The organism is Paraburkholderia sp. GAS42, from assembly GCF_050436565.1.
Lineage (GTDB): Bacteria > Pseudomonadota > Gammaproteobacteria > Burkholderiales > Burkholderiaceae > Paraburkholderia.
The window spans coordinates 172,254-219,910 of sequence record NZ_JBNDML010000013.1; the positions used below are offsets into that span (position 1 = coordinate 172,254).

The 47,657-nt window shown below is 62.1% G+C and carries 42 protein-coding genes (1 of these 42 only partly in view); 27 read left to right on the top strand and 15 right to left on the bottom strand.

Going from position 1 to position 47,657, the window contains the following annotated elements:
- Together P3T16_RS20300 and P3T16_RS20305 are read left to right on the top strand one after the other, a co-directional pair.
- Nucleotides 1-174, top strand: partial view of a hydroxymethylglutaryl-CoA lyase gene (locus P3T16_RS20300; RefSeq protein WP_429343605.1) — the 3' portion only. 780 nt of this gene lie to the left of the window's left edge; only the last 174 of its 954 coding nucleotides appear in the window; the start codon falls outside the window, past its left edge; its stop codon occupies nt 172-174.
- Nucleotides 175-243: 69 nt separating this feature from the next.
- Nucleotides 244-1,599, top strand: coding sequence for an MFS transporter (locus tag P3T16_RS20305; RefSeq protein ID WP_429343606.1), 1,356 nt, complete (start codon nt 244-246; stop codon nt 1,597-1,599).
- Nucleotides 1,600-1,682: 83 nt separating this feature from the next.
- Here P3T16_RS20305 and P3T16_RS20310 read toward each other — a convergent pair whose 3' ends face one another.
- Both P3T16_RS20310 and P3T16_RS20315 read right to left on the bottom strand, forming a co-directional pair.
- Nucleotides 1,683-3,350 carry a methyl-accepting chemotaxis protein gene (locus P3T16_RS20310; protein ID WP_429343607.1) on the bottom strand — a complete coding sequence of 556 codons (1,668 nt, stop codon included), beginning with the start codon at nt 3,348-3,350 and terminating at the stop codon, nt 1,683-1,685.
- A gap of 288 nt (nt 3,351-3,638) precedes the next feature.
- A complete protein-coding gene (locus P3T16_RS20315; protein ID WP_429255672.1) occupies nt 3,639-4,388 on the bottom strand; it encodes an SDR family oxidoreductase in 750 nt (249 codons plus the stop codon).
- 261 nt (nt 4,389-4,649) lie between these two features.
- Between P3T16_RS20315 and P3T16_RS20320 the strand changes: the two genes are divergently transcribed.
- Nucleotides 4,650-5,126 carry a VOC family protein gene (locus P3T16_RS20320; protein WP_429255671.1) on the top strand — a complete coding sequence of 159 codons (477 nt, stop codon included), beginning with the start codon at nt 4,650-4,652 and terminating at the stop codon, nt 5,124-5,126.
- A gap of 118 nt (nt 5,127-5,244) precedes the next feature.
- On the opposite strand, the gene P3T16_RS20325 is transcribed toward P3T16_RS20320, so the two are convergent.
- The 3 genes from P3T16_RS20325 to P3T16_RS20335 all read right to left on the bottom strand — a co-directional run bounded on the left by P3T16_RS20325 (nt 5,245) and on the right by P3T16_RS20335 (nt 9,410).
- Nucleotides 5,245-8,067: a bifunctional diguanylate cyclase/phosphodiesterase gene (locus P3T16_RS20325; protein ID WP_429343608.1), complete on the bottom strand. Its 2,823-nt coding sequence runs from the start codon at nt 8,065-8,067 to the stop codon at nt 5,245-5,247.
- 300 nt (nt 8,068-8,367) lie between these two features.
- The gene (locus tag P3T16_RS20330) at nt 8,368-8,574 is read right to left on the bottom strand and encodes a hypothetical protein (protein ID WP_429255669.1); all 207 of its coding nucleotides are present in this window, start codon (nt 8,572-8,574) and stop codon (nt 8,368-8,370) included.
- Nucleotides 8,575-8,840: 266 nt separating this feature from the next.
- Entirely contained in the window at nt 8,841-9,410 is a 570-nt protein-coding gene (locus P3T16_RS20335) for a YbhB/YbcL family Raf kinase inhibitor-like protein (RefSeq protein WP_429343609.1), read from the bottom strand.
- A 195-nt stretch (nt 9,411-9,605) separates the two neighbouring features.
- On the opposite strand from P3T16_RS20335, the gene P3T16_RS20340 reads away from it, so the two are divergent.
- The gene (locus P3T16_RS20340; protein ID WP_429343610.1) at nt 9,606-10,601 is read left to right on the top strand and encodes an aldo/keto reductase; all 996 of its coding nucleotides are present in this window, start codon (nt 9,606-9,608) and stop codon (nt 10,599-10,601) included.
- 76 nt (nt 10,602-10,677) lie between these two features.
- Here the strand turns inward: P3T16_RS20340 and P3T16_RS20345 are convergent, their stop codons facing one another.
- The gene (locus P3T16_RS20345) at nt 10,678-11,088 is read right to left on the bottom strand and encodes a rubredoxin (protein WP_429343611.1); all 411 of its coding nucleotides are present in this window, start codon (nt 11,086-11,088) and stop codon (nt 10,678-10,680) included.
- A gap of 456 nt (nt 11,089-11,544) precedes the next feature.
- On the opposite strand from P3T16_RS20345, the gene P3T16_RS20350 reads away from it, so the two are divergent.
- From P3T16_RS20350 to P3T16_RS20370, 5 genes are all read left to right on the top strand, one after another.
- Nucleotides 11,545-12,600, top strand: a complete 1,056-nt coding sequence (locus tag P3T16_RS20350; RefSeq protein ID WP_429343612.1) for an NAD(P)/FAD-dependent oxidoreductase — start codon at nt 11,545-11,547, stop codon at nt 12,598-12,600.
- Between the two features lie 182 nt (nt 12,601-12,782).
- Entirely contained in the window at nt 12,783-13,220 is a 438-nt protein-coding gene (locus tag P3T16_RS20355; RefSeq protein ID WP_429343613.1) for a MarR family winged helix-turn-helix transcriptional regulator, read from the top strand.
- Between the two features lie 39 nt (nt 13,221-13,259).
- A complete protein-coding gene (locus tag P3T16_RS20360) occupies nt 13,260-14,777 on the top strand; it encodes an efflux transporter outer membrane subunit (protein WP_429343614.1) in 1,518 nt (505 codons plus the stop codon).
- Nucleotides 14,778-14,817: 40 nt separating this feature from the next.
- Entirely contained in the window at nt 14,818-16,065 is a 1,248-nt protein-coding gene (locus P3T16_RS20365) for an HlyD family efflux transporter periplasmic adaptor subunit (RefSeq protein WP_429343615.1), read from the top strand.
- A gap of 89 nt (nt 16,066-16,154) precedes the next feature.
- The gene (locus P3T16_RS20370; RefSeq protein ID WP_429343616.1) at nt 16,155-17,717 is read left to right on the top strand and encodes a DHA2 family efflux MFS transporter permease subunit; all 1,563 of its coding nucleotides are present in this window, start codon (nt 16,155-16,157) and stop codon (nt 17,715-17,717) included.
- Between the two features lie 122 nt (nt 17,718-17,839).
- On the opposite strand, the gene P3T16_RS20375 is transcribed toward P3T16_RS20370, so the two are convergent.
- Nucleotides 17,840-18,190 (bottom strand): hypothetical protein, encoded by a 351-nt coding sequence (locus P3T16_RS20375; RefSeq protein ID WP_429255660.1) that lies wholly within the window; start codon nt 18,188-18,190, stop codon nt 17,840-17,842.
- Nucleotides 18,191-18,622: 432 nt separating this feature from the next.
- Nucleotides 18,623-18,778: a DUF3309 family protein gene (locus tag P3T16_RS20380; RefSeq protein WP_429343617.1), complete on the bottom strand. Its 156-nt coding sequence runs from the start codon at nt 18,776-18,778 to the stop codon at nt 18,623-18,625.
- Nucleotides 18,779-19,271: 493 nt separating this feature from the next.
- Here P3T16_RS20380 and P3T16_RS20385 point away from each other — a divergent pair, with 493 nt between their 5' ends.
- Together P3T16_RS20385 and P3T16_RS20390 are read left to right on the top strand one after the other, a co-directional pair.
- Nucleotides 19,272-20,153 carry a MipA/OmpV family protein gene (locus tag P3T16_RS20385; RefSeq protein WP_429343618.1) on the top strand — a complete coding sequence of 294 codons (882 nt, stop codon included), beginning with the start codon at nt 19,272-19,274 and terminating at the stop codon, nt 20,151-20,153.
- A gap of 198 nt (nt 20,154-20,351) precedes the next feature.
- Nucleotides 20,352-20,489: a hypothetical protein gene (locus P3T16_RS20390; RefSeq protein ID WP_429255657.1), complete on the top strand. Its 138-nt coding sequence runs from the start codon at nt 20,352-20,354 to the stop codon at nt 20,487-20,489.
- 163 nt (nt 20,490-20,652) lie between these two features.
- Here the strand turns inward: P3T16_RS20390 and P3T16_RS20395 are convergent, their stop codons facing one another.
- The 3 genes from P3T16_RS20395 to P3T16_RS20405 all read right to left on the bottom strand — a co-directional run bounded on the left by P3T16_RS20395 (nt 20,653) and on the right by P3T16_RS20405 (nt 22,304).
- The gene (locus tag P3T16_RS20395) at nt 20,653-21,006 is read right to left on the bottom strand and encodes a thioredoxin family protein (protein WP_429255656.1); all 354 of its coding nucleotides are present in this window, start codon (nt 21,004-21,006) and stop codon (nt 20,653-20,655) included.
- A gap of 176 nt (nt 21,007-21,182) precedes the next feature.
- Nucleotides 21,183-22,028: a HisA/HisF-related TIM barrel protein gene (locus P3T16_RS20400; protein WP_429343619.1), complete on the bottom strand. Its 846-nt coding sequence runs from the start codon at nt 22,026-22,028 to the stop codon at nt 21,183-21,185.
- Nucleotides 22,029-22,043: 15 nt separating this feature from the next.
- A complete protein-coding gene (locus P3T16_RS20405) occupies nt 22,044-22,304 on the bottom strand; it encodes a CsbD family protein (protein WP_429255654.1) in 261 nt (86 codons plus the stop codon).
- Nucleotides 22,305-22,583: 279 nt separating this feature from the next.
- On the opposite strand from P3T16_RS20405, the gene nthA reads away from it, so the two are divergent.
- The 7 genes from nthA (at nt 22,584) to P3T16_RS20440 (ending at nt 28,476) form a co-directional block, all read left to right on the top strand.
- Nucleotides 22,584-23,225, top strand: coding sequence for a nitrile hydratase subunit alpha (nthA, locus tag P3T16_RS20410; protein WP_429343620.1), 642 nt, complete (start codon nt 22,584-22,586; stop codon nt 23,223-23,225).
- A complete protein-coding gene (gene nthB / locus P3T16_RS20415; protein WP_429343621.1) occupies nt 23,222-23,896 on the top strand; it encodes a nitrile hydratase subunit beta in 675 nt (224 codons plus the stop codon). The genes nthA and nthB overlap by 4 nt, the downstream gene beginning before the upstream one ends.
- Before the next feature lies 1 nt (nt 23,897).
- Complete coding sequence (locus tag P3T16_RS20420; protein WP_429255651.1) at nt 23,898-24,266, top strand: nitrile hydratase accessory protein; 369 nt, start codon at nt 23,898-23,900, stop codon at nt 24,264-24,266.
- A 73-nt stretch (nt 24,267-24,339) separates the two neighbouring features.
- Nucleotides 24,340-25,401 (top strand): catalase, encoded by a 1,062-nt coding sequence (locus P3T16_RS20425; protein WP_429343622.1) that lies wholly within the window; start codon nt 24,340-24,342, stop codon nt 25,399-25,401.
- 91 nt (nt 25,402-25,492) lie between these two features.
- Nucleotides 25,493-26,275 (top strand): inositol monophosphatase family protein, encoded by a 783-nt coding sequence (locus tag P3T16_RS20430; RefSeq protein ID WP_429343623.1) that lies wholly within the window; start codon nt 25,493-25,495, stop codon nt 26,273-26,275.
- Nucleotides 26,276-26,550: 275 nt separating this feature from the next.
- Complete coding sequence (locus P3T16_RS20435) at nt 26,551-28,248, top strand: FAD-dependent oxidoreductase (protein ID WP_429343624.1); 1,698 nt, start codon at nt 26,551-26,553, stop codon at nt 28,246-28,248.
- A gap of 12 nt (nt 28,249-28,260) precedes the next feature.
- Nucleotides 28,261-28,476 carry a DUF2783 domain-containing protein gene (locus P3T16_RS20440; RefSeq protein ID WP_429343625.1) on the top strand — a complete coding sequence of 72 codons (216 nt, stop codon included), beginning with the start codon at nt 28,261-28,263 and terminating at the stop codon, nt 28,474-28,476.
- On the opposite strand, the gene P3T16_RS20445 is transcribed toward P3T16_RS20440, so the two are convergent.
- Together P3T16_RS20445 and P3T16_RS20450 are read right to left on the bottom strand one after the other, a co-directional pair.
- Nucleotides 28,473-29,312, bottom strand: a complete 840-nt coding sequence (locus P3T16_RS20445; RefSeq protein WP_429343626.1) for an IclR family transcriptional regulator — start codon at nt 29,310-29,312, stop codon at nt 28,473-28,475. The two genes, P3T16_RS20440 and P3T16_RS20445, sit on opposite strands and share 4 nt — an antisense overlap.
- Before the next feature lie 21 nt (nt 29,313-29,333).
- A complete protein-coding gene (locus tag P3T16_RS20450) occupies nt 29,334-30,173 on the bottom strand; it encodes an IclR family transcriptional regulator (RefSeq protein ID WP_429343627.1) in 840 nt (279 codons plus the stop codon).
- A 181-nt stretch (nt 30,174-30,354) separates the two neighbouring features.
- Between P3T16_RS20450 and P3T16_RS20455 the strand changes: the two genes are divergently transcribed.
- Both P3T16_RS20455 and P3T16_RS20460 read left to right on the top strand, forming a co-directional pair.
- Nucleotides 30,355-31,314, top strand: coding sequence for an MBL fold metallo-hydrolase (locus P3T16_RS20455; protein ID WP_429255644.1), 960 nt, complete (start codon nt 30,355-30,357; stop codon nt 31,312-31,314).
- 129 nt (nt 31,315-31,443) lie between these two features.
- Nucleotides 31,444-32,772: an MFS transporter gene (locus P3T16_RS20460; RefSeq protein ID WP_429343628.1), complete on the top strand. Its 1,329-nt coding sequence runs from the start codon at nt 31,444-31,446 to the stop codon at nt 32,770-32,772.
- A 91-nt stretch (nt 32,773-32,863) separates the two neighbouring features.
- Here P3T16_RS20460 and P3T16_RS20465 read toward each other — a convergent pair whose 3' ends face one another.
- Nucleotides 32,864-33,313, bottom strand: coding sequence for an ester cyclase (locus P3T16_RS20465; protein ID WP_429343629.1), 450 nt, complete (start codon nt 33,311-33,313; stop codon nt 32,864-32,866).
- Between the two features lie 410 nt (nt 33,314-33,723).
- Nucleotides 33,724-35,325, bottom strand: coding sequence for a hypothetical protein (locus P3T16_RS20470; RefSeq protein ID WP_429343630.1), 1,602 nt, complete (start codon nt 35,323-35,325; stop codon nt 33,724-33,726).
- Nucleotides 35,326-35,844: 519 nt separating this feature from the next.
- On the opposite strand from P3T16_RS20470, the gene P3T16_RS20475 reads away from it, so the two are divergent.
- The 7 genes from P3T16_RS20475 (at nt 35,845) to P3T16_RS20505 (ending at nt 47,579) form a co-directional block, all read left to right on the top strand.
- Nucleotides 35,845-36,501 (top strand): TetR/AcrR family transcriptional regulator, encoded by a 657-nt coding sequence (locus P3T16_RS20475; protein WP_429255640.1) that lies wholly within the window; start codon nt 35,845-35,847, stop codon nt 36,499-36,501.
- The gene (locus tag P3T16_RS20480; RefSeq protein WP_429343631.1) at nt 36,494-37,795 is read left to right on the top strand and encodes an efflux RND transporter periplasmic adaptor subunit; all 1,302 of its coding nucleotides are present in this window, start codon (nt 36,494-36,496) and stop codon (nt 37,793-37,795) included. The genes P3T16_RS20475 and P3T16_RS20480 overlap by 8 nt, the downstream gene beginning before the upstream one ends.
- Nucleotides 37,792-41,166 (top strand): efflux RND transporter permease subunit, encoded by a 3,375-nt coding sequence (locus tag P3T16_RS20485; RefSeq protein ID WP_429343632.1) that lies wholly within the window; start codon nt 37,792-37,794, stop codon nt 41,164-41,166. The genes P3T16_RS20480 and P3T16_RS20485 overlap by 4 nt, the downstream gene beginning before the upstream one ends.
- A complete protein-coding gene (locus P3T16_RS20490) occupies nt 41,166-44,282 on the top strand; it encodes an efflux RND transporter permease subunit (RefSeq protein ID WP_429343641.1) in 3,117 nt (1,038 codons plus the stop codon). The genes P3T16_RS20485 and P3T16_RS20490 overlap by 1 nt, the downstream gene beginning before the upstream one ends.
- 21 nt (nt 44,283-44,303) lie before the next feature.
- A complete protein-coding gene (locus P3T16_RS20495) occupies nt 44,304-45,812 on the top strand; it encodes an efflux transporter outer membrane subunit (RefSeq protein ID WP_429343633.1) in 1,509 nt (502 codons plus the stop codon).
- 429 nt (nt 45,813-46,241) lie between these two features.
- Nucleotides 46,242-47,129, top strand: coding sequence for a hypothetical protein (locus P3T16_RS20500; protein ID WP_429255636.1), 888 nt, complete (start codon nt 46,242-46,244; stop codon nt 47,127-47,129).
- 48 nt (nt 47,130-47,177) lie between these two features.
- Entirely contained in the window at nt 47,178-47,579 is a 402-nt protein-coding gene (locus P3T16_RS20505) for a cupin domain-containing protein (protein ID WP_429343634.1), read from the top strand.
- The last annotated feature ends 78 nt before the right edge of the window (nt 47,580-47,657 follow it).

Below are 47,657 nucleotides of genomic sequence, written 5' to 3' on the forward strand. Positions count from 1 at the left end.
GTGAACATGTGCGACGAAATGGGCATTCCGACTGGCATCGATCTCGTGAAGCTGCTCGAACTGTCGCGCGCGTTGCCCGCGTTGCTCGGCCATGACGTGCCGGGACAACTCGCGAAATCCGGCCGCAACTGCGATGTGCATCCCGTGCCGGACTACGTACGCAGCATCGTTTAACCCACGCGCCTACCTTCTATCAACAATCGACCGGACGGTGCACCTGCCCAGTCCGGCAAGGAGACAAATATGAGCGACCTGAGTGCCCTAGGTAATCCGAGCGATCGTGAAGCCGGACAGATCCCGGAAACGAGTCAGGGAACGCACGCGATCATCCGCAAGGTCGCGTGGCGACTGATGCCGCTGATCATGATCTGCTATCTCTTCGCGTTTTTCGATCGCATCAACATCAGCTTCGCGAAGTTCCAGTTGCAGAGCGACCTCGGTTTCACCGACACCGCGTATGGCCTGGGCGCGAGTCTGTTCGTCATCGGCTATGTGCTGTTCGAGGTGCCGAGCAACATGATGCTGTACAAGGTCGGCGCGCGGCGCTGGATCGCACGCATCATGATCTCGTGGGGACTCGCCACGGCGGCGATGGTGTTCGTCAATAACGAGTGGCAGTTCTACGGGCTGCGTTTCATCATCGGCGCCATGGAAGCGGGTTTCGCGCCCGGCGTTCTCTACTACCTGACGTTGTGGTTTCCAGCGAGCTATCGAGGCCGCATCACGTCGCTGCTGTTTCTCGCGTCGGCGTTTTCCGGGCTGGTCGGTGCGCCGCTTTCCGGGCTCGTGCTCGGGCATCTGAGCGGAGTGTGGGGCATGCCGGGATGGCACTGGCTGTTCCTGCTCGGCGGCCTTCCGTGCGTGCTGCTGGGCGTGCTCGTGCTAAAGCTGCTGAAGGACCGGATCGAAGATGCAGAATGGCTCTCAGGCCCGGAAAAGCAGTACCTGTCCGCGCGAATCGCGCAGCAGCAACCGCGAAACACCGGTGGCCATTCGCTGTCCGGCGCGATAAAGACGCCCGGCTTTCTCACGCTCGGGTTGATCTATTTCCTGATTCAGGTTGCGTCGTATGGGCTGAATTTCTGGGCGCCGCATCTGATCCGCACTGCGGGTACGCAGAATCCGACGATCATCGGCTTGCTGACTGCGGTGCCGTACGTGTGCGGTGCGATCTGCATGGTCGTAGTGGGGCGGATGTCGGACGCGTCGGGAGAGCGGCGGAAGTTTGTATGCGGATTGCTGCTGATGGCCGCGCTCGGATTCTTTGCCGCAGGGTTCTTCGATAAACAGACTACGTTGCTGATTGTCGCGCTCGGCGTCATGGGTGCGGGCGTCGTGGCTTCGATTCCCGCTTTCTGGGCACTGCCGCCGAAGCTGTTGACGGGCGCTGGCGCGGCAGGTGGCATTGCGCTGATCAATACGCTGGGACAACTGGGCGGCATCGTGAGCCCGGTGATGGTGGGGCGAATCAAGGATCTGACCGGGAGCACGACACCTGCGCTGTATGTGATCGGCGCGATGAGTCTGGCGTGTGCGTTGATCCTGCTGTACGGCGTGCCTGCAGCGTTGCGTAGCAAGGATCATCCGGCTTCGCATTGAATCTGACGAAGCACGCATGTCGCGCCGTTGACCGGGTTTGTAGCGCCGGTCAACGGCGTGCGCCTGAGCGGGGTGTTGCCGCGCTATGCAGGCGCCCGCAAGTGACGGCTGTTCGCGCGTGCCACCGGCTTCACGCCCGCATTCGCCCCGTGCCATCCGTGGTTCGTCTCTGACTGGCCCATGCCAGGCCCGCCCGTACGGAAGCTGACGATCACAGCCTGCAACTGCTGCGCCTGTTCTTCAAGTGAGTGCGCGGCCGCAGCCGCCTGTTCGACGAGCGCGGCGTTTTGCTGCGTCATCGTATCCATCTGCGCGACCGCGCTGTTGACCTGCTCGACGCCCGTGCTCTGTTGCGCCGCAGCCGCTGCGATTTCCCGCACGACATCGGTCACGCGCGCAATTGCAACGCGCGTCTCCTGGATCGTCTCACCTGTGCGTTCGACGAGCGCCGCGCCGGTGCCCACCTTGCCGACGGCGCTCTGGATCAGCGCGCGGATCTCCTTCGCCGCCGTCGCACTACGTTGCGCGAGCGTCCGCACTTCGCCCGCGACGACCGCAAAGCCGCGTCCCTCTTCGCCAGCGCGCGCCGCTTCGACCGCCGCATTGAGCGCGAGGATATTCGTCTGGAACGCGATGCTTTCGATAACGCCGACGATGTCCTCCATCCTGCGCGACTCGTCCGAAATATCGCGCATCGCGGTGACGACTTCCATCACCATCGTTTCGCCGCGATCGGCGATCTTGACGGCGCTGCTGGCGAGGTGGCTGGCCGTGCCCGCGTTGTCGGCGGTCTGGCGGAGCATCGACGTGATTTCTTCCATGCTCGACGCCGCCTCTTCAAGCGACGCCGCCTGGTTTTCCGTGCGCGCGGACAGGTCGGCGTTGCCGGTTGCGATTTCACGCGATGCCGTTGCCACCTGGTCAGCCGAATCGCGGATCTGGCCGATCGTGCGGGCCAGCGCATCGCGCATCCGGCGCATGGCCTGCATGAGGCTCACGGTGTCGTCGGTGCGCGTTTCGATCGCGACCGTGAGATCGCCGGTCGCAATCGCGTCGGCGACGTGCGCGGCGCCGGCCGGATCGCCACCGATCGTGCGCTGGATGCTGCGATTGGTGAACGCGACGAAGGTGGCGAGCAGCGTCGCCAGCACGACGAACACGGCGGCCGCGAACCAGAGCGAGCGCACGAGCGCGGCGTCGATATCGTCGACGTACGCGCCCGTCGCGATGATCCAGTCCCACGGCGCGTAGCGCACCACGTAACCGATCTTGCCGACCTCAGCCGCCGGGCCTGCCGACGTCGCCCTGGGACGCGCGAACACGTAGTCGACGAAACCGCCCTCGGGCTGCTGCGCGACCGTGGCGAACGTCACGTAGTGGTGACGGCCGTCCGCGTCCGCGTTGTTGCGCAGGTCCTTGCCGTTCATCGCCGGCTTGATCGGGTGCATCACCATCCGCGGGCTCGAGTCGATCACGAGGAAATAGCCGTCCTCGCCGTAACGCACGTCGCGCAGGCGATCGAGCGCCTGTTTGCGGGCTTCATCCCCGGTCAGTGCGCCGCTTTTTGCGAGTGCGGCGTATTCGTTGACGATGCTAAGCCCAATGTGCGCGACATTGACGAGATCGTTCTTGCGCTCCTCGATGCGCGTTTGCCGGGACTGCCAGGCGGCGGCGACCGATACGAGGAGCAGGGCGGTCAGGCTGACGACCAGTGGCAGCCAGAGTTTCTTTCTGAAGCTGAGTGTTTGCATTGCGGCAACCTCGCGTGCCTTTTTTGAACGTCGGATGGGATGGGACGGCCTACCTCTATGGGTTATCGGCAGAAAGGAGGTTGAAATGGTGTGGTGGGAAACCCTGGGGACGGGTCGGGGCGCCGCCCGCATGCAGCGGATTTCCGCGCCGCTCACGAGGGGCTGTGACCGTGGAACCGGACGAAGCGGACGGCACCGCCTTCACGATCGAATTGCCGCGCGCCGATAACGGGCGACGCGGCGAATTCGTGCGGGGCTAGTGCCGCAGCTTTAGTCAAAAGCCGCTGGTTACAGCTGGCTCATACCGCCGTCGATCACGATTTCCGTGCCGACGATAAAGCCCGATTCGCTCGACGAGAGATGCAGCACCGTCGCCGCGATTTCCTCCGGCGTGCCGAAGCGACCGAGCGGAACCTGGCTCTTGATCTGCGCCGCAGTGTTGGCGAGCGTTTCGGCGTCGAAGCCGAGCTTGCCGAAAAGCGGCGTCGTGATCGGGCCCGGGCTGATCACGTTCACACGCACGCCGCGCGGCAGCAGCTCTGCCGACAGCGTTTTCGCGAGCGAAATGATCGCGGCCTTGCTGGCTGCATAAACCGACGAAGCGGGCATCCCGATGTGCGCGTTGATCGAACCGTTCAGCACGATCGAAGCACCGTTATTCAACAGCGGCGTCAGTGCCTGAATCTGGAAGTAGGGACCTTTGACGTTCACGTCGAACGTCTGGTCCCACAACGTCTCTTCGACATCCAGGAACGGAGCGAATCTGGCGATGCCTGCGTTGATAAACACGGCGTCGAGCTTGACGTTTTCCGCCTTCAGGCGGTCTGCAAGCTCCCGGGCCGCAGCGACCGAGCCCGCATCGTTACGGATCGCGATCGCACCCGCGCCGAGCGTCGCCTTTGCTGTTTCGAGCGTAGCTTCATCGCGGCCGGTGATGACGACGCGTGCGCCTTCGGCGGCGAATGCCTGTGCCGTGGCGAGGCCCATTCCGCTGTTGCCGCCGGTGACGAGTACGGTCTTGCCTTCGAATCGGGTCATGATGTTTTTCCTGTGAAGGTGAGTGTGTGAAGACAGTGTGGTCTGCTGCGAGCAGATTGCCGTGCGACCGTTCCGATGCAGACGTTCGGTTTCATCGAACATGTTGCGCGCTTCCGGCAGGCCGCGCTTTTTCCGGGCCCAGGGCGGTCAAAAAAATATTTGCCGGCGGTGTCGATTTGCACCCGGCCCGCCCGTCATGGAGAAGGAGGCACAGGTTATTCTCGCCTCCCTGCACACAACCTAAAGGAAGGAGCCGTCACTATGACCACCCCCGTCAAAGCCATTCCGGAAGGAATGCGTTCAATCACACCGCACCTGATTTGCGCGGGCGCCGCCGACGCCATCGAGTTCTACAAGAAGGCGTTCAACGCCGTCGAACTGGTTCGCCTGCCCGCACCGGACGGCAAGCTGATGCACGCCAGCCTGCGGATTGGCGACGCCGCGATCATGCTCGTCGACGAAGCGCCGCAGCACCAGATGGTCGGGCCAAAAACGCTGAAAGGCACGCCGGTGATCATTCATCTGTACGTCGAGGACGTGGACGCGGTCATGCAGCGGGCCGCGTCCGCAGGCGCGACGATCACGATGCCCGCGGCCGACATGTTCTGGGGCGACCGCTATGGACAGCTCGAAGATCCGTTCGGGCACCACTGGTCTGTCGCGACGCACAAACGCGACGTCACGCACGAGGAAATGAAGGAAGCGATGAGCAAGATCCCAAGCGGCCAGGCCTGCTGAGGACGCGCGGGGCGCAGGTCAGTCAGGGCAGCCCGAATGCCCTGGCGCGGCCCGGCGTGGTTTCTTTCAATTGGAGCGCGGGTGCGGCGCGCGGCCTGAATCGCGCCGGCCTTGCAGATCACTGCACGACAGCACGCCTGCCCGGCGCCAGCGCCGATAGCATCAGATTTTCCAGCGACATCGGCCGCGCCAGGTGATAGCCCTGCACCTGCGATGCACCGATGCCACGCAGCACCGCCAGCGTCGCTTCGTCTTCGACGCCTTCTGCAACCACGGCCAGTTCCAGCGATTCCGCCATCCGTACGATCGCGCGCACGATTGCCCGGCTGCGCGCGCTCGTTGTCAGTTCGAGCACGAACGACTTGTCGATTTTCAGGCCGCTGAAGTGATACTGGTGGACGTAGCTGAGTGACGAAAAACCCGTGCCGAAGTCGTCCAGCACCACGGACATGCCGTTCTTCGCCAGTTTCTGCATCGTCGTGCGCGCGAGGTCCGGCTCGGCGATCAGCGCACCTTCCGTCAGTTCGAGTGAAATGCGCGACGGGTGCACGTCGTGCCGGCTTAGCAATTCCAGCACTTCGTCGGCGAATTCCGGGCGCGTGATGCTGTAGCTCGACAGGTTCACATGCACGGGCGGCCAGTCTGCATGATCGGCGTCGGCGAGGATCGCGGCCACGCGCGTCAGCATGTACATGTCCAGACGACCGAGCAGTTTCAGCCCTTCGACGGCGGGCAGAAAACGGCCAGGCGCCCAGATTTCGCCATTCGGCTGGCGCCAGCGGATCAAGGTTTCGAGTGCGACGAGCTGGCCGCTTTTGACATCGACGATCGGCTGGAAAAACGGCAGCAGTTCGTCGTCGCGATTGAGCGCCTGGCGCAGCGCGCCTTCCGTTTCGATCTGGTCGGACAGTTCGCGGCGCAGTTCCTGATTGAACACCGCGAAGCTGTCGCGGCCGCGGTTCTTGACGCGGTACATCGCCGTATCGGCATCGCGCAGCAGATCGGCCGGGTCCGAATGGAAATTGCTGTCGGCGTCTACGATGCCCACGCTGCACGTCGAAAACACCACGTGTTCGCCGATGTTGAACGGCTCGTCGAACGCGGCGAGTATCCGCTCGGCCATCGAAAGCACGACCTGCAGCGGCGCGCCTGGCACCATCACGGCGAATTCGTCGCCACCGAGGCGCGCGAGCAGATCGTCGCGCCGCATGCAGGCGCGCAGACGCCCGGCTACCTGAACCAGCAGAACGTCGCCGAAATGGTGGCCGAGGCTGTCGTTGACGACCTTGAAGCGGTCGAGGTCGATGAACAGCACGGACAGCGCCGCGCCCTGCGTGCAGTGCGCCTGCCACGCAGTTTCGAGCCGCTGTCGCAGATGCGCGCGGTTCGGCAGGCCGGTCAGCGCGTCGTGAAAGTTTTCGTGCAGAAGCCGCGCGTTGGCGTCGTCGAGTTCGCGTGTGCGCGCATGGACGCGCGCTTCGAGTTCGAGGTTCGCCGCCTGCTGCGCGGCGGCGGCGCGCCGACGGGCGAGGGCGGTGTCGATGTGGCGCGACACGAAGGTCAGCACTTCCTGATCGTGCGCGTCGTAACGCACGCGTGGTGAGTAGCTCTGCACGACGAGCACGCCGCACACGTTATCGCGATCGAAGAGCGGAATGCCGAGCCACGAGCGCAGGCGGATATTTTCGTTCTCGACTTCGCCGCTTTCGACGAGTCTCACCGCGTCGTCGGGTTCGATCAGGCACGGCACGCGCTGACGGATCAGATATTCGGTGAGGCCGCGCTTGCCGCGGCGTGGCTGCGGCCGCTCGCGCAGCGTTTCGTCGACGTAGTAGGGGAACGAGACTTCTTCGGTGAACGGGTCGTAGAGCGCGATATAGAAGTTGTGCGCGTAAAGCAGGCCGCCCACGATCTCATGCAGGCTGCGAAAAAATTCGCTGATTTCGACCGACTGGCTCGACAGTTCCGTGATCTCGAAGAGCGCCGCCTGCAGATGTTCCGCGCGTTTGCGCTCGGCGATCTCGAGGCGCAGCGTGTCGTTGAGTTTCGAGAGTTCGGCGGTGCGCAGCGCGACCTGGCCTTCCAGATCCACGCGATGCAGGATCCGGTCGAGCGCCATCGCCACATGACGTGCGACGACCAGAAAGAGGGCACGGTCTTCGGCGGTATAGATGCGCGAGACGTCGTAGACCTGCATCGCCAGCATGCCGATCACCTGGTCCGACGCGTTCTTGAGCGGCGCGCCCATCCAGAATTCAGGGCGCTGGCCGACGCAGCGGAAGTGTCCCGCAACTTCGGCGGCGGCGATGCCGTCGGCGCCGATCAGAAGCGGCTGGCCAGTCGTCAGCACATGGCCCGTGAGCGACAGCCGTTCGGGGTCGACGCGGTCCATGTGGCCCGGATCGACGGCGTCGGTGTCGATCACGTCGACGTAGTACGGATACGTCACCATGCTCGTCGCGCTGTCGTAGAGCGCGAGATAGAAGTTTTCGGCGTCGATCAGTGTGCCGAGCCGTTGGTGGATGATGTGCAGGAAGGCCGCGCGGTCGCTGATCGAGCTGGCGAGGTACGCGATGTCGTACAGCACGCGCTGCACGTTCTGCGCCCGCGCGAGCGCGTCGGCCTGCGCCTCGTCGCCGATGTGACGGGCGAAGTCGGCGAAGGCAGGGTCGGCGGCATGATCCGCGTCCGACAGCAGCCAGCCGAGCACACCTTCGCCGCGGCCTGTCGGCCATGCGTGCCAGCGCTGCACACCGCAGGCACGCTGGAGATCGTCTCCGGCGATGAAGCGCGGCCAGTCATGCGGCTCGCCACTCGCACAGGCAAGATGCAGTTGCTCGCCCGCGCGGTACCAGGCCCACGGACGCGTGATCCCGTTTTCCTGCGCCACGCGAAGCAGTCTTTCCCCCGACGGCTGCCGCTGGCTGGATGACGGCGACATGTTCCCCATGACTCGGCCTCTCGTCTTCCTGAAGGTTTCCCTCGTCATCCTGCTATATCGACGCAGGTGCAGGGAAACTTGAGTGCCACTCGTCAGAAAAACGAAAAAGAAGTCCGCTCGCGCGGGCTCGGGGGACATCGGCGGCGTTTCGGCGACCCGCAGCGGTCCGCCAGGACCGCCGGTCACGCTTAACGCGATGAGGCGACCTGCGGCCGCCAGGCTTGGGGCGTCATGCCGGTTTGATGGATGACCCCTGGGGGATCTGTAGCGGCCCGCGACGCGGGCCGTCAAGCCGTCCGTTCAGTCCCAGATGTTCCGGAACGCGACGGCGGCGATCACCGGCACGGTCACGACCAGCGGGATGGCGAAGACCGGCACTTCGTTCAGGATCAGATAGGCGAGACCCACCCCGAGTACAGCAAGCCCGACCAGCACGGTCAGGAAGTTCAGCATCGCGTTGGAAGGCTGCTTTCTGCGCGGCGGTTCGCTGGTGGGATCGGTCTTCATCGCTCGCTCCATGTCATGCGCGCGTGTTCGCGGATCTTTTTCCGCATCCGGCGGATTCTGCTTTTCGGGAACACTCATGGCACGTCAATCCGGGTTGGTCGTCGATAAATTGTACGCTTTGGGGATGGAGTGGGTAGTGGCTTCTGCTGCGCGTGAAGCCAGAAAACCGACCTCTGGAAGGCGTTCGCAGGCGGTCTGCAAGCTTGCATTCAGAATTCGCGCGGCGGCTCCGCAGGCGCGCGCACGCACAGATAGCAAAAGAGCGGCTAACGTCCGTAGCGCAGCACGATGCTGGTCGCCGCCAGTACGTGGTCTTTCATCGCGGCCAGAAGCGCGTCGCGGGTCAGGGCGGCGGGCAACGCATCGGGTGGCAGGTCGAGCGCCCAGACCTGCGCGAGGTAGTGATGCGGAATCTCGCCAACCGGCGGACACGGGCCGTAATAGCCGGTATGCCCTGTCCGGTTCGTCCCGCCGACGCTGACCGCGGGCGGCGTGCCTTCGCCGAGCGACGTGATCGAAGCAGGGATGCCGTACATCAGCCAGTGCACAACACCCTGACCCTTCGCGCCATCCGCATCGAACAGCCCGACGGCGAAGCTCTTCGTACCGGCGGGTGCATTGCGCCATTGCAGCGCCGGCGAGATGTTCTTGCCGCCGCAATTCTGCGCGTCGGTGGCGTGGCTCGAATCGAGCGTCGAGCCGTCCATCATGCCCGGCGACGACAGTTCGAACGCGTCGGCCGCCCGCGCGCCGGCTGTGTTCAGCGCGAGCGCGGCACACAGCATGCTGGCAGGCAGCAGGCGCCGGACGATGCTTGAGGACTTGCTCTGGATCATGGGCCGCCGTCCTTCATGAATGGGTGAACGTATTGTGAAACTGCAGGTCATGCGAACGGCAGGGCAGCAAGGTTTATTCCGCGGCGCAAGGAATTCGTAACGCAGTGGCCCACCACACGGTCGCGGCTTAAAGGTTATCCTTTTTGCTTTGCGCGTCCAGCGCCTCGCAACCTTCGTCCAGGGGAGTTCACCGTCATGCAATACTGCAAATTCGGCCGCACGGGTCTGACTGTCTCGCGTCTGTGTCTCGGCACGATGACGTTCGGCCTGCAGACTGAAGAAGACGTATCGCGCAGCATTCTCGACAAGGCGACCGAGGCCGGCGTCAATTTCATCGATACCGCCGATGTCTATCCACTTGGCGGTGGAGAGAATCACGCTGGCCGCACCGAGGAAATCGTCGGGCGCTGGCTGAAGGGCAAACGCGACCGTTACATCCTCGCGACCAAGGCGGTCGGCAAGGTCGGGCCGTCGTCATGGGATCAGGGCGCATCGCGCAAGCACCTGCTGGACGCAATCGATGCGTCGCTGCGGCGGCTCGGCACCGATTACGTCGACCTGTATCAACTGCACTCCGACGATGCCGAAACGCCGCTCGACGAAACGCTCGAAGCGCTCGACGTCATCGTGCGCTCGGGTAAGGCGCGCTATGTCGGCGTGTCGAATTTTCTGGCGTACCGGCTCGCGCGGGCGCTGGGTCGCGCGGACGTGCTGCGCGTGGCGCGCTTCGTGTCGCTTCAGCCTCGCTACAACCTGCTGTTCCGGCAGATCGAGCGTGAACTGCTGCCACTCGCAGGCGAAGAAAACCTCGCGGTGATTCCGTACAATCCGCTCGCGGGCGGCCTGCTGACCGGCAAGCACCGGCACGACGCACCGCCGGCTGCGGGGCGCTTCACGAACACCGTCGGCAAGGCCGGCGCGATGTATCAGGAACGGTACTGGCACAAGCGCGAATTCGAAACCATCGACACGCTTCGCGACATCGCAGCACAAACCGGAGAATCGCTGACCATGACGTCTGTGGCGTGGGTGCTCGCGAATCCGCGCATCACTTCGGCGATTATCGGCGCGAGCCGGCCGGATCAGCTGGCCGACACGCTTGCTGCAGCCGACCTCACGCTCGATGCCGAACTCAAGACGAAGCTCGACGATGCGACCGTCGAGTATCGCTGGGGCGACGCTGCGCGATAGGCTGCGTTGCGCTGAGAGCGCCTCATGCGAGCCCAATGCGCTCACGTCTCCCGAACGCGTCAAAGCCGCGCTTGCATCAGAACTCGACCAGCGCGAAGTCTTCCTTGCCCACGTCACACAGCGGGCAGCGCCAGTCATCGGGGATATCTGCCCAGCGCGTGCCGGGCGCGATGCCGTCGTCGGGCACGCCTGCGGCTTCGTCGTAGATCCAGCCGCAGATCACGCATACCCATTGCTTGAACGCATCGGCCGGTGAAGCCGCGGCGGCCGCGTCCGTCGATGCACCATCCACCACCGGCGTTGCATCGAGGCTCACCACGAGCGGCGCGGCTGTTCCCGCTTCACTAACGGCGAGCCGCGTCTGAAGTGCGTGCAGCAGGGATTGCGCTTCCTGCGCGGTGAGATCGATCCAGTAGGGGTCGCCGGCGCCGTCGTTGAGCCGCTCCGGCGAAAACTGGATTTCTACCGCTACGCCTTTTTTGTACATGGCGATGAAGATTCGACGCTGTCCGGGGACTAGATCAGCGCGCTCGCCAGCATGGAGCCGATGATGCCGACGGCTGCCACGATGCCGAGGATCTGCATGAGGGTGAGGGACTTACGGGGAGTGGAAGTAGGGGAAGAAGAAGTCACGAGCAATGTCTGTTGAAGTGCGGAAACCCGACATTATCAACCATCCCGCCGGTTCGATTGAATACTGGGTGTAGATGAAGCAATTCCTGAGTGTCGTTTGAGCGTCGTTCGACGACTGCGCGGCGTGTGCCTGATCCCGGACTAACCTGGCTTAACCTGGCTTAGCCCCGCTCACGATATGGCCGGAACGGCCGGCCATCAAGGCCTGACGGCCTTACCGGGCGTGGTGTCTTGGTTGCCCCGAGCGGGTCGCTTCTGTATGTTGGGTCCATCGACGCGTAATCCACGCGCCCGGCGACAGGAGTCCAGAATGAGTTTCGAAGTGAACGGATCGGCGAGCAGCCCGGTACGTACCGACGTTTTGATCGTCGGCGCAGGGCCGGTCGGGTTGTTTGCGGCGTTCGAGGCCGGCGTGATCGGTCTGTCGTGCCAGATCGTCGATGTGCTGACGCGGGTGGGTGGCCAGTGCGTCGAACTGTATCCCGACAAGCCGATCTACGACATTCCCGCGATTCCGTCGTGCACGGCGCGCGACCTTGTCGACCGGCTGATGACGCAGATCCGCCCGTTCGACGTGCCGATCCATCTGGAGCAGCGCGTCGAAACCGTCGAGCGGCGCGACGACGGACGCTGGATCGTCACGACCGATCGCGGGCTCGTCTTCGATGTCGCTGCCATCATGCTGGCGGCCGGCAATGGCGCGTTCGTGCCGCAGCGCATCACGCTCGACGAAGCCACGCCCCTCGAAGGGCGCCACGTTCATTACAGCGTCCCCGATGTCTCGCGGTTCGCCGGCCGCACCGTGGTGGTGGCCGGTGGCGGAGATTCGGCGCTCGACTGGGCATTGGCGTTACGGGGCGTTGCGCGCCGCGTGACGCTGGTTCATCGGCGCAATGGCTTCAGCGCGGCCGCGGCGAGCGTCGAGCAAATGAAGCGGGCGGTTGAAGCAGGCGAAATGGACTTCATGGTCGGCGCGATCGGTGCGCTGAACGCGCCCGGCGGCACGCTCGAATCGATCGACATCAAGCAGATTGGCGGTACGGCACAACTCGAAGCTGAGCACGTGATCGCGCTGTATGGCCTCGTTGCCGACCTCGGGCCCATCGCGACCTGGGGTATCGAAGGCGTCGCGGGCCGGCTTAACGTCGATACGTCGAATTACGAAACCTCGCGCCCGGGAATCTTTGCTGTCGGCGATGTGGCGAACTACCCGAACAAGCAGAAGCTGATTCTGTCGGGCTTTCACGAAGCTTCGCTGGCGCTGCGCAAGGCCTATACGTACGCGTATCCGGATAAGAAGCGCGTCCATGTGCATTCGAGCTACGACACGAAACTCGCCGAACGTGTCGCCGCGACAGCGGGTTAGGGCGGTCGCACCTGCGCTGCCCTGATCCGCGGCCAAACGGTCCCGGCCAGCGCAGCTCCGCCGGGCGAGCATCGATCCTTTTACGGCAATCCTCGAACGCTGTGATCTTCGTTGTTACAATTTCCCTTTGACAGTATCTGATTTTGCAGATATTGTGTTTTCCAACAAGGGAGGACACGGTCATGGAGCACTACTCGAAAGACGGCTTTATGTTGACGCATAGCATTGGCTTTGCGATCAACAAGGCACGCAACATACTGGTGTCGGAGATGGACGCCGCCCTCAAGGACCTCGATATCACGAGCCAGCAAATGGGCATCCTGCTGTCGTTGAAGCGCGGCATCGCCACCACGCCGTTCGAGCTGTCCAAGCTGCTCGGCATCGACACGGGCCTGATGACGCGCATGCTCGACAAGCTGGAAACCAGGGGCTTGCTCGAACGCTCACGCAGTCTGGAAGACCGCCGCGTCGTCAATCTGACGCTCACGGAGAAAGGCGAGGAAGTCGCCGCGAAGATCCCCGAAATCGCACCGGCGGTGCTGAACAACCGCCTGAAAGATTTCTCGAAGGCCGAGTTCAAGGAAATGCAGCGTCTGCTGCTGAAATTTGTCGCCGATTGAACGGCATTTTTTTTGTCCAAATATCTGACGAGTCAGAAGATGAAATCACAGTTAAATCGCAACGTAGCCATGACGCGAATCGCGAAGGTCGGCGTGAGCGTGATCTTCGCGGCAGTGCTGTCGGCCTGCGCGAATTACGCGGGCATTCATAGCGACAAGGAAATGGCTCAACCGCAAACTTTCGCGACGCAGCAGAGCCTGCCGGCAGAAGCGGGTCACTGGCCTGCAGCCGACTGGGTCGACCAGTTCGGCGATGCGCAGCTGAAGGCGCTGCTCGTCGAAGCCCTGAAGGGCAGCCCGACTCTCGAACAGGCGCGTGCCCGGGTCGCCGCGGCTTCGGCCTACAGCGAAACGGCGAAGGCGAACACGCTGCCGCAGGTGGGCGCGTCGTACGCGTTCACGCGTCAGCAGTATTCGGGCACCGCGCTCGTGCCGCCGCCAGTGGGCGGATCGTGGCAGTCGGAAAACAAGGGGCTGCTCAGCGCGTCGTACGACCTCGACCTGTGGGGCAAGAACCGCGAAGCGCTGAAGGCGTCGATGTCGGATGTGCAGGCGAGCGAAGCCGATGCCGAAGTCGTCAAGCTGACCTTGAATGCATCGATCGCGCGCTCGTATAACCAGCTGGCGCGTCTCTACGTCCTGCGTGACATCGCCCAGCAAGAGATAGACCAGCGCACGCAGATTGACCGCATCACGGCAGGCCGCATCGCTACTGGCCTCGATACCGAAGTCGAACGCAAGACCGCGCTGGCGAACCTCGCGACGAGCCGCGCTGCGCTCACCGCGATCGACGGCAACATTGTCACGACGCGTTATCAGATCGCCGCGCTGCTCGGCGCCGGTCCTGACCGTGGCCTCACGATTGCCCGGCCGACGCTCGGCATCGGCGACCAGGTGAATCTGCCGGACAACCTGCCCGCCGATCTCGTGAGCCGTCGGCCGGATCTGACCGCCGCGCGTTGGCGCGTCGACGCGATCACGCACGAAGTGAAGGTCGCGAAGGCTGAGTTCTATCCCGACATCAACCTGAGCGCCGCAATCGGCCTCGATGCATTCGGCTTCGGCCGCTTGCTGACGGCGGCGAGCCGAACGGCATCGGTGGGTTCGGCGATCCATCTGCCGATCTTCGACGGCGGCGCGCTGCGCGCCCAGCTGAAGGGCCGTTATGCCGACTTCGACTACGCAGTTGCTACGTACAACCAGACGCTGGTGACGGCGCTGTCGGAAGTCGCGACGCAACTTGCCGAAGTCCGCTCGACGGATGCGCAACTCGTCGATGCACAGGTGGCGCAGGACAACGCCCGCAGTGCCGACCAGCTCGCGATCACGCAGTACAAGGCGGGGCTCACGAACCAGCTGACGGTACTCAACGCCGACATGAACGCGCTGTCCGCCGACCAGACCGTCGCGAATCTGAAGATGAGCCGTCGCGACCAGCAGATCGCGCTGGCTGTCGCACTCGGCGGTGGTTACACCGACACGTCCGATGCCGGCAGCGGCAAGTCGAACAGCACCGCATCTGTAGCGCAAGCCAACCCCGTCGTTGACGCGCAATAAAGAGCGCGACACGTTCACGAACCCAGTCAGGAGAACCAACATGAGCGACACGATCAAAACCGGCCGGACGACGGCGGAAGAACAACCGAAACAGGCCACCGCGCAGAACCCGGGCAAGCGCAAGCTGATGCTCACGCTGCTTGCCGCAGCAATCGCGGCAGGAGCCGCAGGGTGGGGCGCGTACTACTACACGACGGGCCGTTTCCATGAGTCGACGGACGACGCGTATGTCAGCGGCAACCTCGTGCAACTGACACCGCAGGTGAGCGGCACGGTCGTCGCCGTTAACGCGGACGACACGCAGATCGTGAAGCAGGGCGATCCGGTCGTGACGCTCGATAACGCCGACGCAAAGGTCGCGCTGGGTAACGCCGAAGCCGTGCTCGGCCAGACGGTCCGTCAGGTAAGCGGCCTCTACGTCAACAACGACTTCTACGCAGCAACCATCGCGCAGCGCGAGGCCGATCTCACGCGCGCCAGCGATGACCTGAAGCGTCGTCAGGCGGTGGCCGACACTGGCGCCGTCTCCGGTGAAGACATCTCTCACGCCCGCGATGCGGTGAATTCCGCGCAGGCCGCGCTCGACGCCGCCCGTCAGCAGGCCGAAGCCAATCACGCGCTGACCGACCGCACGTCGATCGAACAGCATCCGAACGTGCAGGCCGCCGCATCGAAGGTCCGCGACGCCTACCTCAGCTACGCACGCAACACGTTGCCGGCGCCGGTGACGGGCTACGTCGCGCGCCGCTCGGTGCAGGTCGGCCAGCGCGTCGCTCCGGGCACGCCGATGATGGCGATCGTTCCGTTGAACGGCGTGTGGGTCGATGCCAACTTCAAGGAAGTGCAACTGAAACACATGCGCATCGGCCAGCCGGTGACGCTCACCGCCGACGCCTACGGTTCGAAGGTGAAGTATCACGGCCGGGTAGTGGGCTTTTCCGCTGGCACGGGCGCAGCGTTCGCCGTATTGCCCGCGCAGAACGCGACCGGCAACTGGATCAAGGTCGTGCAACGTCTGCCGGCGCGTATCCAGCTCGATCAAGCCGAACTCAACGCACACCCGCTTCGCATTGGCCTCTCGATGGACGTCGAAGTCGATACGCACAACGAAACCGGCACGCAGCTCGGCGCAGCGGTGAACACCTCCTATCGCACGGACGTATTCGCTGAATACGGTGCACAGGCCGACGCGGAAATCGCAAAGATCATCGCGCAGAACATGCCGGCAAGCCGTCCTGTTGCAGCCGCAGCGGTGCCCTTGTCTGCGTCGAAGCGCAAGGCCGGCTAATTTTCGTTACGCATTTTTTTATCCGAATATCTGACAAGTCAGAAGCAATGAAGCGCTTCTGATCGACAGGCTCCCAGACTGGTGACGCAATGAATCCCTCGACGCATTCCGCTCCGCTCCCGCCCCTGACCGGTGGCAAGCTCGTTCTCGCGACACTTGCCGTGGCACTCGCCACATTCATGAACGTGCTGGATTCGTCGATCGCGAACGTTGCGATTCCGACGATCTCCGGCAACCTGGGCGTTTCCGTCGACGAAGGCACGTGGGTCATCACGCTCTTCGCCGCCGCGAACGCGATTGCGATTCCGCTGACCGGATGGCTCACGCAGCGCGTCGGCCAGATCAAACTGTTCGTGTGGGCGATCCTGCTGTTCGTGCTGTCGTCGTGGCTGTGCGGCATCGCGCCGACGCTGCCGATCCTGCTCGGCGCGCGGATCCTGCAGGGCGCAGTCGCGGGTCCGCTGATTCCGCTGTCGCAGGCCATCCTGCTCGGCTCGTATCCGAAGGAAAAGAGCTCGCACGCACTCGCGTTGTGGGCGATGACCGCGACGGTCGGCCCGATTGCCGGCCCGGCGCTCGGTGGCTGGATCACGGACAGCTACTCGTGGTCATGGATTTTCTACATCAATATTCCGGTCGGAATTTTTGCTGCCGGCGTGACGTGGCTTATCTACCGCACCCGCGAGACACCGACGCGCAAGTTGCCCATCGACAAGGTCGGTCTGCTGTCGCTGGTTGCATGGGTGGGTTCGCTGCAGATCATGCTCGACAAGGGCAAGGACCTCGACTGGTTCCATTCGCCGGTGATCGTCGCGCTCACGGTGTTCGCAGCCATCAGCTTCGTCTTCTTCGTGATCTGGGAGTTGACGGAAAAGAATCCAATCGTCGATATCAAGCTGTTCGCAGGACGTAACTTCCTCGGTGGCACGGTGGCGATTTCGGTGGCGTATGCGGTGTTCTTCTCGAACCTCGTGATCCTGCCGCAGTGGATGCAGGCCTACCTCAACTATCGCTCAGTCGATGCAGGTCTCGCGACGGCGCCGCTTGGCATCTTCGCGGTGATCCTCGCGCCGGTGATGGCGAAAATCATGCCGAAGTCCGATGCACGGGTCCTGGCTACGCTGGCGTTTCTCGGTTTTGCCGCCGTGTTCTTCATGCGCTCGCACTATACGACCGGCGTGGACACTTACACGCTTGTGTTGCCGACGCTGCTGCAAGGTATTCCCACTGCGCTCTTCTTCGTGCCGCTGACCGCGATCATTCTGTCGGGTCTGTCGCCGGACAGGATTCCGGCCGCAGCGGGCCTTTCGAACTTCGTGCGGGTGTTTGCGGGTGCGGTGGGTACTTCGCTTGTCTCGACGGGCTGGAACGACCGGACGATCCTGCATCACGCCCAACTGGCCGAACAGACGAGCGTGAACAACCCGACCTTTACTGGCGCGATCGATTCACTGCAAAGCGCGCTCGGCGGTGGCACGCCGCAAGCGATGGCGTTCTTCGAACGCTCGCTGAACACGCAGGCGGCGATGCTTGGGTTGAACGATATCTTCTGGCTGTCGGCGGTGATCTTTGTCGCGATCGTGCCGCTCATCTGGCTGACGAAGCCCAGCAAGGCTGGTGGTGCAGCGGCGGCTGGGGCGGGCGGTCACTGATGCATCGGCAAGACGCGAAAAGCGCTGCTGGAAATGCCACCGGCCTCGCGAAGAGGCCGGTTGGACTTTTGGCGGAGGCGTTGTCACTGTATCTCTGACACCGCCCGCCTGATTCGACGCACTCAGTGAAGTGCAGCAGGCTGGCTCTTCAACGAAGGCCGGCTGTTAAGCGCGACGAGGAACGTGCTGAAGTTATGCGACCACGGGTTATAGCCGGCCAGATCCTGCATCAGCGTCTGCAGCAGTTCGGGCGCAACGTCGCGATCGAATTCGTCTTGCTGCGTCCGCCGGATACGCGCAACGAGTTCTTCATCGACGATCACGACGAGGTCGCGCGGATAACCGCCCGGTCGCGGCCGGTTAGCCGGACGGGCGTGACGGATACAGAATTCGCGTTCTGCGAGGCGTGTAATGGAGCTTTGTGGCACGAGAGTCGTGAGGATGCCGCACATGCGACTGGCAAAGTCATCCATTTTTGTGATCCTTAGTCCTGTAGACGGGTTCGAGGAAATTCGCCGAATCAGCCGCGAAACCTGACGCCTGCATGCGTGGATGTTGTTGTTTTGCAGCAGACGGTCAGGTCAGACCATTTCGCTTCGGTGCGTTGGATGCCGCAGGAATCGTGCCATCTGGAGGGCCAGTGCTGGCGCGGCGCCCGGTGCCCTTGTGGGCATGGCGCAACGGGATTGAGTCGCGCTTGATGGTGTGTGCGTGCGTTGTCGGTAATGCAAAAACTGTATACGCTGAGGCAGATTTTACGTTGTGTTACGCGTTTTTCGCCGTGTTTCTGGGGCGCGAACACACCTGTGGGTCGCGTCCATGGCTCTTGACTGCCGTCGAGATTGCGGTTGAGTTGATGCGCGGCGCTGATCGATCGCGCGATAGCGCCCGCGAGAAGGACCGGGTTATATCTGACCCATCACGACCAGCACCACCACGATGATGGCGACGATGCCCAGCGTGCCGGTAGGCGCATATCCCCAGGAACGGCTGTGGGGCCACGTCGGGAGCGCGCCGATGAGTAGAAGAATCAGCACGATCAGAAGAATGGTTCCGAACATACGACCTCCAGTCGATGAGAGGTATCTCCCGCGACGGCACACACGACCACTGTGCCGGACGAATAACCTCGGTACGTTGCATCGAGCAAACCACATACCCATCGCCGGCGGCGAAACACATTGTTGCCAGTTCGCCGGAATGGTTACGATCGGTGCCCTTCGGCGAACCAGCATCGCACCGGTGCAAGTACCTGCATCTTCACCGGCGCCCGCTTGCCACGTTCACGCGGGCAGGAACGGTATTTGCGCAATGGCGCGTACGCGGCGCGCGCGTCATCCATCGTTGATGGCTCGAATGGCGGCCGCAGCTGATCTGCCTTAACCCGTCAGTCCACGCGATCGATCGATGAAGACGCTGCCGCAGTGGGTGAGAAAGTCACGGCAATTGAAAAATGGCATCGGGCAGCGTAGCAGTGGTCTCAATGTGGTTGCTCTCGCATCTACCCGGAACGAACGACGCAGATTTCCCCCATGAACGGGGACCGGAGGCTTCATGTTGAATGGCAGCGCGCTACGCCGTGACAGGATGCGCCGCGCACTGAAACTGACGGCGATGCTGTCAGTGGTGGTATCGATCACAATGCCCATCACCGCGCGGGCGCAGACTCCATCGCCGCTTGCCGAATGGCAATACTCGGTGGGCCTTCCGCTGGAAAAACTTTTCGACACGCCGATACCGCAATGGCAGACACGGCTCGGCCTCGCGGTGACGGTGCGACCCAGATACGACGGCGCCGCGAACTATCACGCGCTCGTCGGGCCAGCCATCGATGTGCGTTATCGCGACCTGTTCTTCCTTTCCACGGGGGAAGGGCTCGGTGTCAATCTCGTGAGCACCACGCACTGGCGCGCGGGCCTCGCGATCACGTATGACCTCGGACGCCGTGCCGAGGACAACTCGGGCCATCTCGACGGCATGGGCAACATCAATCCAGCGCCCGAGGCGAAGCTCTTTGCTGAGTACGCGGTCTCGAAGACGTTTCCGCTCGTGATACGCGCCGATATCCGCCGCGATCTCGGTGGCTCTGACGGCTGGATCGGCGACCTTGGCGCCTATATGCCATTGCCGGGCAGCTCGGAGAAATTCTTCTGGTTTGCCGGCCCGAATCTGGTTTTTGCCGACTCGCGGTATATGCAGACCTGGTATGGCGTCAGCAGCCTTCAGTCGGCGCGTTCCGGTTATCCGCGATACGACGCGAGCGCGGGGCTGAAATCGGTGGGCTTTGGTGTCAGCGCGATCTGGTTCTTCCAGAAGCACTGGTTCGTGACGGGCGACGCCGGCATACAGCAACTGGTCGGCGATGCGGCGCGCAGTCCCATCACGCGAAAGGCAAGTAACGCTGTATTCGATTTCTCATTCAACTACCAGTTCTGAGGCAGGGGCACGCGCATAGAGAAGGGGCGCGTCCGGGCCGAGTCGCTGGAAGAGCCTGAGGTGACACGGACCGCGTGATTCGGACTGCATGGAACGACAAAACAGGCAGGTATTTTGTTTTGTTGCGCTGCGACATGACAAGGTTATAATAAGGGTAATTACCTAGGTAGTTACCCTTCAAAATTCTCGGAGTCCGTCATGAACAACGCTACCACCGCCTCGGCTACCGCCAATACCAGCTGGTTCGCCCGCTTTCGCGCCCTGGCCGTTGATGCGCTGAATATGCACCTGCAAACGTGCGCGATCGTCGCTGAAGCGCTTCGCCGTCCCCAATGAGGGCTGTCTGGCGGAAGCGCGGCATGGTTGCCGCGCTTTCGGCCTGATCCAGTTTCTGCGTTTCGTCGTCTGTTCCCGCTTTCCCGATTGATCCACACGCTACGTTTCGCACGTAGTCCAGGCTCTGCATCGTGGAGCAGCATCGCTGGTTACAAATCGCATATCAGCCGGTTCTGCGGTCTCTTTCTGTTTCATCAAACAGCGCGGTAAATCCTTCATCGACAGCCGTGACGCTGCCTGGCCGCACAACGCGCGCGACTTCGACACCGTCACGCAGAAAAACCAGCGTCGGCCATAGCTTGATCTTGAATGAGCGGCCGAGAGGCCGGCCCGGACCGTCTTCGATCTTCAGATGACGCACGTCGGCATGCTGTTTGAACGCCTTTCCGATTGATGACTGCGCGCCCTGACAGAAACCGCACCAGTCGGTGCCGAATTCGAGCACGGCTGCGCCTGTCAGCGCGTCGACCTGCGCACGCGTTGGGGCCGTTGGCGAGTAGGCGGTGGAAGTTGCCATTTTTTCTCCGGTGTCGGTTTGGGCGGCCCGCGCGCGGCGCGGCGGCCGCGGTCAACGCGGTTGGGTTATGCGACATCAAGCACAATTTATCGCAAAACGCTGTGCGCTTCAGACGTCGCCTTGATTGGCGCTATCGCCAATGCCGCTGATACCAGCGATACCACCGATATGTCGCGTCACGTCCGCGGCGTGGAACCTGTTCCGTTTGAAGCGGCCGGAATCCTGCGATCGTGCAGCGCGGATGCGATCAGCCACGCGTGCGCGCCGGCGGCCTCAGCGGCGCGCAGATCGTCGGTGTCCCGCACGCCGCCGGCGCCGATAATCTGCCGGGTGCCCGCGCGACGCTGAACGTCGGCGATCGCAGCGAGGTCGGGTCCGTCGAACGAACCCACGCGTTCCAGCGACATCACGATCACCCGTGACGGCCAGCCCGATGCATCGGTCCAATGCGTGATGTCGCCCAGTGGTGCGTCGTGTCGGCGATCCAGCGAAAGAATTGCTTCATACGGAATCCCGTTGTTGACGATTTCGGGCAGCGCCGCGGTTCGCGACGACTGCCCCGATGGCGACTGCGACTTCGATAGAGACCCTGATTGCGAATGTGATTGCGATTGCGAACCCGACCGCCCATAGCGTAGCGCATCCTGCGTAGCGCTAGCCACCAGCGACTCGCTGCCGAAAACCGGTGTCACGTTCGCGCCCGCATCGTCAAGCGGCGCGATCAGCGCGTACGCCGCGACGGCACCCGCAAAACCCGCATCGATCCACAGTTCGATGCCAGGCACGGCCAGCGCCAGCCGCATCAACGCGTCTCGCTGAGGCTTACCACGCATGATGCCGTCAAGATCCGCCACATACAGAATCGACGAAGCGGTGTAGTCGAGCAGGGCGCGCGCTACGTCGACAGGATCGCTACCCCTGCAGAGTTGCGACTCAACCGGCCGATAAAGGCTGCGCTCGCCCCGCACCGCACGCACGGCCGCTCCGTCGAGCACGTCGATAACTGGAATGATCTGCATCATGCGCGTGAACGCCAGCTACCTGCGGTCTCCTGCGCGCCATACCAGGCCCACGACAAAACCGGCCAATGCGGCAAGCGTCAGTGTGGTGAGCGGTTTTTCGACCGTTGCGTCCCGCAACATCGCGCAGGTGTCGGCGCACAACTGCTCCGCCTTACCGCGGAATTCGCGCGCCTTACCAGCAAGCTGGGCCGATGAATCACCGGTTATGCCGCCGGCGGCATCTTCGACTTTCCCAGCTACGTCATCAACGACGCCTTCAGTTTTACCCGTTTCCATGCCAGTGCTCCCTGTGTCCATTGACCCTCTGTGCGCAGCGAAGTCGGAAGATCGCGCGCAGCCTCCGACATCTTCACGAGATAATGCTCCACATACGCCTCGTCGACGTCGCCTCTGTGTCTTCCGGTAGCGAACAGCGCGCGGCGGGATAAAGAATATCCTCTTCACTCATCGCGTGAATGGGGACGCGGCGAAGCATCCGGCCGGTTCGCCCCGTTTGCAATTGCGTGGTGCGGCAACCATACTGGTTTTGTCTAACGATCTTCCGGGCGGCATTCGATGAACAATCACGACCACAACCATGACCATGACCACGAGGGCAGTGCGCTGCCGGAAATGGACCTGCGCGTGCGCGCGCTGGAATCGCTGCTGGTCGAAAAGGGTTACGTCGATCCGAAAGCGCTCGACGTTCTGATCGAGACCTACGAGCACGACGTCGGGCCGCGTAACGGCGCGCGCGTGGTCGCGAAGGCGTGGTCCGACCCGGCGTTCCGTCGCTGGCTGCTCGACGATGCCACTGCCGCGATCGCGTCGCTCGATTACACAGGTCGTCAGGGCGAGCACATGGTTGCGCTGGAAAACACGCCAGCCGTCCACAACATGGTGGTCTGCACGTTGTGCTCGTGCTACCCGTGGCCGGTCCTCGGTTTGCCGCCCGTCTGGTACAAGTCGGCGCCATACCGGTCGCGCGCAGTGATCGATCCGCGCGGCGTACTGAAGGAGTTCGGCTTCGAGTTGCCCGCGGAAGTCGAATTTCGCGTATGGGATTCGACCGCCGAGGTCCGCTATCTGGTGCTGCCGATGCGTCCTTCCGGAACCGATGGTTTGAGCGAGGACGAACTCGCTGAACGGGTAACGCGCGATTCGATGATCGGCACCGGTTTGCCACTCGCGCACGCACCGCAACGGAGGCAGGCATGAACGGCGCGCACGATCTCGGCGGCATGCAGGCGTTCGGCCCGGTTCATCCGGAGGCCGAGGGCGCGCCGCTTTTTCACGCGGAATGGGAACCCCGGGTGCTCGCGATCACGCTCGCGATGGGCGCGACCGGCAGGTGGAACATCGACACTTCGCGTGCCACGCGCGAAAGCCTGCCGCCCGCGCAATACCTCGCGAGCAGCTATTACGAAATCTGGTTCGAGGGGCTCAGGAGGCTGCTGCAAAGTACGGGCCTTGCGACCGCCGCGGAAATCGAATCGGGAAAGATGCAGGTCGCTGCAGCGCCGCTTCCTCGCGTGCTGATGGCCGATCAGGTGAAGGCTGCGCTACTGCGTGGCAGCCCGGTCACGCGGCCGGCAACCACCGGAGCGCGCTTCCAGGTGGGCGATGCTGTGCGGACCCGTCAGCTGAATCCGTCGACACATACACGGCTGCCGCGCTATTGCCGCGACAAACGCGGGCAGATCGTTGCTGTCCACGGCGCGCACGTGTTTCCGGATACGAATGCAATCGGGCAGGGCGAGCAACCGCAATGGCTCTATACGGTGCGCTTCGATGCCGTCGAACTTTGGGGGCCGGACACGACGGCGTCGTCGATATGCGTCGATTGCTGGGAGCCCTATCTCGACAATGACGACACGCGGGCGCCCTGACATGAATCCCCTTGAACCGGATCTGCGCGAACTGCGCATTGTGTTACCCGGGTTGCCGTGTGGCGAAAGCGGACCGGTTTTTGACGCGCCCTGGGAAGCCCAGGCGTTTGCCATGACGCTGGCGTTGCACGAGCGCGGCATGTTCACATGGACGGAATGGGCGCACGCCCTGAACGAGGCGATTCTCGACGCACAACGCGCCGGCGATCCGGATCGCGGCGACACGTACTACGTGCACTGGTTGACCGCGCTCGAACGCATCACGACGGCCAAAGGGCTCGTGTCCATCGACGGTCTCGCGCAGCGCCGGAACGAATGGGACGCCGCAGCGCGACGCACACCGCATGGTCAACCGATCGAACTCGAATGATGCTGCTTGCCTGCGCGAATCCACGTGACGGCTCTCGTCTTGACGTAATGCGCGGCCTGAAAGGAGCTGGAAGATGGCAAACGACATCCCCGAAATGCCGTCCGGCACAGGAACCGGCTGGATCGACCGGCGCGAAGACGCGGCCGTGATCGCCGCGCTTATCGCGAAGATCGGCGAGCAGCAGGCGACGATTGCGGCCAGTGACAAAACGCATTCGGACGGACGCATCGATCGCGGTCAGCACCAGAAACAGTTGCTCGGTGCGTTCGGCACGCTGCGCCTCTTTGACACCGTGCCCGACATACTCAGGCAAGGTCCTTTTGCGCCGCAGGTTGTGGCAGCAGCGCCAGTCAGTTATCGCGTTGCCTGCCGGATATCGAATGGCCAGCCGTGTCCTTTCTCCGACCGTGCACCCGATGTGCGCGGCGTCGCGCTCAAGTTTTTCACGCATCAAGGCGTCGAAACCGATCTGCTGATGACCAACGAGGGCGGTCGATCGCACGCGAGAAACGCGGTGCAGTTCATGGACTTCGCCGATGTGCTTGTCGCGCAGATCGCGAAGGGTGCAACGGGCGCGCTGGAACAGTTTTCGCGTGAACTGCTCGACGGCAAGTTCGGGCTCGTCGAAGCGGCCCGCATCGTCGCGGTTCTCGCCAGGGAGACCACGCTGCGCACGGTAGACAGCGTGGCGACGGAGCGATTCTGGGGCTCTGTCGTCAGGCTTGGCGATGTCGCGTTCAAGTACTCGCTGCAGCCGCACGATACGACGGTGCAGGGCACGCAGGCGGACCGCGAAAGCGACAACTACCTTCGCGAAGACATTCTCAGCCGTCTCTATGGCGGCCCGGTCAGATGGCAGCTTTGCGTGCAGCTATTCATCGATGAAGCGAGCACGCCGGTACAGGATGCATCGGTTGCGTGGGTGGGAAGGTTGATTCCAGTCGGCGAGCTGGAAATTCCAGCACTGCCTTCCGCCGACGATGAAGTGTCTGTCAACCAGATGGCGTTCAACCCTGCAAATGGTTTTGAGCCACTCGGGATCACGCATGCACGACGCGATGTCTACGCTGCGAGCGCCGCAAATCGCAAGGACCGTGGCGTCCTTTCCAGCGATGAGGCGCGACGATTGCTTTGAAGGCCTTGTCTGCGTTTGCAGAAGCGGTGTGTGCAATGCGCGCCGCGAATTGCACCAGCGAGGCGTGTTTTTGACGACTGGAGATTAAGGAATGAATGAGGTCGCAATGCATCTTCGCCTGCTGGCGGCCTGCGCGATAGCGCAGGAGGCAGGGTATCTCGTGCGAAGAAGATTCCTCGAACGGGACGGCGCGCTCAAGCTCAAGTTCAAGGGTCCACAAGACTATCTGACCGAGACCGATGCCGAGGTCGAAAAGCTCATCGCGCTGCGGCTTTCGCAGGCGTTTCCCGAAGACGGCTTCTTCGGCGAGGAAGGCGGCGGCGCATTGAGCGAGAGCGTCTGGATCGTCGATCCGATCGACGGCACCGCTGATTTCGCGCGTGGCGTCGCTTATTTTTGCGTGTCGATCGCGTTCGTCCATGAAGGGCGTACGCAGATCGGCGTGCTCTATGACCCGATGGCTAACGAACTGTTCGTCGCGCGTCGCGGTTGCGGCGCGACGCTCAACGGTCGCCCGATGAAGGTGAGCACGATCGACGATCCGCGCCAGTCCATCGTTGAACTCGGCTGGTCGCCGAGGGCGCCGTTCGAACACTATCTGAAGGTGGCGACGCGCCTGAATGACCTGGGCGCGGGTATCAAGCGGTGCGGCTCGGGCGCGCTCGGTCTCGCGTACGTCGCCGCGGGCCGTCAGGATGCGTATTGTGAACTGCACATCAACGCATGGGATGCGGCGGCCGCCGTGCTGCTGATCGAGGAAGCCGGTGGATGGACGAACGATTTCCTCACGAAAGAGTGCCTGCTGAAGGGCAATCGCGTGATCGGATGTACGCCGAAGCTGCGCGAGGCGCTTGAGGACGCAATGAATGTGTGACAGGCGGGGGATCGGAGCCAGCTTCTGATCCAGCGTTTTGGAGCGTTGCGGGACACAACCAGCCTCATGCAGAAGAACACGCGGGCGCGGACGTTTTACGTCTGGCGCCCGCTTTCTTTTCCGACGCGGATTCCATTCATTGCCGAGCGTACCAGCCCATGCCTGGGGTAAACACATATTTGCGTATAACAAAACATTTATACAATGACTAATAATTAGCCGGAGGCAATCTTGTTTGCTATGGGCTAATCAGGATCAAGGCAATCGGAGACGCCATGCAGACGGACTATCAGACCCTGCGCTTTACTTATGAGCGGGCCGCAGACCACGACGCGGCGACGCCTGCGCTGTATCCGGTGGTCGTCGTCGGCGCGGGTCCGGTCGGCCTCGCCGCAGCGATCGATCTCGCGCAGCAGGGTGTGCGCGCCGTACTCGTCGACAACGACGACACACTCTCCAGCGGCTCGCGCGCAATCTGTTTTGCGAAACGCACGCTCGAAGTGTTCGATCGTCTTGGATGCGGCGACAGAATGATCGAGAAGGGCGTCAGCTGGAATGTCGGCAAGGTCTTCCTGCACGACGAACTCGTCTACACATTCAATCTGTTGCCCGAAACCGGCCACTCACGCCCGGCGTTTATCAACCTGCAGCAGTACTACGTCGAAGGCTATCTGGCTGAGCGCGCGATGCAGCTGGACAACCTGCAGATGCGCTGGAAGAGCACGGTCACGGGATTGACCCAGCACGACGATTACGTCGAACTGCAGGTGGACTCGCCCGACGGCGTCTATGCGCTGCGCGCGCAGTACGTCATCGCCGCCGATGGTTCGCGCAGCGCAGTGCGCCGCGCGATGGGCCTCGATAGCCGGGGCCGGACGTTCAAGGATCGCTTTCTGATCGCCGACGTGAAAATGAAGGCGTCGTTCCCGAGTGAACGCTGGTTCTGGTTCGATCCGCCGTTCCACCGCAACCAGTCGGTGCTGTTGCATCGTCAGCCTGACAACGTCTGGCGCATTGATTTCCAGCTTGGATGGGACGCCGATCCCGTTGCGGAAAAGCAGCCGGAGAAGGTGATTCCGCGCGTCAAGGCATTGCTTGGCGACGATGTCGAATTCGAACTGGAATGGGTGAGCGTCTATACGTTTTCGTGTGTGCGCATGGACAGCTTCCGGCATGGCCGCGTACTGTTCGCGGGTGATTCCGCGCATGGCGTTTCGCCGTTCGGCGCGCGCGGTGCGAATAGCGGCGTGCAGGATGCGGACAACCTCGCGTGGAAGCTGCGGCTCGTCGTGAATGGCGATGCGCCGCCTTCGTTGCTCGACACGTATGCGTCTGAACGCGAATACGCTGCCGACGAGAACATCCGTAACTCAACGCGCGCCACCGATTTCATCACGCCAAAGAGCCCGATTTCGCGCATGTTCCGCGATGCGACGCTCAAGCTCGCGAAGGATTGTCCATTCGCGCGACGCATGGCGAACAGCGGCAGGTTGTCGGTGCCGACGGTGCTGCGCAGCTCGCCCCTCAATACACCCGACGAAACCGCTGATGCCTTTTCCTGTGCGATGGTCCCGGGCGCAGTGTGCACAGACGCACCGGTGAACGTGAACGGCCGTGAGGCGTGGTTTCTGCACCAGACGGGCGGTGGCGCATTCACCGGTGTCTATTTCTGCGGCCCTGGCGACGACATCGCCGCGTGCGCGACGCAGCTCGCCGCACTGGCGAAACTGCCCGTGCCCGTGCGTTCGTTGATCGTGGTTCCGCGCGGCACGAGACTGGCGGGCCCGGACGCTGTTAAAACGCCTGACGTCACCGTCATCGAGGATATCGAGGGCATCGTCAACTACCGCTTCGACGCGCGGCCCGGCACGTTCTATCTGCTTCGGCCCGATCAACACGTCTGTGCACGCTGGCGCGCGCTCGACGTCGCGTCGGTCACGGCCGCGCTTGATCGCGCGACGTGCAACGGATAAAGGATCACGACCATGAAACGGTTGAACACTGAACTGAACATCGCCGACCCGGATGCGTTCTACGAAAAACTCATCGACACGCATAACGGGCTCTCCGAAGAAGAGAGCCATTTCCTGAACGCGAAGCTCGTGCTGCTGCTCGCGAATCATATCGGCGACGCCGAAGTATTGAGCGAAGCGCTGGCGCTGGCGCGTGCTGGCGCAGGCAGCGAGGACGCTGCTGTCTAGCGCCCGCTCATCCACCCGAAACGCCACGACAGACGCTGCGTCGCGGCGAGCAGTTGCTGGGCATTTTCGCCGCGCAGGCTGCGGTCGAAGTCTCCCGACGAGCCGATCAGCGCCATCACGAGCCGGATGCTTCCTGTGTGATCGAACACCGGCGCGGCGAGCGTCCCGATGCCGGGAACCGGCGCATCGAACGCGTCATCGATGCCTGCTTCACGTATCCGGGCGAGCCGCGATCGATAAGCCGCACGCAGCGTAGCCGCACTTTTCTTCGACGGCGCGATGGCGTCGGCCAGGTCGGCGCCTGCGAGGCGGATGGATTCCTGCGGCAGCAAACCGATCAGCACGTCTTCCGAAACATAAGCGGCAAATACGCGGCCCATTGCCGTGTTGACCAGCGACATCACCGTGCCGACGCGCAGGCTCACGTGCTGCGGCTGCGACGATTCCTCCAGGCGGATCACGGTTGGCCCGAGCGGCCCCAGCGTCGCAGCGGCGACACTCATTCCGGATTCAGCCGCGAGTGTTGCGATCTCGGGTTCGGCTTCGCGCATCGGCGAAAGACGCTGCAAGGCGATCAGGCCCAGTTCCAGGCCGAGCGGCCCGGGGCTGAAATATCCGGCATCGTCGCGACTGAGCAAGCCGATCTTCAGCAGGCTGACGAGGTGCGGAAACGCCTTCGCCGCCGCCATGCCGGCGTCGGCGGCCAGATCGCGCAGCGACAGCGGCCGGCCCGCCGCAACCAGCGCAAGCAGGAGCTCCCCCGTGTTGTCGAGCGAGTTGATGCCGCGTTGTGCTTTCGCGTCGCCGGTGATGGAAAGGGAGCTGTCTGGGGTCATGAGGGACTCGGTGGTATCGGTTCAGACGCGGTTGACGAGTGCATCGGCGACGCGCTGCGCGGCGTCGCGCAACGCGTGCGCAACGGGGCCATGCCAGGCGACGTCGATCGATCCGGACGGGCCGATCACCGTCAGCGCGAGTTGCATGCGGCGCTCCGCGTCGAAGACCGGCACGCTCAGGCTGCTGATGCCGGGGCTCGGCGCATCGATGCCGCGTTCCATGCCGCGCGTGCGGATCTCGTCGAGGCGTGCGCGCATAGGCGCATCGAAAGAGGGCTCCGCAGGGGCATCGACGCCGCTGACGGTCGTCGTGCGACCGGCAGTGCGTGCCTGGCTTTGCCGCATGGCCGCGACCTGCGCGGGCGCGAAGAACGCGCAGAACACGCGTCCAGTCGATGTCGCCTCGAGCGACATCACTGTGCCGACATGAAGATTGACGTGTAGCGGAAAACCACCGCGCTCGTATCGCACGATGGTCGGCCCCTGCGTGCCCGCAACACAGACGGCGACGCTGAAGCCGACCGCTTCAGCCAGCGCGGCGGCTTGCGGTACGGCGACATGGTAGGCGGGTTGCTGCTCGATATGCAGCAACCCGAGCCGCAGCGCGAGCGGGCCCGGCTCGTAACTGCCGGTCAGCGCATCGCGCTTGACGAGGCCAAGCCGCGTGAGGCTGACGAGATACGTGTAGGCCTGCGCCGCGGAGAGTTGCGCCGCGCCCGCGAGTTCGCTCAGGCCGAGCGGCGCGCGATGACGTGCCAGCGCATCGAGCAGACGGCCGCCGACCTCGACGCTCTGGATCCCGCGCTGCTTTTTCCCGGCGGACGTATCGGCGGGATTGCTCTCGATGTCTTCGGTCTTCACGGCTTTGCCAATTGGAATGTCTCGTACAGGAACCACAGGATGGTATCCGATCCCGGCGGCGTCACATATCGATCGGAGTTTACCCGAGTTTAGTTCACAGCAAAGACATTTGTCATTGACAAATTATAACGATCAGCCGACCATGGCTTCATCCCCACACCGGGCGGCAATGGAGACAGACATGGCAAAGGCATTTGCATCGCAGGCGGATCTCGAAGAGAAGAAGATCACGTTCACGCAGCTTTCGGAGAACGCGTACGCGTACACCGCGGAAGGCGATCCGAATTCCGGCGTGATCATCGGTGACGACGGCGTGCTGATCGTCGACACGACGGCGACCCCGGCGATGGCGCAGGACCTGATCGCGAAGATCCGCAGCGTCACCGACAAGCCGATCAAATACGTGGTGCTGTCGCACTATCACGCGGTGCGCGTGCTTGGCGCATCGGCGTATTTCGCGGAGGGCGCGCAGCAGATCATCGCGAGCCGCGGCACGTACGAGATGATCGTCGAGCGCGGCGAGCAGGACATGAAGTCGGAGATCGAGCGCTTTCCGCGTCTGTTTGCGGGCGTTGAAAGCGTTCCTGGTTTGACGTGGCCCACGCTCGTGTTCGAGAAGGAAATCACGCTGTGGCTCGGCAAACTCGAGGTGAAGATCGCGCATCTCGGTTCGGGTCACACGAAGGGCGACACGGTGGTGTGGCTGCCGTCGCAGAAGGTGCTGTTCTCGGGCGACCTGGTCGAATACGACGCCGCCTGCTACTGCGGCGACGCACAGCTCGAACAGTGGCCGACGACGCTCGAAGCCTTGCGCGCGCTCGGTGCTGAAAAGCTCGTTCCGGGTCGCGGGCCGGCATTGCTGTCGCCGGCTGACGTGCACAAGGGCATCGACTACACGAAGGATTTCGTCACGACGCTGCTTAAAGCAGGTCGCGAAGCGTACGAGCAGAAGCTCGACCTGAAGGGCGCAATGGCGCACACGCGCAAATCGATGGATCCGAAGTTCGGTCACGTGTTCATCTACGAGCACTGCCTGCCGTTCGATGTGTCGCGGGCCTTCGATGAGGCGAGCGGCGTGACGCATCCGCGCGTCTGGACCGCGCAGCGCGACAAGGAAATGTGGTCCGCGCTGCAGGATTGATGTAGCGGTCAGATTCCTCCTGCGAAAGGCGCCTCGCGCTTTTCGCGTCCCTTGAAGACAAAAAGACGCATAGACGTCTGGGCAAAACACGTCTGTAAAAAACGACGCGTTTTGCGTGCGGAGCGAGACATGCCTGAATCCCTTATGGCCGATACACCGGCTTATGTTACCGATGCAACCGAAGAGCACGCGATGTTCCGGAAGGTCGCGTGGCGCATCATTCCTTTCCTGTTTCTTTGCTACGTCGTTTCGTTTCTCGACCGGATCAATATCGGCTTCGCGCAGTTACAGATGAAGCACGATCTGGGTTTCAGCGACGCGATGTATGGCCTCGGCGCGGCGGTGTTCTATGTCGGCTACGTGCTGTGCGAAGTGCCCAGCAACATCCTGCTTGCGAGATTCGGCGCGCGTCGGACCTTCACGCGGATCATGCTTTTGTGGGGACTCGCGTCGGTATGCATGATGTTCGTGTCGACGCCGGCGCATTTTTATATCCTGCGCTTCATGCTCGGCGTATTCGAAGCGGGCTTCTTTCCGGGCATCGTGTTGTACCTCACGTACTGGTTTCCGGTGAATCGTCGTGCCGCTGTCATGTCGGTGTTCTTTGCAGGTGTCGCGGTTGCAGGCGTGCTTGGCGGTCTCTTCTCCGGCTGGATCATGCGCGACATGGGCGGTGTAATGGGCCTCTTCGGCTGGCAGTGGATGTTTGCGATCGAAGGTGCGCCCGCAGTGATTCTGGCGTTCGTCGCGTTGTTCTGTCTGGTCGACAGGCCGCATGACGCAACGTGGCTCACAACGCCGCAGAAAGATCGCCTCGTTGCGCTCTGCGCGCGAGGTCAGGCCGCAAACGCGGCGCACGACGGCCGGCGTTTTCTTGACGCGCTTCGCGATCCACGTGTCTATCTGTTCGCGTTCATCTATTTTTCGCTGACGTGTGCTTCGCTGACGCTCAACTTCTGGATGCCGCTGATGATTCGCGACTTCGGTATCAAGGACGTCGTCTCGGTCAGCCTCTATACAGTCGTGCCGAATGCGATCGGCGCAATTGGACTCATCCTGATTGCGCGTCGCTCGGACCGCACCGGTGAACGACGCAAGCATTTCGCGTTCTGCACGATCGGCGGTGGACTGGCGCTGGCTGCGCTGACGCTTCATCTGAACAGCTTTCCTGCGATGCTCGCGATTCTTTCGCTCGCCTGCGTGTTGATCTTCGCGGCACTGCCGATATTCTGGTCGGTGCCTCCGAGCTATCTGCCCGGCAAGGCGGCCGCTTCCGGCATCGCGTTTATCAGCAGCGTCGGGATCACGAGCGGCATTGTGAGCCCATGGGTGATTGGTCAGATCCGTACGAGTACGGGCAGCATGGATATCGCCGTGTATCTTCTTGCCGGGCTACTCGTGCTGAGCGGCGTGGCGTTGATGGCTGGCGTCAGGGCGGATTTCGCGAAGGTGCGTTAAATCTGGATGATGGCCGGAATTTTTCCGGCCTGTTCCGGCGCTCCATGCGTACGGCGTTGCCGGAAGCAACCGGCAACGCCGTACCCTCTGGTTACGCTACCTTGATCAATCCGAGTTGCTGCAGGGCAGTTACGCCATCATCCAGGCCGATCTCTTCGACGATTTTGCCGTCCTGGAGTCGAAGCACGGTCGTGCCGGTGAAACTCATCTTCCGGCCGGTCGCAGCCGGGAGCGATCCAGCGAGGAAATCGCTGAAAGCCGTACCCGTGTGCGTGCCGCCACCTGCCCAGCGACCCACCACGTAGTCACCTTCCGCGATGAGATCGGCGGCGCCCCAGAAGTTGAGGTCCGGGAAGGCTGCGCGAAAACCGGTCATGAATGCCTTGATGTCCTCGCGACCTCGACGAGGTTCGTGCAGCGAGTACTGCAGCAGCATATCGGGAGCAGCGAGCTCGTCGACGATGTCGAGGTTGCAGGTCTTGCCCCAGAACGCGGTAAACCAGCGGCCGACAATGGCCTTGTTGTCGTCTTCCTTAGACATGGCGGTTCCTTGATAGCTCAGGGTTGAACGAGGGAAGCACGATTGGCTTTCCCTGCCTGAACACTATCGATTCGAACCTTCCACCGCGTTCCGTTTCTTGCTGTGATTTTCGGGAATTCGCGATGCGTCGGGTGGTGTAGATCCCGGTGGATGCCGGACGCCAGCGCATGTGAGATCGCCGCTCTTCGCGGGCATACGGACAACCCGCGAATCCTGAAGTTTGTCGTCCGCGAGCCGTTAAACACCGGAAATACGTCGGAAGGCATTCTGAAGGGGTATGCGTGGTCACGCACGTTGTACGTCGTTGCGGGCGTGATGCTGTTGACGGCTGTCAGCGCGGCCGTGGGCTGGGTGATGATCCGGGATCGATAGCAGGCGACATCTGAAGCACGCCAGACTCCGCATGCCTGTCACCGCGTGAGTTCGTACAGCCGATGCTCGGGCAGTGTCGCGATCAGTCGCCAACCCGGTAAAGCTGCGGAGAGCCGCGCGTGAGGATCGAATACGGCGAGATAGACCGTTGAGAACCGGCTTTGAAGGTCCGGAAAGCGGGTTTGTAAATCGGTTGCCCACACACGCAGCTTGAGGTCTTCTGCTCGGGTGTCTTCATCGCCTCTCTGGCCTCCAGTCTGGAATGCTCTCAATGCTGTGTTCTCGGGCCGGTAAAGTACCGGTTGCTGCCCCGCTTTCAGATAGAGATCGGGCACGAGAATCCCGTTAAGCGTCGCGAGTGCGACGACCTTGTCCAGATAAGGATTCCAGCGGTGCGGATCTCGCAGCGGGAATGGATAACTCGTGTCCTGTTTGTATTGAACCAGGATGGCGCCAGGCTTCAGTGAGGCGAACGCATCGCGGTAGGCCTGCATGACGGGCCTCGCGGCTATCCAGTCCTCAGTCACGGTCCCCACACGGAACAGAAAGACGAGAACCAGCATCGCGGCGGCGGCCCGTTGAAGCCGCGGGTCCACCATTCGTACATCAAGCAATGTGGTTAGCAGAAACGCGAAGCTCAGCGCGCATCGCTCAACGATGCCGTACGCCGCAAAGGCGGAGAACGGTGTAAGGATCACAACCACCGGTAACGCGATGATGATCAGCCGGCACTCCGGCTTGCAGGTCCACCAGCGTCGCACGGTGCCGACGATCGCGGTCAGGAAAAGGCTGACTAGTATCACGATGTCGGCCGGGCGATTGCCTACCGTCAGCGCCGCGATGCATAACCGGATTCGCCAGGATATCTGAAGGAAGCCAAGGTCGATCGCCTCGCTTAACCCACCGGTGCTGCTGTGCCATAAAAGCAGAACCGGCAGCACCAGCGGCACCACCGTGGCGGCGACGTGACGGGACAACGAGCGACCTCGCAGGTCCTTCTCCTGAAGCAGGCAGCCGAGTTCCCAGGTGCCTGTGACCAATGCGAAAACGCCGAGTGGAAACAGATGGCAAAAGTAGATGAGGAGCGCACTACAGCAGGAAACGAGAATTCGGGCGATCGTCGACTGTCGCAATGCGACATGGGCGGCAAGCGCCCAGAGGCATAAGCCAAAGCCGAACAGGTTATTGGCGTACCCACGAATCAGTATCCAGTTATACAGCAGCAGGAAACTGATCAGCGGCACCAGCGACCAGCGGCCATTGATCGCGCGGCTCAGCATCAGGCACCCCGACGTCAGTAGCGCGAGTGCTGCCAGCACGAACAACGCGGCGGCCTGCTCTGCCGACATGAACTTCGTCAGCAATGGGGCCATCAGGTCCATCGCAAGGTCCGGCATGACATCCCATCGGACAACAAAGTTGCCGGCGTAGGCTCCCGGATGGGCAAGGATGTCTATCCTGACAATGTTGTAAAAATGTTGGCCGAGTGGAGGAACCGGCAGGATCAGAAAGGGAAGCGACGCCACGACGGTTCCGATGAACCAGATGCACCAGAGACGCCACGGCGCGATGCCGGCGATCGTCCGCGCACGCGGATGCGCAGCAGCGGGCTGATACTTTAAGGCGCGAAAGCTGGACATAGGCTGAACCCGTTGACCGCGATATCAACAGTTCGAAAACGCGCGATGCGGAATCCGCTCAGACAGATATCCGCATGGTCAGATCCAACTGGCACCCAGGCGCGCTGCATTGCATCCGGCCGGGCCGGCATAAACGCTTTGCAAAAAGGGTGCACGTCGACAGACGTTTGAATGTGGCTGATGCGGAGTCGCCCCGCTAAGGCAGGGGCGGGCGGTTACCGTTGATAGTGACCGGCTCACGCGGATTGGTATGTGCGCAAACGAACCACTGGACGTCTGGCCGCCTGGATAACGCGGAGTGCCCCGTGTATGAGTGCGTGTGATCCGACGCTGATGCAACGCGAGGGCGAACGGGTTGCGCCCGGGTCATTACCCCGGCCGCCGCAGGCAGCAGAAGACAACGTTGCTGTCTGTCGCGTCAGCTGACGATTCGCGTGAAAACCGGCAAATCCACAGCTTGACGACACAGTGTTAGCTCAGCATCATGTATGTGTTCACACACATACACACGGACATGATGTGAAATCGTCTCCAGCGCCGGTAAGAGCACGCCAACGGGACCGGCAGGCCACCGAGGAAGAACTGATCGCGGCCGCGGCCGTTGCCTTCGCGGAAAGGGGCTTCGAGAAAGCCACCACACGCGGTATCGCGGAGGCGGCCGGTTGTTCCGAAGGGCTGATCCAGCGCTACTTCAATGGCAAGGAAGGGCTGCTTCTAGCCGTGTTGAAGCGCGAGAGCAGTGGGCAGCGGGACCGGTTTTTCGAACGGCCACTGTGCTCCTCAATGATCGACGAGGCGCGCGAGATGATCTCTCACGGCATGGCTGCCCTTGCCGAGCGCTCTGAAACGATCCGTATCGTTTTTTCGCGCGTGCTACTGGATCCCGCGTTCCAGGCCGATTTCCAGCGCATCTCGACCCGGCAGGAAGTCCGTCGAAGCCTTAAGGAGCGTTTCTCACGCTACGTCGATGCCGGCATGATCGACCCGGCGCTCGATCTCGACGTGGCGACCGAGTTGCTGCTGGGCTTCGTCTTTCAGTTGGCCTTCATGCACCGCGAGTTGCATCAGACTAAAGCAGCGGACATTGAGCGGATGGCGGAGGGTTTCGCGGCCCTCTTTGCCCGCGGCGTGGCATCTGTGCCGTCAGCCAGGAAGGGCGCAAGAAAACATGAATGAACCGAAACAGGCCGGGGGCGAACCCGAAGAAGCGCGCAACGGCCATACGGATTTCGGGCCTGCTTCCGCGCGAGGCGCGCCCAACGGGCGACCGCCCGCGCGCAAACGTCATTGGGTCTTGATCGGCGCGGCAATCGCGTTCGCCATCATCCTGGTGTTGATCGTGGTCCGCAAACCGAAGAGCGGCAACGAAGAGGCGGAAGCACCCCAGGCCGTTTCAATCCGGACAACGACCGCGCATCCCGGCGATATGGGCGTGTATGTCGAGGCACTCGGCACGGTGACGCCTGTCGCCACGGTCAACGTGTACAGCCAGGTGAACGGAACCGTAGAAGCCGTGCATTACACGGAAGGGCAGATGGTGCGTCGCGGGGACCCGTTGATCGACATCGATCCGCGCGGCTACCAGGCGCAACTGCAGCAGGCCGAAGGGACGCTACAGCATGACCGCGCTGTTCTCAGACAGGCCGAAATGGATCTCGCGCGGTATCAGGAAGCATCGGGTCAGCAGGCGATCGCGCGTCAGACTTACGAGGACCAGCGACTCATCGTCGAACAGAATCGGGGAACCGTGAAGAACGACGAAGGGCAGGTCAGGTACGCCCAGGTCCAGTTGAGCTATTGCCACATCACGTCGCCAATTTCAGGGCGCATCGGCCTGCGTCTGGTCGATCCGGGCAATGTGGTGTTCTCAGGTAACGCGTCTTCGATCGCCGTGATCACCCAGTTGCAGCCGATTACGGTCGTGTTCAACGTCGCAGAAGACAACCTCACGCAGGTTCACGATGAAATCACCCAGCGTGCTTCGCTGCCGGTCGATATCTTCGATCGTTCGCAACAGACAAAGATCGCGACCGGCAAGCTGCTGACGCTCGACAACCAGATCGACACGTCGACCGGGACGGTCCGCTTTCGCGGGCAATTCGACAACGCCGGGTTGAGTCTCTATCCCAACCAGTTCGTCAACGCGCGCCTGCTGGTCAAGACCCTGACCAATGTGGTGCTCGTACCCACTGCGGCGTTACAGCACAACGGCACACAGGCTTTCGTCTATGCGCTTGCTGGCAATACCGTAAAAATGCGAAACGTCTCCGAGTTGTCGACGGAGAACGAAGTCGCGGCCGTCAGTGGAATCGAAGCGGGAACGGTCGTGGCGATTTCCAGTTTCGACAAGCTTCAGGATGGTTCCAGAGTCACGGTCCAGAACGTGGCTGCGCCAGGCGGGAAAACGCCGGCTAGTGGTGGTGCAGGTGGCGCGAGTGGCGCAGGCACGCAGGCCGGCAAGCCGTCATGAATCCGTCGCGACTCTTCATCATTCGGCCGGTTGCGACCGCGCTGTTGATGATCGCCATTCTGGTCATCGGTCTCGCTGCGCTTCCGGGTCTGCCGGTATCGGCGTTGCCCGAAGCCGATTACCCGACGATCCAGGTCAAGACGTTCTACCCGGGCGCCAGTCCGGATGTGATGTCTTCGGCGGTGACGGCGCCGCTCGAGCGGCAGTTCGGTCAGGTCGCTGGCCTCACCCAGATGACGTCCACGAGTTCGGACGGCAGTTCGGTCATCGTTCTGCAGTTCGCGCTCGCGCTGAATATCGACGTCGCCGAGCAGGAAGTACAGGCCGCCATCAACGCGGCCACCAGCTTTTTGCCGACGGATCTGCCCGCGCCTCCTGTCTACAGTAAATCGAATCCGGCCGACGCGCCGGTCATCACGCTTGCGCTGACGTCTAAAGCATTACCGTTGTCGGCGATTGAAGACCTTGTCGATACGCGGCTTGCGCCGAAGATCTCGCAGCTCAGCGGCGTCGGACTCGTGACGATCAGCGGCGGCCACAAACCGGCCGTACGGATCCAGGCGAATCCGGTTGCGCTTGCCTCATACGGTCTGAACCTCGAGGACCTGCGATCGGCCCTGACGACCGCCACGGTCAACATGGCGAAGGGCACATTCGACGGCCCCGCGCAGGCGTTCCAGATCAACGCCAACGACCAGCTCCTTGCGGCGAAAGGCTTTCGCGAAGTCGTCGTGGCGTACAGGAACGGCGCGCCCGTGATGCTGACCGACGTTGCGAAAATCACGGACGGTATTGAAAACGCGAAGCTGGCGGGCTGGAAAAACGAAACGCCGGCGATCCTCGTCAATATCCAGCGACAGCCGGGCGCCAATACCATCGCGGTCGTCAACGAAATCCAGCAACTGCTGCCGAAGCTGAAGGCCACGCTGCCAGCGGCGGTCGAAGTGACGGTCCTGACGGATCGCACGACCACGATCCGCGCTTCAATCAAGAACGTCCAGTTCGAGCTCATGCTGACCATCGCGCTCGTGGTGATGGTGATGTTCCTGTTCCTGCGGAGTCTGACCGCGACCATCATTCCCACGGTTGCGGTACCGCTTTCGCTGATCGGCACGCTGGCGGTGATGAATGTGCTCGGCTACAGCATCAACAATCTCACGATGATGGCGTTCACGATCGCCACGGGCTTCGTCGTCGACGACGCGATCGTGATGATCGAGAACATTTCCCGCTTTCTGGAAAAGGGCATGGCGCCCATGGAAGCCGCGCTGGAAGGCGCGCGTCAGATCGGCTTCACGATCGTGTCGTTGACCATTTCGCTGATTGCCGTGCTGATTCCGCTGCTGTTCATGGGCGACATCGTCGGCCGGCTGTTCCGGGAGTTCGCGGTCACCTTGAGCGTGACGGTGCTCATCTCAGGCGTGGTGTCACTGACCCTGACGCCGATGATGAGCTCGCGCCTCCTGCATCACACGCCTGAAGCCGAACAGAACCGTTTCTACCGCTGGACGCAACAACGGTTCGACCGGATCATCGCGGCCTACGGACGCAGCCTGCGCTGGGTCTTGAATCATTCGACTGTCACGCTGCTCGTGGTGCTGGCCACGCTGATTCTCACCGTATTCCAGTACATCGAGATTCCGAAAGGATTTTTCCCGCCGCAGGATACCGGCATCATCCAGGCGATTTCGCAGGCGCCGGAGTCGACCTCGTTCGTCGCCATGTCGCGCAGGCAGCAGCAACTCGCAAGCGAAATACTCAAGGATCCGGCCGTCGCGAGCCTGTCGTCGTTCATCGGTCAGGACGGTATCAACACCACGCTCAATAGTGGTCGGATCCAGATCAACCTGAAGCCGATCGACGAGCGCGGCCTGACCGCCAGCGAAGTCATCGATCGTCTTCGCAAACGCCTGCGCGACGTGCCCGGTGTCCAGCTTTTCCTTCAGCCTGTGCAGGATCTGACGGTGGACGACCGGGTCAGCCGCACGCAGTATCAGTACACGCTCGAAGATCCGGACACACAGGAACTGAACCAGTGGACCGATCGCGTTGTGGAGAAGCTGAGGACACTCCCGGAACTGATCGATGTCACGACTGACCAGCAGAACAACGGCATCAGTACCCATCTCACTATCGACCGGGCCACCGCGTCGCGTTTTAATATCACGCCGGACCAGATCGACTCGACGCTCTACGACGCGTTCGGCCAGCGCCAGGTCAGCACGCTGTATACGCAGTCGAACCAGTATCACGTCATCCTGGAGGCATTGCCGGAGTTTCAGAAGAATCCGGCGCAGCTCAATCGCATCTACATTCAGGGCAGCACGAACTCCAGCACGGCGCCAGCAGCGCAGAGCACGTCCGGCCGCACGTCGCTGAGTTCAAGCGGGACGGTTTCAAGTCTCGTTGCGTCGTCCAGTCAGAACCTTTCCTCGACGACACCCGTGACGGTGCTCGCACCCCGCACGTCAGGTTCGGGTTCGGGTTCCGGTTCCGGTTCAGGCTCGTCATCTTCCGGGGCGAATTCCGGTTCGAACAGCCAGAACACAGGTAATGGGTCGAGCGGCTCGTCAGGGAGTTCGACGTCGCAGTCAACGCCGGTGCCGCTCAGTGCAATCAGCCGCTTTACCGTCAGATCGTCGCCGCTGACGATCACGCATCAGGGGCAGTTTCCGGTCGTCACGATCTCGTTCAACGTGGCGCCGGGCGCATCGCTGGGACAGGCTGTCACTGCTATCCAGCGGGCCCAGCGTGACTTGAAGATGCCTGCGAGCGTCCAGTCGGATTTTCAGGGCACGGCAGCCGCGTATGAAAACATCGGCTCCAATGAGGTGTTGCTGATCCTCGCTGCGCTCGTCGCGGTCTACATCGTTCTCGGCATTCTGTACGAAAGCTTTATCCATCCCGTCACCATTCTCTCCACGTTGCCTTCCGCGGGCGTGGGCGCATTACTGGCGCTGCGTCTGTTCCACGAGGACCTCGGCGTCATCGCGGTGATCGGCATCATCCTGCTGATCGGCATTGTGAAAAAGAACGGCATCATGCTCGTCGATTTCGCGCTGGAGGCCCAACGCACGCGCGGGCTGAACCCGGTCGAGGCTGCCTTCGAGGCCGCACAACTCCGCCTGCGGCCGATTCTGATGACGACATTCTGCGCGCTCTTTGCCGGTCTGCCGCTCGCGTTTGGCTCGGGCATCGGCGCGGAGCTGCGCCGCCCGCTCGGCATTGCGATGGTCGGCGGGCTGTTGTTGAGCCAGGTGCTGACGCTTTACACGACACCCGTCGTCTACGTCTTCTTCGATGGGCTCGCGAAGCGTTTCCGGCCGCGCAGCACCCGGCCCGATGGGCCGCAAACGCTCGATGAAACGTGATTAACATCTCGTCACCTTTTATCAAGCGGCCGGTAGCGACGACGCTGATGGCCATGGGGATCGTGATCGCCGGCTTGATCGCGTTCAAACAATTACCGGTGGCTTCGCTTCCGCAGGTCGACTTTGCGACGATCACCGTCGCCGCGACGCTGCCGGGCGCGAGCCCCGAGGTGATGGCGTCGTCGATCGCGACGCCGCTCGAACGCCAGTTCGGTCACATTGCCGGCGTGACGCAGATGACGTCGTCGAGCACACTGGGCGTCACTTCGGTGACGCTCCAGTTCGATCTCAGCCGCGATGTCGACGGTGCTGCGCGGGACGTCGAAGCTGCCATCAATGCCGCGCGCACCGACCTGCCGGCCAACCTGCCGTCCAATCCGACGTACCGCAAGATCAATTCGGCCATCGCGCCGATGATGGTGTTGAGCCTGACCTCGGATTCCACCGACCGCGGCAAGCTTTACGATCTGGCGTCTTCGATCATCTCGCAGAAGATCGCGCAGTTACAGGGCGTCGGGCAGGTTCAGGTGGTGGGAAGCTCATTGCCAGCCGTGCGGGTCGATCTGAATCCGAACCAGCTCTACAGCTATGGCATTGGCGCGCAGAATGTCGCCAAGGCGCTGTCAGTGCAGAACTCGAACCGTCCCAAGGGCCAGTTCAGCGATGACCTGACGACCACGGTGATCACCGCAAACGACCAGATTTCCAGAGCGCAGGATTTCGCGCCGCTGGTCGTCGGCTCCAGCAACGGCAAGGTGGTTCGTCTGCGCGATGTCGCACATGTCTACGATTCGGTGCAGACGCTTCGATCGGCGGGCTACGTCAACGGCAAACCTTCGGTCATCCTGCTCGTGTTCAGGCTGCCAAACGCGAATGTGATCGAGACGGTGGATCGCATCAAACAGGCGATGCCTTCAATCCATGCCTCGATGCCTGCGAGCGATCACCTGCAACTGATGCTCGATACGACAACGACGATCCGGTCTTCGGTGAACGACGTCGAACTCACGCTCGGCCTGTCGATTCTGCTGGTCATCGGCGTGGTGTTCGTGTTTCTGCGGAGTCCGGGCGCGACGTTGATCCCTGGCGTCGCCGTCGCCATCTCGCTGATCGGCACCTTCGCAGTGATGTATCTGCTGGGCTTCACGCTCGATAACCTTTCGCTGATGGCGTTGACGGTCTCGACGGGTTTCGTGGTCGACGATGCGATCGTGGTGATGGAGAACATCACGAGGCTGATCGAGCGCGGTGTGCCGACGATGCGCGCGGCCTTCCAGGGCACCCAGGAGGTCGCGTTTACTGTGATCGCGATGAGCCTGTCGCTGATCGCCGTATTCGTGCCGATCCTGTTCATGGGCGGCATCCCGGGTCGCCTGTTTCATGAATTCGCGTTCACGCTCGCGACGTCGGTTGCCATTTCGATGGTGATCTCGCTCACGGTGACGCCCGCCATGTGCGCATACCTGCTCAAGCCCGCGAAGCAGGAACAGCATGGCAAGCTCTATCGGTGGAGCGAGCGCGGCTTCGACAATATTCTGGCCGCGTACCGCACCACACTCGGGTGGGCGATCCGGCATCCCCGCTCGGTGATTTTCAGCCTCGTGCTCACGCTGGTGCTGAACGTCGTTCTGGCCGGCATCGTGCAGAAGGGGCTCTTTCCCCAGCAGGATACGGGCACGATTTTCGGCGGCTTTCAGGGCGCACAGGATGCGTCGTTTCAATCGATGAACCGGTCGCTCATGGCGATCCAGAGCGTGATCAGACAAGACCCGGCCGTTGAGAACGCGGCCGGTTTTACAGGCGGGCAGGGTGGTCCGGGCGGCGGCGCGAGCAACGCGGGATTTGTTTTCATCACGCTCAAGCCGCGCGCTGAACGGGACGTGACCTCGACCGAGGTGGTCGACCGGCTGCGTTCGAAACTGGGCGCGATCGCAGGGGCATCGACGTTTCTGCAGGCGGCGCAGGACGTCGGCGTCGGTGGCAGACAGAGCAATGCGCAATACCAGTATCAGCTTTCCGCCGATACCGTGGATGCGCTGAGCGAATGGGCTCCCGCGCTGTACCACGCGATGCAGAAGATGCCGCAGATCAAGGACGTGACGACCGACCAGCAGAACAACGGTCTGCAGATCCTGCTCAACTACGACCGGACGACGGCAGCACGATTCGGCGTTACGCCGAAACTGGTCGACAACGCGCTCTATTACGAGTTCGGCGAGTCGCAGGTGTCGACCATCTATACGTCGCTCAACCAGTATTACGTCGTGATGCAGGCAAACCCTGCGCTCCTGCGCTCGCCATCGACATTGCAATCGACTTACGTTCACGCATCCGGCACGGGTGCGGTGCCGCTCGGCGCTTTTTCGACCATGCGGGTGTCGACTTCACCGCTTTCCGTCAATCACTCGTCGTTCTTTCCTTCGGTCACGATCGCGTTCAATCTCGCACCGGGCGTCTCGCTCGGACAGGCGACCACGCTCATCACGCAGATGCAACGGCGCCTTGGGACGCCCGCGAACATCACCGCACAGTTTGCTGGCACCGCGCAGGCGTTTCAGAGCTCGCTGGCAAGCGAGCCTTTCCTGATCCTCGGGGCGCTCCTCACGATCTACATCGTGCTGGGCGTGCTTTATGAGAGCCTGATCCATCCGATCACGATCCTGACGACGCTTCCATCCGCCAGCGTGGGCGCCATGATTGCGCTGATCCTGTTTCATAGTGAACTGGACGTGATATCCCTGATCGGCATCTTCCTGCTCATCGGGATCGTCAAGAAGAACGCAATTCTGATGATCGATTTTGCGTTGCAGGCAGAACGCGTCGAGGGGAAGAGCACCGAGGAATCGATCTTCGAAGCCTGCATGCTCCGCTTCAGGCCTATTCTGATGACGACAGTTGCCGCGGCCCTTGGTGCATTGCCGCTCGCGCTCGGTCACGGTGCGGGCTCGGAGTTGAGACGACCGTTGGGGATCGCGATCGTCGGCGGCCTGATCTTCAGTCAGATACTCACGCTCTATACGACGCCCGTGATCTATCTGTATTTCGACCGCATGCGCCAGCGTTTCAATCGCCGTCGCAGACGCCACCCGACTGGTGGTTCACCCGTGCAAACCTGATCAGATCTCGCCGAGAAAGCCATGCAGAAGTCAGCTCTATTTGCCGGTCCTCCACTGCGCACACTGGCGTGCGCGGTGCTATTCGCCGCGTTATCGCTGGAGCAGGGGTGTGCCGTCGGCCCTGCCTACGTGCGTCCATCCGTTGCGACGCCAGCGTCCTTCAAGGAGGCGGCGCCTGCTGTCGCACCGGACGGCACCACGTGGGCGCCCGCCAGCCCGCAGGACGCGGTGCAGCGGGGCGCGTGGTGGAAGATCTATCAGGAACCCGAACTGGACGCTCTGGAAGACAGGCTCAACAGCTCGAACCAGAATATTGCGCAGGCGTACCAGAATTTCATGGCGGCGCGTGCGCAGGTGAGTCAGGCGCGCGCCAGCTACGCGCCAACCGCCACCCTTCAACCTGCCGCCACGCGGTCCGGGTCATCCTTTGCAGCCGTCGGCGTGCCGAGCCGCGGTACACGGTTCACGAGCAACGACTTCAACTTTCCGCTGGACGTGTCGTGGGAACCGGACCTCTGGGGACGCATCCGCAACACCGTGAGGGAGTTCGCCAGCGCAGCGCAGGTCAGCGCCGCCGATCTGGCGAACAAGAGGCTTAGCGAGCAGGCCAATCTTGCTCAAGACTACTTTCAACTGCGCGGTCAGGACGAGCTCATCGCGCTGAACGAGCAGACCATCGAGGCTTACCGTCAAAGCCTGACCTTGACCGAGGTGCTGGGCCGCACCGGCATCGACAGCGCGCAGTCGGTTGCGCAAGCCCGCTTGAATCTGAAAACGGCAGAAGCGTCGGCGACCAATCTGCGTCTGGCGCGCGCGCAGTATGAACACGCTATTGCATTGCTGATCGGCGAACCGGCGTCGTCGTTCTCGATGCCGGCACGGCCGCTCACCACGGCGCTGCCGGCGATTCCCGCGGGCGTGCCCTCCGAACTTCTCCAGCGACGTCCCGACATTGCCGCCGCGGAGCGATCGATGTCGCAGGCGAATGCGTTGATCGGCGTCGAGACGGCGGCGTTCTATCCGACCGTCAACCTTTCGCTCTCAGGCGGCTTTCAGAGTGCCTTGCTGCAGAACTGGTTCACCTGGCCGGCCCGGTTTTTCTCGCTGGGTCCGTCGGTATCGGAGACGCTCTTCGATGGCGGATTGCGCACGGCGACCGTCGCGCAATACAAGGCGCAATACGAAGGGACCGTGGCCGCCTATCGCCAGACCGTGCTGGCTGCTTTCCAGCAAACGGAGGATTACCTGGCCGCACAGCGCATTCTCGCGACCCAGCTCGAACAGCAGAAGGAGGTGGTCGACGCTGCACGCCACTACTACGATCTGGCGATGGTTCGCTACCGGACGGGCGTCGATACCTATCTCAACGTTTTTGTTGCACAGACCGCGCTGTTTTCCGACCAGCAGTCAATGATCACGCTTCGCGTGCAACAGATGACCAGCAGCGTTCAATTGATCGAGGCACTTGGGGGCGGCTGGGATACTTCCCTGCTGCCGTCGGAAAAGGATGTGACGTCGTCGCAGGATTGAACTGCGGGACGGGAGGGGCTGTAGCGGGGCTTCAGAAAACGCAAAATAACGCACGCTTAGCCTGGAGGGCCAGCTCGGCGCGGGCTTCGATCTATCGCGCGGCTAAGGCGTGATTCATCTGGCGTGCACGCTTGATCTCGTCGCTTTCCAGGGAGATCGAGGTCTTGGCGATCGAGGCGTGAGGCGGATTGTCCCGTGCGGTCGTCAGTCCCGCTCCGGGGGCCTGCCTATGGGTGGCATAGGTGTGCCTCATTCAATGGGCACCAACCGCCCTGTGCCACTCGCCTGGGTTCTTTCTCGTCTCGATTATCATTCGGATACCATATTGTCAATGGAGGATCGGGGTAGTGATTTTTGCGTATGGAACACTTAAACTTAGCAATGCATATCAGATACGCAAGCTGCTTGCATCACTACACAGGAAAAGACATGCGCTTGACACTTGCAACGGAATACCCGAATGGAGCCTTGCCTGGTGAGGCGATGTCGGCTCTGGCCACACTGGTTCGGGAGGCTGTCGGAGATGAGTTGACGATTAATTTGTTTTTCGAAGTAAAGCAATGCCTCTGCGGGATTGGCGATGGTTCGGATGTTCACTGTGATGGCGGAGCTGTCTTTGGCGCATCACTGTCTCGGCACGCGAGCGAATTTGAGCTCGCCGCTATCCCCCGCGGAACGGGGCGGAGCGACTCGGACCAGGATGCCCGGAGGTACCGTCGCATCTTCGAAGATTGCCTGAAACGGGAGGGTTTTCGGCTGATAGCCGCCGTGCCAATGCCCTCGACAGGCCTGTGGAGCTCATGTGAAATCGATAGCGAGGCGACCCTTGCCGCCATGCGGGTTCGAACGTACGACTCGTTGTCCAGCCGAGTGTTTTCGTCTATGGGCTGCACCGCCGTGCGGATGCCATTTGCCGGGTTACCTGCTGCGCTCGAAGGCGGACAACTCGATGCTGTCCTGTCCTCGGGGGATGGCGAGGCAGGCGCTGCACTATCGCGATACTTTGGTCACTATCTACCGCTCGCCTATAGCACACCGCTTTGCTTTCTCATTGTGCGGGAATCGAGCTTTAGCGCAATGTCCTGGAGAGCGCAGCGAGCGTTGAAACGGGCCGGACGTGAAGTCCAGTTCCGGTACTTCTCGTGCCAGCAGGCACGGGAGGAAAGCAACCTGAGAGCGATTCAGGAACGCGGTGTCCGGGTAGGGTGCAGTCTTCCCCAGCACGCCATGGCATTGCTGGAAAGAACAATGGAACTGGTTCGGCGTCGCTTGATTGCAGAGTATGCACTTGCCGACGTGCTTGTTCCGATTGCCTGAATACCTTTAATGGATTACCGAACCAAAGTTCTTTGATAGGAGATTGTTATGCTGAAGCCTCATCTTGAGTTTGTCTCGCTGGACTTGAACGAAGGCTGGAGCGTACCTCCCGGCTATCCGGAAGGGATCGAGGAAAAAGTTCTTTGTGGATCACTTTCCCCCGAGACCGCTACGGGCAGCAGAACCCGACTGCTTCGTTTCGCGCCCGGGATCTACACCACCGCACCGTTTGTGCACGAGTACTGGGAGGAGGTCTATCTCGTGCAGGGGAATCTGACCGTCGGCAATGATGCGAATGGGAATGGTGGAGCATCTTTTGGCCCGAACACGTATGCATGCCGACCGCCTGGCGCATTTCACGGTCCGTTCAAGTCGGAAAACGGCTGCATGCTGCTCGAAATCCACTACTACGCGAAAGACCACGCTGTTGCGGTAATGCCGTTCAGTTAGCACTGAACGGCATTTTCATTTGCAGAGCAGGAAGAGGTTGTAAACGGCGCGCCGGGGTGTTAACTTTTCGGCGCGATG

Bases quoted from the DNA above. Each gene is read 5' to 3' on its own strand.
- P3T16_RS20305 (WP_429343606.1), top strand. From the start codon at position 244: ATGAGCGACCTGAGTGCCCTAGGTAATCCGAGCGATCGTGAAGCCGGA.
- P3T16_RS20310 (WP_429343607.1), bottom strand. From the start codon at position 3,350: ATGCAAACACTCAGCTTCAGAAAGAAACTCTGGCTGCCACTGGTCGTC.
- P3T16_RS20315 (WP_429255672.1), bottom strand. From the start codon at position 4,388: ATGACCCGATTCGAAGGCAAGACCGTACTCGTCACCGGCGGCAACAGC.
- P3T16_RS20320 (WP_429255671.1), top strand. From the start codon at position 4,650: ATGACCACCCCCGTCAAAGCCATTCCGGAAGGAATGCGTTCAATCACA.
- P3T16_RS20325 (WP_429343608.1), bottom strand. From the start codon at position 8,067: ATGTCGCCGTCATCCAGCCAGCGGCAGCCGTCGGGGGAAAGACTGCTT.
- P3T16_RS20330 (WP_429255669.1), bottom strand. From the start codon at position 8,574: ATGAAGACCGATCCCACCAGCGAACCGCCGCGCAGAAAGCAGCCTTCC.
- P3T16_RS20335 (WP_429343609.1), bottom strand. From the start codon at position 9,410: ATGATCCAGAGCAAGTCCTCAAGCATCGTCCGGCGCCTGCTGCCTGCC.
- P3T16_RS20340 (WP_429343610.1), top strand. From the start codon at position 9,606: ATGCAATACTGCAAATTCGGCCGCACGGGTCTGACTGTCTCGCGTCTG.
- P3T16_RS20345 (WP_429343611.1), bottom strand. From the start codon at position 11,088: ATGTACAAAAAAGGCGTAGCGGTAGAAATCCAGTTTTCGCCGGAGCGG.
- P3T16_RS20350 (WP_429343612.1), top strand. From the start codon at position 11,545: ATGAGTTTCGAAGTGAACGGATCGGCGAGCAGCCCGGTACGTACCGAC.
- P3T16_RS20355 (WP_429343613.1), top strand. From the start codon at position 12,783: ATGGAGCACTACTCGAAAGACGGCTTTATGTTGACGCATAGCATTGGC.
- P3T16_RS20360 (WP_429343614.1), top strand. From the start codon at position 13,260: ATGAAATCACAGTTAAATCGCAACGTAGCCATGACGCGAATCGCGAAG.
- P3T16_RS20365 (WP_429343615.1), top strand. From the start codon at position 14,818: ATGAGCGACACGATCAAAACCGGCCGGACGACGGCGGAAGAACAACCG.
- P3T16_RS20370 (WP_429343616.1), top strand. From the start codon at position 16,155: ATGAATCCCTCGACGCATTCCGCTCCGCTCCCGCCCCTGACCGGTGGC.
- P3T16_RS20375 (WP_429255660.1), bottom strand. From the start codon at position 18,190: ATGGATGACTTTGCCAGTCGCATGTGCGGCATCCTCACGACTCTCGTG.
- P3T16_RS20380 (WP_429343617.1), bottom strand. From the start codon at position 18,778: ATGTTCGGAACCATTCTTCTGATCGTGCTGATTCTTCTACTCATCGGC.
- P3T16_RS20385 (WP_429343618.1), top strand. From the start codon at position 19,272: ATGTTGAATGGCAGCGCGCTACGCCGTGACAGGATGCGCCGCGCACTG.
- P3T16_RS20390 (WP_429255657.1), top strand. From the start codon at position 20,352: ATGAACAACGCTACCACCGCCTCGGCTACCGCCAATACCAGCTGGTTC.
- P3T16_RS20395 (WP_429255656.1), bottom strand. From the start codon at position 21,006: ATGGCAACTTCCACCGCCTACTCGCCAACGGCCCCAACGCGTGCGCAG.
- P3T16_RS20400 (WP_429343619.1), bottom strand. From the start codon at position 22,028: ATGATGCAGATCATTCCAGTTATCGACGTGCTCGACGGAGCGGCCGTG.
- P3T16_RS20405 (WP_429255654.1), bottom strand. From the start codon at position 22,304: ATGGAAACGGGTAAAACTGAAGGCGTCGTTGATGACGTAGCTGGGAAA.
- nthA (WP_429343620.1), top strand. From the start codon at position 22,584: ATGAACAATCACGACCACAACCATGACCATGACCACGAGGGCAGTGCG.
- nthB (WP_429343621.1), top strand. From the start codon at position 23,222: ATGAACGGCGCGCACGATCTCGGCGGCATGCAGGCGTTCGGCCCGGTT.
- P3T16_RS20420 (WP_429255651.1), top strand. From the start codon at position 23,898: ATGAATCCCCTTGAACCGGATCTGCGCGAACTGCGCATTGTGTTACCC.
- P3T16_RS20425 (WP_429343622.1), top strand. From the start codon at position 24,340: ATGGCAAACGACATCCCCGAAATGCCGTCCGGCACAGGAACCGGCTGG.
- P3T16_RS20430 (WP_429343623.1), top strand. From the start codon at position 25,493: ATGAATGAGGTCGCAATGCATCTTCGCCTGCTGGCGGCCTGCGCGATA.
- P3T16_RS20435 (WP_429343624.1), top strand. From the start codon at position 26,551: ATGCAGACGGACTATCAGACCCTGCGCTTTACTTATGAGCGGGCCGCA.
- P3T16_RS20440 (WP_429343625.1), top strand. From the start codon at position 28,261: ATGAAACGGTTGAACACTGAACTGAACATCGCCGACCCGGATGCGTTC.
- P3T16_RS20445 (WP_429343626.1), bottom strand. From the start codon at position 29,312: ATGACCCCAGACAGCTCCCTTTCCATCACCGGCGACGCGAAAGCACAA.
- P3T16_RS20455 (WP_429255644.1), top strand. From the start codon at position 30,355: ATGGCAAAGGCATTTGCATCGCAGGCGGATCTCGAAGAGAAGAAGATC.
- P3T16_RS20460 (WP_429343628.1), top strand. From the start codon at position 31,444: ATGCCTGAATCCCTTATGGCCGATACACCGGCTTATGTTACCGATGCA.
- P3T16_RS20465 (WP_429343629.1), bottom strand. From the start codon at position 33,313: ATGTCTAAGGAAGACGACAACAAGGCCATTGTCGGCCGCTGGTTTACC.
- P3T16_RS20470 (WP_429343630.1), bottom strand. From the start codon at position 35,325: ATGTCCAGCTTTCGCGCCTTAAAGTATCAGCCCGCTGCTGCGCATCCG.
- P3T16_RS20480 (WP_429343631.1), top strand. From the start codon at position 36,494: ATGAATGAACCGAAACAGGCCGGGGGCGAACCCGAAGAAGCGCGCAAC.
- P3T16_RS20485 (WP_429343632.1), top strand. From the start codon at position 37,792: ATGAATCCGTCGCGACTCTTCATCATTCGGCCGGTTGCGACCGCGCTG.
- P3T16_RS20495 (WP_429343633.1), top strand. From the start codon at position 44,304: ATGCAGAAGTCAGCTCTATTTGCCGGTCCTCCACTGCGCACACTGGCG.
- P3T16_RS20500 (WP_429255636.1), top strand. From the start codon at position 46,242: ATGCGCTTGACACTTGCAACGGAATACCCGAATGGAGCCTTGCCTGGT.
- P3T16_RS20505 (WP_429343634.1), top strand. From the start codon at position 47,178: ATGCTGAAGCCTCATCTTGAGTTTGTCTCGCTGGACTTGAACGAAGGC.